Raw genomic sequence first — 41,984 nt, 5'->3', positions numbered from 1 at the left:
TTGCCCACGTGTTACTCACCCGTCCGCCGCTAAATCAGAAGAAGCAAGCTTCTTCATCATTCGCTCGACTTGCATGTATTAGGCACGCCGCCAGCGTTCGTCCTGAGCCAGGATCAAACTCTCCATAATAGAGAACTTAAAAAGCTCATTTGTTTTGCTGGCATCATCATTAAATGATGTCAAAATTGTTTTGCTATCAAGTTAACCGAAGTTAATCTTTTAAGCTATATTTCTTAACGTTTTGCATGTTCAGTTTTCAATGTTCATGGTTTTAAATAATGGAGCGGGTGAAGAGAATCGAACTCTCATCATCAGCTTGGAAGGCTGAGGTTTTACCACTAAACTACACCCGCATATATAAAATTTCAATATTATTGTTTGTTTGGCGCGCCCGGCAGGAGTCGAACCCACAACCTTCTGATCCGTAGTCAGACGCTCTATCCAATTGAGCTACGGGCGCTTAATGTGTGCTTTGGTGCGGCCGAGAGGACTTGAACCTCCACGGGGTTATCCCCCACTAGGCCCTCAACCTAGCGCGTCTGCCATTCCGCCACGACCGCGTAGTTTCAGTAGGACAAAACTTATTATACTCTTATCAACTAAGTCTGTCAACAATAAATTGATGAGCCATGTAGGATTCGAACCTACGACCCTCTGATTAAAAGTCAGATGCTCTACCAACTGAGCTAATGGCTCGTACAAATAAATGGCTGGGGTACCTGGATTCGAACCAGGGCATGACGGAATCAAAATCCGTTGCCTTACCGCTTGGCTATACCCCAACATGGCGGTCCCGACCGGGATCGAACCGGCGATCTCCTGCGTGACAGGCAGGCATGTTAACCGCTACACCACGGGACCTTTGAAAATATAAAATTGAAATGACCCCTACGGGATTCGAACCCGTGTTACCGCCGTGAAAGGGCGGTGTCTTAACCGCTTGACCAAGGGGCCATATAAATGGCTCCGAAGGTAGGACTCGAACCTACGACCGATCGGTTAACAGCCGATTGCTCTACCACTGAGCTACTTCGGAATAATTTTTGTCGTTTTGTTCTTCTCGACTTTTTCTATTATAAAGAGCCTTTTACAAAACGTCAACTACTTTTGTGAATTTTATTTAAGTTTATTTGTAGAAACTAAAATTAGATCACCCAAACACTTGCCACATCTGTATTTGTTAGTATTTAAACGAATTTTCCGATTATATAGCAAGGAGCATTTTGTACATTGATAGGTATAGATTTTGCTTCTTACGCGCTCATTTCGTTCTACAAGAGTTGAACAAAACCTTGGAGAATTAGTTCTTTTTAATAGCTCCCTAAAATCTGCATCTCGATGTTTGTACCCTTTTCCTTCTATATGTAAATGATAGTGACAAAGCTCATGCTTAATCACCCCAATCAATTCTTCCATTCCATGCTTTTCAAAAACTAGTGGATTAATTTCTATATGGTGTGTTCTTAACATATATCTCCCACCTGTAGTGCGAAGACGTTTATTAAAATAAGCATCATGTCGAAAGTCTTTCCTAAAAACTTCTTTTGATACACTACTAACTAATTCAGTCAGTTTTTCATCCGTCATTCACTGCTCACTCCTATTAAAAAGAGGTTGTCCAATGCTTACACAATGGACAACTCTTCATTTATTACACTTGTTGCTCTGGAGGAAGCATTGTAAGTGCAATTCTTCCTTTATTTGCGTCGAACTGGTCTACCCATACTGTTACTATATCTCCTAATGAAACAACATCTAATGGGTGTTTCACAAAGCCTTTTTTCAATTTTGAAATGTGGACTAGCCCATCCTGCTTAACCCCGACATCAACAAAGGCACCAAAATCAACTACATTCCTAACTGTTCCTTGGAGTTCCATTCCCGCTTTTAGGTCTTCCATTTTAAGTACATCTGTTTTCAAAATGGGTTGTGGGAAAGCTTCCCGTGGATCACGCGCTGGTTTAATCAATGTGTCTACAATATCTTTTAATGTGATGTCGCCAATTTCTAATTCTTTACTAACTTCTTCTATTGAAATGTTTTTTAAAGCTTCTTCAGTTTCTTTGGAGCCAATTTGTTCTTTTTTCAGACCGACTATTGCTAAAACTTGTTCGGCAGCCTTATAACTTTCAGGATGAATACCTGTTGCGTCGAACGGATTTTTGGCATCTGGTACTCGTAAAAATCCAATTGCTTGCTCGTATGTTTTAGCACCTAGACGTGGTATTTTCTTTAACTGTGCTCTAGAAGTGAATCTTCCTTGCTCATTTCGTAAATTCACAACGTTTTCTGCAACTGTTTTGGAAAGCCCTGAAACGTATTGCAACAGGGATGCAGATGCTGTATTTACGTTCACTCCTACTTGGTTAACCGCAGTTTCTACTATAAAAGAGAGTGATTCGGATAATTTCTTCTGTGATACGTCATGTTGGTATTGGCCTACCCCTACCGCTTTTGGATCTATTTTTACTAGTTCAGCAAGTGGATCTTGTAATCTTCTCGCGATTGATACTGCGCTTCGCTGCTCCACTTGAAGATCAGGGAATTCATGTCTCGCTGTTTCGGATGCAGAATATACACTTGCCCCTGCTTCATTGACAATAACGTATGCCACATCACCGTCTACTTCTTTCAGACAATCTACTATAAATTGCTCTGTTTCACGAGAGGCTGTACCATTTCCAATAGCGATTAACGAAATCGGGTACTTCTTAATATAAGAAAGAACTTTCTTTTTGGAACCTTCTACATCCATTCTTGGTGCATGTGGATAGATTGCGGAAACCTCTAGTAGTTTACCTGTGTCATCCACTACCGCTAGTTTACATCCAGTACGGTAGGCAGGATCGACGCCAAGTATTACTTTTCCTTTTAAAGGTGGTTGTAATAAAAGGTTTCGCAAGTTCTCAGAAAAAATGTGAATTGCTTGTGTTTCTGCCTTTTCTGTAAGTTCCGTTCGGATTTCACGCTCTACAGAAGGCTGTATTAAGCGCTTATATGAGTCCTCTATTGCTAATTTTACATGTTCTACAGCCTCACTTGATGAATGAGTTGGTATCCATTCGTTTTGCATGACTGTCGTTACTTTATTTATTGGAACTTGGATACTTACTTTTAGTACATCCTCTTTTTCACCGCGGTTAAGCGCTAGAGTGCGATGTGGCACTATTTTTTTTACCGGTTCTTCGTATTCATAGTACATTTCAAATACATTCTTCTCGTCTAATTCAGCCTTTTTCACAGAACTGATTATTAGTCCATCCGCACGTGAGATGTTGCGGATTTGTTCTCGGATTTTTGGGTCATCTGCAAATTGCTCTGCGAGAATGTCTCTCGCTCCTTGGAGGGCATCTTCTGTCGTAAGCACCTGTAGTTCTTCATTCAAAAAATCTTCCGCTATTACAGAAACAGACTCTTTTGGAAAAGTCATTAACAATCCGGCCAGTGGCTCTAAGCCTTTTTCTTTTGCAATTGTCGCTTTTGTTCTACGTTTTTGCTTGTATGGGCGATATAAATCCTCCAATCGTTGCAACACGGTTGCATTTTGAATAGCGTTGCTTAGTTCTTCTGTTAATTTCCCTTGTTCATCAATGAGGCGAATCACTTCTTCTTTTCGCTGTTCTAATTGTTGTATGTAGTTGTAGCGATCTTCCACTGCTTTTATTTGAACCTCATCTAAAGAACCAGTTTGTTCTTTTCTATAACGCGCGATAAAAGGAACTGTATTTCCTTCTTCTAATAATTTGATAACTTGTTCAGCTTGTGATGATTTTACGCCTGTTTCTTTAGAAACGAGCTGAAGCATTTTTTTTATTTCCAAAACAAACACACCCTTTCCGTATAAGTTATATTTTAACACAAAAAAGCTTACTCTAATCTTTTCTAGAGTAAGCTTCCAACTATAAATGTGGCGTCGTCACCATGTTCAATTGCTTCGAGGACCGAATTATAAAGACATGTGGCGTTACGTGCATTTTTAATCGTTTTTTTAGGGCTATTCATATTCACGCCATCAGAATGCATTATGAATAAATCATTTTTTTTACATGCATACGTTTGCGTCTTCACTTTTTGTTTCCTACCGGATAAATACCCCATAACAGGTAATGGGTATATCATTTTATCAGTTTCTTGTTGGTACATATAAAACTTAATGTTTCCTATACAACTATAAGAGATAGTTTGGAGATTGTAATCTATTTTTACGATGGCAACAGCTGCGCCTCTTTTTTGAATCATTCGTTCGTTACATAGCAGTAATAATTCGTCTAGTGTTTCATCTGGATATTTCTCCAATACTTCTGGAATAACATCCGCAGACTCTTTTGCAATTGGTCCGTTTCCTAAACCATCCGCAATAGCGCAAAGCATGAAGTTTTCATTTTTGGATACATAGTATGTATCCCCCGATTCTAAATTACCCGACTTGGCTTCTTGAAACACTAATAACTGTACGTGATCGTCTGAAAAATTTTTCAATTCATTACTCCACCTGACGCTAATATTGCCTCTTGCAATTTTTTAATTGCTTTTCGCTGAATTCTCGAAACATGCATTTGTGAAATCCCGAGTCGATCGCCTGTTTCTTTTTGGCTCAGCTGCTCCATATATGTAAATTGAATTACTTCCTTTTCACGTTCAGACAACACATCCAGCGCATTAGCTACAAGTAAACGCTGGTCGGTCTTTTCAAATTCACCGTCCGCTTTTCCGATTACATCAAATAGCGTAATCGTACTTCCGTCCGAATCGGATTCAAGTGAGTGATCCATAGATAATGCTTGATAGCTTTTTCCCATTTCCATTGCCTCTAATACATCCTCAACGTCTACATTTAAGTATTCTGCGATTTCTGGAACTAAAGGAGAGCGTTGGAATTCGATTGTAAGTGTTTCTACTGCAGCCCTTATTCTAGGTCCAAGTTCTTTTATTCTCCTTGGTACATGCACTGCCCACGTTTTATCTCGTAGAAAACGTTTTATCTCACCTATAATTGTTGGAATAGCGAACGCTTCAAAGTTTTTACCGAATGCCGGATCATATCTTCGAATTGCACCAAGCAGTCCTACCATCCCAACTTGTACAATGTCTTCATGATGAGATTTGCCATTTGAATATTTCCTGGAAATTGACTCAACCAATCTAGTGTAATTTAAGACTAAATTGGTCTGAGCCTCTTCACTCTCTGTTCTTTGATATTCGCTTATCCATTCAAGGATTTTTTCCTTAGATTGCTTATTAGGAAGAGATGTGTCTGACATTACCATCCACCTGCTCTATTCCGACATGCTTCGTCATAAATACAGTTATACCTTCCTGTTGATGAACCTTTACTTCGTCCATTAATGTTTCGATTAAGTATAATCCAAGTCCACCTTCTCTTAAAAAGGATACTTCCTCTAATTCACTATAAGGTCCAACTTGTGCTTTCGTTTCTTCGAAGTCAAAACTTTTTCCGTGGTCTGCTACCATGATTTCAATTTTAGCTTCGTACATTGCGCATCCAATTACAACTTCGCCTTCTTCGTCTTCGGAATAAGCATGTTGCACTGCGTTTGTAATCGCTTCACTCGCAGCGATTTTTAAATCTTCTATATCGTCATATGTAAATCCAACCCGATTTGCTAAACCTGAAATCGTTAAACGTGCTACACTTACATATTGTGGCTTTGCAGGTATTCGAATTTCAACATAATCAAACGGTTTCATCTATTTTCACCTCTCCACTACTTGCTTGAATATCCATTATTTCTCCTAGACCAGTAATATCAAACAATCGTTTTAAACGAGATGAAAGACCGATTAGCTCCATATGACCATTGGATACATTAATACTCTTATAAAAGCCAACAAAGACTCCGAGTCCTGTACTATCCATATAAGATACTTCTGATAAGTCTATTATTACTTGAAGATTTTCTTTCAAGTCAATTTCTGCTAGTTTTTCTCTTAGAATTGGTGCTGTAAATGCATCAATTTCACCAGTAATAATACCGTTAACTATTAGCAAATCTTTTTGTTGAAGCTTTACTGAAATATTCATGTGTTTTATCCCCCGTTTTATCTATATATGTTTTTAATACCACAATTCAACTAAAGTTAAACATCAGTTACTATAAAAAACTATACTTTCTTGAAAATCACAAGGGTGAAATCGTCTCGCTGTTCAAAGTCTTGTAATTCTTCCAACTTATGAAACACATACTCTACCATTTCTTGAGCAGATTGATCTTTAACATTTTCAATAATATTCATAACTGTTTGTTGTTCGATAAAGCCTTCTTTTGAACGACATTCTGTTACCCCATCTGTCATCATTACGATAAAATCACCTTTATTTAGTGTGATGGAATGTTGTTCATATTTTACATTTGGAATAACACCTAATAATAAACCTTTTGCTTGTAACTCAGAAAAACTTGATGACTCCGAACAGTAAAAAAGTGGTGGTTCATGTCCAGCCGAAGCGTAGGTAAATTCACTTTTGGGTGTATCATATTTGCCGTAAAACATAGAAATAAACATGGAGTCGCTTACACTTTTTTCCACAATTCGGTTGATTACATCTAACACTATTACCGGATCTGTTTCTGCTCCGTCTAAACTATCCATCCCATATTTAATCATGGACATGCACAAGGCAGCCGGAATACCTTTTCCGATAACATCTGCTACTGCAATACCAACATGTTCACTGTCATGCAAAAAGTGTGCATAATCTCCATTCATTTCTTTTACTGGCACTGAAATAATACCGATATCTAAATCTACTATTTTTGGTACTTTTGTTTTTAATAATGTTTGTTGCACGTTCGCAGCAAGTTCCATTTCCATCTTCAGATTTTGCTGTTTTTGAATCAACGTCTGATGCTCTTTTAGTGCCAGTCCATAGCGAACCATCACTTCAATGAGGAGGTCAAAAGAATGCTGTACATCGCCGTCTAAATCCGGCATTATCTCTTCTAGTGATGCCTTATGTATACTAATAACTTCCTCAGGAGAGATATTCTTCTGAATTAGTTGCCTACTAATATTTTGACCTTCGTATAAATTATGTTCCGTCTGTCTTAATATATACTTTTCTAAAACTTCTTTATATTGTTTTTTAAATTCTTGAGGCATTATTCACTCCATCCTTCCTACCTCATCCACTTGGTTGCTGTAATCACCGTTCCTTCACCTACTACTGTTTCAATCTTAAAGTTATCCATGAGCCGTTTTACTCCAGGTAGTCCAGCTCCTAATCCCCCAGATGTTGTATATCCATCTTCCATTACTTTACGAACATCTGCTATGCCTGGGCCCTTGTCAGATGCAATAACTAATAACCCTTTAAGATTGCCTTCTGTAATTTGTTTTATTTCTATGTTTCCTTTTCCAGCATATAAATAAATATTACGAGCAAGTTCACTAATCGCCGTTGTAATTCTAGCTTGGTCAACTGTACCGAAGCCAACATCCTTCGCTTCATTTCTTCCAAGCTGCCTAGCAGCAACTATGTCCCACTCCGTTATAATATCAACAGAAGACCTTAAGTTCATAATGGATTAGTCCTCCAATTCTCGTTCTAATTTTTCCAATCCATTTTCTAAATCTAAAGCTGTTACAACATTTTCTAGCCTAATACCTAATTCGATTAATGTAATGGCAACAGCTGGCTGTATACCTGTAATGACCACTTTTGCCCCCATTAAGCCTGACATACTAATGACATCTCCAAGAACTTTTGCGATGAACGAATCAATAAAGTCAATTGGAGTCAAATCAAGTACTACTCCCCTTGCTGCGGTTGTATKCAACTTTGCCAATAAATCTTCTTGAAATGCCAAGGCAGTTTGATCATCTAATTCCCATTGAATAGAAACAATTAAGCATTCTCTTAATTTTAAAATCGGAATTCTAGCCATCATTTTGTATCCACCTCTACAATCGCTCGATTTGTTAAAGCTAGAGCCTGTTCCATACCTCTTTGTAATGTACTTGTCGTGGTAAAATCAGTTAAATTAATACCGAGCGTTACAATTGTTTGAGCGATTTCTGGACGAATACCGACGAGCATACATTTAGCCCCTACTAAACGAACGGCATCCGCCGCTTGAATAATATGATGAGCGACCATTGTATCTACGACCGGTACGCCAGTAATATCAATCAATACTACCTCTGCACGATGCTTTACAACGCCTTGCAGTAAGTTTTCCATGATAAGCTTTGCACGTTCTGTATCAATCGTACCTACTAGCGGCATGACAGAAATTTTATCAAATACAGGAATAAGGGAAGCCGAAAGTTCTTGCAATGCAATTTTTTGTAAACTCACAGTTTTTTCCCATACTTTAGAATAAGCATCTACTACACTATGATTAAGTGGCGTAATCCATTTTGTTAAAATTTCCCTAAATGATTTATAATTGCTTTCGTTTAACGATCCTGCCTCTTCCATTTCTTCATAGATTACTTCCGTGAAATTGGTAAGTGCTCTCAGTACAAAAGTGATTGACCAGCCATAACGAACAATTTGGATAGAAAAATCCTTCAGCTTCTCATCGTAGGTTTCTTCACTTGCTGTTAAACTAGAAACCATCAGTTCACCAAATTCGCGAACTGCTGTATCAACAACTTGATCAGACATTATTTGAAAAAATCGATCATCTTGATCGTCTTCCATTTTCGCTTTCCATTTTTCTAAAATACTATCTATATTTACTTGAATGTAAGTCGCAATTTGTTTATCCATATCCTTTCGCACATCTCCTCTTTTAAATATCCATATCTATATTCTAACGAAAAACAGTCTACTTTACATCTTTTATGGCTAAAAATAAAAAACACAATGTGTATTTGTCGGCTACACATTGCGTTTTATCTATGTATTAAAATTTTACAATACCTAAGCTTATTCCTAATGCATGATCGACTTCACACATAACATCCTCATCCAAATGTGTAATTTTATCGGTGAGCCTAGATTTGTCTATCGTACGCAATTGTTCTAACAAAATAACCGAATCTCGTTCAAAATCATACTGTTTTGCATTGATTTCCACATGTGTTGGTAATTTTGCTTTTTGAATTTGAGCGGTAATTGCTGCAATGATAACAGTAGGACTGAATCGATTCCCTATATCATTTTGAATCACCAAAACGGGTCTGGTTCCACCTTGCTCAGACCCGATTACAGGTGATAAATCTGCAAAAAAAACGTCACCACGTTTTACGATCAAGTTTTCATCCTCCACTTACGAGTCGCTCTGTCGTATGTTGCGCTTCATATTCCGCATGTAAACATTCCGAACTTATGGATAAATTTATATGGGACATTTCAACATAACCTTTCATCATCGCTTCTCTTATAAGATTTGCCTGGCCTTTCTTAATGTATTCATTTGCTTGGACACGAACAATATTTTCACTTGTAGCGAATGATTGTTTGACAATTTTTACTCCTTCATTAACCATTTGCATTGGAAGCTCAATAATTGCTTCCTTTTTCTTTTTTCCACTTACCACAGCAAACACCTCCGACAAAACATTTCCCTATATGACAATATACTTAATCTTACCATTACTAGAGGCATAATAAAAGACATTATAAGAAATGGTTAGACAAATCATGCACGAAGTTCGAGTTTTGTCGAAGAGTTATTCACTATATAATCTAGGTAGTCTATTGGAAAAGGTGCAGCAGATTTCATATGGTATTGTCTGTAAAGCGTTTGCCCATTCTTCAATTCTAATCTCTTCATTCATTTGTTTCCCTAGCAACACTACTTTTTCACCGATATTCACTTGTTCATCTAAACGAATCATGCATTGATCCATGCAAATCCTTCCAACAATCGGCATTCTTTTTCCTTTTATCAAAACGAATTGGTTATGCAACTTTCGAAGGAGACCATCTGCATAACCAATCGGAAGCGTTGCAATCCATTCATCTGATGGAGCTGTATACGTTGCACCATAACCAATCGTAGTCTCTTTTTTCACTTTCTTCACATGCACTACTTCCGTATGTAGTGAAAGTGCCCGTTCCAATGGAAATGGAAGGTTTTCATCTATCCAAGGTGATGGGGCAATTCCATACATCGATATGCCAAAACGTACAGCATCCCAATGTTGACTAGGGATTCTAAGGGTCGCCGCACTATTGGCAGTGTGTATAGTTGCCGGTCGTTGTTCAAATAAATGAAGCATCCGCTCGAAAGCCGCTATTTGTTTATTTAACTGATGTTGGTCTTCCTCGTCTGCTGTCGAAAAATGCGTATACACACCCGTTACTTCTATCCAATTTCTTTCTCGTATAAAAGCGAGTGCCTTCTTTAATTCTTCCTCTTCTACAATGCCAATACGCCCCATACCACTGTCAATTTTTATATGCATTTTAAAAGGTTTTGTGTAGTGACTTGTAGCAAATAACCACTCGTATGAATATGCTGTTAAGGTAATGTTGCGTTCTGTTGCAAGGGGTAAAAAAGAGATCGGGGAAGCTCCGAGAACAAGTATATCCGCAGTGATTCCTGCTTCCCTTAACTGAATCGCTTCCTCCGGAGTTGCTACGGCTAATTGAGTAGCACCTGCTTGTAAGGCAGTATTTGCGACTTCAATTGCCCCATGTCCGTATGCATTTGCTTTTACAACAGCCATTATTTTTGTAGGTTCGGGCAATTTTTCTTTTAATCGCTTAATATTAGTCTCGATTGCTTTTAAACTTACCTGGATAAATGTTGGTCGATAGTATGGTTGAGTCATGAGACTTCCCTCTTTTTTCTTTTGTTTTACGATTGTTTCTCTAATTATCCTACTAGTGAGAAGAAGTCGTCAATCAATTACACCTCGGTGTAATTGCGTCCAAATTTTGAATTGCGCTAGCGCAATTAATTCCTTACAAAATTTGTGACATCCGCCGGAGGCTTAACTTAATCAGCAAATACATTTGCTGATTAAGTTAATTTACTTCAGACCAGCTATCGTCATTGATGCGGCTACTTCAATCATTTCTTCTTTCGTCAATGATGTAGAGGCGATGAAGAATGACATGCCATCTTGTTCCCAAGTAAGAGACTGATCTGTTACCGCCCCAACAGCTACCCCTAAATCTACCGGATCACCTGGTGCAAATACCGGAATTGTAGAAGATACACTTGGATCGCTAAGTTGCTGAACAATCGTAAATTCTTTTTCACCACTAAACGTTAAAATAACTCGTTTATCATCTTCCACTTTCATTTCTTTTTCATCGATTAAGTGAACACCTTCCCACTGAATAACAGGATAATGCGTTTCGAATTCTTGGTTTTCCATTTCTGCTGAAGTCTCTACAGTACCCTCATCCACTTTACCAGTTGGTGTCTGATCAATTTTGTACTCTCCCGCTGCATGCGCTTTACCAAGCGATACTTGTTTGAATTTAATATGGATCTGCTCTTCTTTATTTTCATTCAATATAGCAACATCTTTTGGTAATAGAGTCTTTTTGTCGATATAAATTTTTTGAGTTGGCAGCATGTTTTTGTGGTTATTCGATGTTTTCGTTTCGAATACATAGTTATTTCCTTCTTCTTTAAATGTAGAAGATTTATCATTTTTTATATCTTGCGCAAGCGAACCGATTAAGTAAGCTTGGCTATTTTCCGCTGGCCAGTTACTTTGGAATTTATACGTTTTGTTAAGCGCTGGTGTTACAACAAAAACCCCTTCAGTATTGCGTACAATCATTTGCGTATTTTCAGTATTCGAATCCGATACTTTTACGCGGTAAAAATCAGGCTTTGTATGCCAAACTTCCACATCATACACTCTCGGCTCTTGACCAGTTAAGATGCTCATCTCCGCAGTTAACTCATATCCTTTTGCATCCACCCACTTATTACTCAATTTTTTTAATACGTCCTCTTTTGACTCAGCTCCACATGCAGATAGTACCAGGATCATCATTGCTAATACAAATAACAGTTTGGCCACTCGGCTTTTCAATCAGTCCATCCTTTCTATTATCACTGCGTTCGTTCATTGTATGTAGTTGGACGACCGGTTATGATTGTAGAATTACTTGGGCGGCAGCATATTCTTTTGTATGGGTAATGGAGACAAAGCCATTTACTTGGTTTCCTTTAAAATAAAGACTTGGTTTCCCCTTATCTTCCTTTAAGATTTCAATATCATGAAAGCTACATTCTTTCCCTATTCCCGTTCCTAATGCTTTAGAAAATGCTTCTTTAGCTGCAAATCGCCCTGCTAAAAATTCTATTTGTCGCGAAGTAGATAATTGCTGCATTTGTGCAATTTCTTTGTTCGTTAGTATACGTTCTTCAAATTTACTTGTTTTTTCTTTAATTTTTTTTATTCTAGTTAATTCTGTTATATCTAAACCTATTCCAGTAATCATGAGCGTTTCTCCTTTCAAATGTAGCTTATACACGCTATACTATTAGTAGAAAAATTGAGGTGAATTAATGTTTACGAGAACTGAAAATTTTAAACAGTACATTCGATTATATCCGGTTGTTTCTACTTTGCTTGCTTTAAATATCGTTATTTATATTTTAACAAATATCCCTGTTTTAGGAGATGTAATATACTCAAAAGGGATCCATTTTAACTTACTTATAAGTGAAGGTGAATATTGGCGTTTAGTTACCCCGATGTTTTTACATGCGACTTTTTTTCATCTGTTATTCAATATGTTCTCTCTTTATCTATTTGGACCGGAGCTAGAGCAAATTGCGGGTAAAGCTCGTTTCTTAACTATATATTTGTTGGCTGGTTTAGTCGGTAATATTGCTACCTATTTAATACACGATTGGAATTATCAAAGTGTAGGAGCTAGTGGGGCAATTTACGGTATACTTGGTGCCTTTGGAGCTTTAGTTTATTACACGAGAAATTTCATGCCACAGCTAAAACAAGTTATTGTACCCATAATCGTGATAGGTGTTGTCATGACATTCCTTCAGCCACATATAAATGCCACTTCGCATATTGCAGGCCTCATCACCGGGTTTGTGATTGGTATTATTTACTTCCATCCAAAACGAATCGCTGCTTGGAGAAAACGTAAAAGTCACTTAAAGTCAGTGAAGTAAAAAGAACAGCCCTAATCTAGTGGCTGTTCTTTTTCTATGCTTGTTTTTCGATGTGGTTCATACCAATTTAAAAGTATTTCAGCATCTGATTTTTTTATATGTGGAATCGTTGTAGAATCTCCCGATACACCCGATTTAATGGTTGTAATGATTGACGAGACGTTTGCTCTTTTTTGAAAAAGGGTAGTGCGTTCCGTCATCGATTGAATCCTTCTTTTCTCCATCCACACTTTTGTTTTACTAAATAATCGATATTGTATTACTAGCTGACGTTCATCCATATAAAAGCCCGCTGTTTTCTGTTGCCAGATACCAAGCCCATAGCTTAATGGAAATAAGAGCAACGAGAACAACCCAAAAGGATAGAAAAAATAGCTAACTGCTGCGGCAACCGGAATCATCCATATATAATCTAAACGATAGAAAAACTTTCTGGACCTTTTCGGTATTTTCGTGAGGGCAGTATTAAATGGAAGCTCCGGAAATATTTCTTCTAATATTGGTATTATATTTGCTTTTTTAATTAGTGGAACTAAACGGATCTTTTCATCTTTTTCCGCTAAAGAACCTCCAGCACTATCTACTATTACCGTGGCATACCCCATAAGTTGGCGTAACGGATTCTCCACTACCCGTATCCCTTGAATTCGGGAAAGAGGAATTGTTACTTTTTTCTTTTCTAACAATCCTCTTGTAATAATAATCTCATCGTCCTCCACTATAATTGTAAATTGATAGTAGTTAATAAAAGTGAGCCCAACAGATACGACCCAAGCGACTAACAGAACAATAAAAACAGCTAATGCCACAATAAGGGCCCCAAAACGAATAAACACAACGATTTCATCATAAATCGCTTCATACGGAATAACATTTGAAAATTGAGAAGCAAACACGGCTAGCCCTGAGAAAAACACACCAACTCCCCCAGAAGTACTTGCAAGTATAAACAAGTCTTTTCCGGACATTTTAAAGATTGCTCGTTTCTCCTCTTTTACAAGTGGGTGTTCTACTAGCGCCCCCTCTAATTCTTCGGGTAACTTTTTCTTAGCTTGTAGCATTTCATATTTAATCTGTTCTGCCGCCACTTTTGTAATCGCTGTTAGTTCCGCGTCCGCTTCCTTAGTTGCGCCGCCACCAGCTGTTTCTACTTTTACCTTCACTAATCCAAATGGTCTGTGGAAAATCCCTTCCGTATAGTTCAAACTTTGAATACGCTCAAAAGGGATATATCGCTTTTTCTTCACCAACAACCCATATTCAATTCGAAGTTCCTCTTCTTCAAACCAGTATCTGAAACGTTTCCATTTAATAATGCCACTGACCAATAAAAAAATTAAAATAATTGCGTAAACACCATAGATAATATAAGAGGACCAATCTCCAGAATCCCCACTACCTCCAAATCCATTGACCGCGATTACTACAATAAATGGGATAAGCATATCCTTTAATACTTTAACAAAGTTAATTACCGCGGAAATGGGATGTAATTTGTATTTTTCTTTAGACATCATCTTCCGCCACCCTTGCAAGTACAGAGATTCTGCCACGTAGTTCATCCGCTTCTGCCGTAATAAGTGCGGGTATCGTATGATTCGTTGCTGCTGTTGAAATTGTAATAGATGCCAAATCATATTTTCGTAAAATTGGCCCTTGCTCTGTGTCAACATGTTGCACACGAACCATCGGCACTAATGTCCGTTTTACAACAAATAGACCATGCTGCAGTTCTATTTCTTGTTCTCTTACTTCATAGCGCCAGCGCACCCATCTAACTTTTGGAAATAAATAAATTAATAAATACGCAATGATTAATACAATTACTACATCTACTATGTACAGCCAAATGTACTTACCAGTAAAGAAGTTTATAACTCCCACTCCTGCACCGAATAGTAATGCAATGAGTGTTTGGAAAACACCATAGATTCTCCATACGCGTAATCCTTTTTTGGATATTTTATTTATTGGTTCTGCTCTCATTATCAACACCTCTTCCCTTGTATTGTATACGATTTGAGAGGGAAAATGTTTCAAATTAAGTAAGTAATGTTTCTAAGCTAGATGATTAACTAATTCCGCTTATTTCATGAATAATAAATACTCACAAAAAAGATAGTTCACAGTTTAGGGAAACTGCGACGCAGTGCGTTGACTAGTGACCGCTAGGATTTTCGCTGCAGGACGGACGCTTTCCGTGGGGTGAGTGATGAGCCTTCACCGCCGCTTGCGCGTACGTTGTGAAGTCTCATCTTACTCACTTGATCCCACTGGAGTCGCCGCCTGCAGCGAAAATCAATGGAAATTTCCGAATTATTAGAATTCTATATTAACAATAAATGGTTGAACGAGACAATCTCGCCTTTGAACACGACAATGCACACCTCGAACGCGACAATAAGATAGCTGAACACGACAAACTAGTCGAGTAAATGCCGGCCAGGCGTATTCGACGGGCTTTAAGACATATAATATGTCGGAATTATAGTTGTCCCACATCAAGTAAAGAGCCATTTTGAGAATTGGTTGCTTTCACGGGTAATTTGGTTGCTCTCGTGCTGATTTGGTTGCTTTCGTAGTAGATCTGGTTGCTCTCAGTGATCGGTTGGTTGCCCTAAGCCATTTATTGGATAAATCCAATGGAAAAACCGGTTGAAATTTTGTTTTTTAACGGGATGATATGGATAATTGGGAAATTTCTTTTGATTTTCGCTACAGCCGTCGACTCTTGCCGGATGAGTGGGCTAATGAGCCATCCCAACGTACGCCTAAGGGCGGCGGGGATGGCTCATCGCTCACCCGGCGGAAAGCGTACGACTGTAGCGAAAATCACAGCGGACACTTTATTCGCCTCACTACGTCGCAGTTTCCCTAAACAATCTATTTATCTTAACCATTTCTCACACAAAAACGATGGAAAAACTATAATAGGAAATCACCAAAAAGGGCAGGAAGTGGAGAACCACTTCCTGCCCAAAATATGAGAATCTATTGTTCCTCTTTAACACCATTAACTTGGAAATTATATCGAATAACATCTCTAAAGAATGTATAAAGCATATTTTGGAATAAGTGAAGCGCATCGAAAGAGTACAAACGATATGGATCTTCTTGACCGTATCCGCGAATCCCGATACCTTCCCTTAAATGATGTAGATTATTTAAATGGCTAATCCATAGTCGGTCTAGCGTCTCTGTATAGTATGACTGAACATTTTTCCACTCTTGGCTGTCACTATTTATCTTATTGACAATCTCAAAGGCATTTTCATAAACAGTCTCTAATGCTTCTTTTAATTTCCCTTTATTTTCCGGATCTAATGACGTAAATGTATCTTCTTCATAGGATGTGAGCATTGAGATGATTTTAATCTCATCCATTATCTCATTCACAATACTCGATTCATCAGCATTATTTTCATTCGAATCGATAAGCTCATCGATTAGACTATGGAAACGTTCATGCATGGCATCAATGATTAACATTTGCATATTTTCCACTTTTAACGCTTTTTCTCGATAATTATACATAACGCCTTGTTGGTCGTTATTAATATCATCTAATTTCAATAAATGAGAACGACTGGAGAAATGCATACCTTCTATTACATTTTGAACATTATACACAAATTTTTTTGGATTAGGTGAAATAACTAAGCCAGAATCATCCGTTTTCAACTTCTTTTTGTATTTAGCGAACTCTTCTTCATCGTAATAGTGGAATAGCTCATCCTCTAATGAAATGATAAATTGCGAACTACCAGGATCCCCTTGACGTCCACCTCGACCACGAAGCTGCATATCAATTCGGGCACTACTATGAAGTTCTGTCCCAATTATATGAAGACCGCCAAGTTCAGCTACACCTTCACCTAAATTGATATCTGTTCCACGTCCAGCCATATTTGTTGCGAGCATGATTTTATTCATTTGTCCTGCTTGCGAGATTAACTCTGCTTCATCTTCTACCGTTTTTGCATTGAGTATCGAATGTTCGATTTCAAGATCATATAAATAGGAAGAAAGTTTTTCAGACTGTTCGATTGAAGTCGTTCCGATTAAAACAGGGCGACCCGTTTCATGGTATTTTTTCGTCTCTTCTACAATCTTTTTGATCTTATCCTCGTATGTTAAATAGACAAGTGTTTCCATATCGATGCGCTGGTTTGGTTTATTGGTCGGTATTTCCGTTACGCGTAAGTTGTATGTTTCCCAAAACTCATCACGTGAAGGGACGGCACTACCCGTCATTCCAGATACATGTTTGTACAATCTGAAATAATGTTGGATCATAATCGATGCTTGTGTATTATTTTCTTCTTTAATGGAAACTTTTTCTTTGGCTTCGATTGCTTGGTGAAGCCCGTCGCTAAATGTACGGCCTTCCATAATACGCCCAGTATATGGATCCACAATCATAATTTTGTCGTCTTTCACAATATAGTCCACATCTTTACGCATCACTACTTTTGCTCTAAGTGTCTGCATGGCGATATGCATAAACTCACGATGCTCACGGTCATAGACATTATCAATGCCGAATGCTTCTTCTAGACGATCTGCACCATTGTCCAACAACACAATTTGTTTGGTCTCCGGGTAATAATTGTAATCTTCTTCGTCTTTGAAGGAGCTAATGACTAACTGCATAATTGGTAGTAAATTTAAACTCTCATTAGACTTTCCTGCAAGGATCAAAGGAGTTCTCGCTTCGTCGATCAATATGCTATCCACTTCATCGATTAAAGCGTAAAAAAGTGGTCGTTGCACAAGCTGATCTTCACTTTGCACCATATGGTCTCTTAAATAGTCAAAGCCAAATTCTGTCCCCGTACCATATGTAATATCACAATTATAGGCAACTTGTTTTTCGTCATTTTCTAAACCAGAAATATTTAATCCCACTGTTAAGCCCAAAAATTCAAATAATGGCTTCATCTCTTCAAAATCTCGGCTTGCCAAATATTCATTGGCCGTAATAATATGCGTTCCTTTACCATGTAGAGCCATTACATAGGCAGGTAGTGTTGCAACTAATGTTTTCCCCTCTCCCGTTTGCATTTGTGCAATTTGAGATTGAGTTAATACTGCACCACCCATTAACTGCGTATCATAGTGCCGCTTTCCTAATATACGTTTCGAAGCTTCACGTACGACTGCAAATGCTTCCATCATGATTTCTTCAGGAGTTGCTCCGTTATTTAATTGTTCACGAAAACTTGTTGTATATGTTTGAAGTTCTAAATCGGTTTTATTTGTAAATGAATCTTCCAAGGCATTAATCTTGGATACTATTTTTTTGAGTTGCTTTAACTCAATTACTTCACCAGAAATCATTTTTTTAATAGAATGTAACATGTTCATTCTCCCTACTTTTAAATTCCATTGCCTATTATATCATGAATTAAACTTGTAAGCATTTTCAAGCAGATTTGCTAATGTTTCAATTATATTACAACTATAAGTTTTAAATGTTACCAAATGATGTTAATGTTAAAATATAGTTGAAAGGGGTTTTTAGCTTTGAAGAAAATTTATATTCCAGTCATGGCTGCTTTGTTAGCTACACCTTTAAATAGTGTGGCAAGTGCAGAAGAATTATTAAAAACAGACACGGCACTAGAAGAAGTAAAAGTAGAGCCAACAGGAACTGGAGAAGAAGTAATTGAAGTCGAAGGTAGCGTAGAAGAATGGTTAGAAGGCGCTATTGAAGAAGAGCCAGAGGAAGAAGTTATTCAAGAAGGATATGAGAACTTAGGACCAATGATTTTCAAGTCGTCTGCTATTTCATCAAAAATTGCTGCAAATAATGATGGAGAATACTTCATTTATTACATTATGCATGGAGCACCAGCGGCATTAGTTGTAGTAGATTATAAAACAAAGGAAACTATACATACATTTACGCTAGAAGATTCTAAAAGTGCTTGGGGTCTTGATGTAGATGAAAATGGAAAGCTTTGGGTCGGTGGATCTGTATCTAGCGTTCTTTATAGCTATGATCCAAATACAGAAGTTTTTGAAAATCATGGAGCTATCTTTTCGAACAAAAGTGATACTTCTATCCAAGATTTAATCGTCTCTGGCAATAAAGTATATGCGGGTTCAGCATATGGAGGTTCCCTTGTAGCATTTGACACTGAAACGAAAGAAATAGAAGAGTTTGGTCAAATCCGTAAAAGAAAAGAATTTGTCAAGGCCATCGTTGCGGATGAAGAAAAAGATGAAATTTATGTATCGATTGGCTCTACCATGGATTTGTTAGTGAAGAAACCTGGTACGAAAAACTTCACATCTTTTTTACCACCAAAATATATGTCGGAAAAGTACGCACAGGATTTAGTGTTAACGGATGACTATGTCATTGCAAGATTGCACCCATCAAATATTGCAGTAGTGTTTGATCGGAAGACATTGAAAATTGTGGATGAGTTTGAGTTGAACTCCAAAACGGTATCTACATTATCACCAGATGGAAAGTCCCTATACTATACAAAAGCACAGCAATTAATCCGATATGATTTCCAAACAAAAATGCATACAGAATTAGGGGTGTATTTACCAAAGGGAACAGAAGGGATTAATCTAGATTTTATCGTGAAGGAAACAGAAAAAAACGAAGATGAGCAACTAGATTTAGAATTAATATTTGAAAAAATATTCAGTGAGAAATCTCTTAAAGAATTTCAGTCACAAGCAACTCCAACAAAGGAGGAGTTAGAAGTGGAAGCACCGATCATCGAAGAACCAAAAGAATGGCTTCTATCTGGAATGGTCGATAATCTAGGTCAATTGTTCGAATACAATCCACAAACAGGAGAAATTCAGTATCATCAATTTGACTTACCAGAACAACCGGTAGAATTATATACCCTGGCTTCTAGCGAAGATGGTAAGAAAATATTTGCTAATGGATATATGTCCGGTGGTCTTGGCGTATATGACGTTGCGACTGGAAAGAAAGAATTATATCGTAATATTAGTCAAATAGAGTCTATGTTTGATATAAACAATAAATTGTATATCGGTGCCTATCCACTTGCTAGAGTACTAGTTTATGATCGTTCTAAACCGTGGGATACTGAAAACCCGAAAGAAGTAATTCGTATGAACGAATATGGACAAGAAAGAACAACTGCAGTTACACCTTTTAATCAAGGAAAAGAAATCATATTTGGAACATTGCCAGATGCGAGTGTTGGTGGCGGTGCGCTTGTTTTCTATGATACGGTAAATGAGAAAATGGAAATACATGAAAATTATATTTATAACCAAAGCATCGTGTCATTAACTAGTAGAGGAACACAAATTTTTGGTGGAACTTCTATTCATGCGAATCAGCAAGTGAACCCAAGGGGAGCAAGATTATTCTCTTTTAATAGAAGCAACCCGGAAAACAAAAAATACATTCAACTACCATTTGATTCAAGTATGATTACAAGTTTATTAGTAGATAGCAATAATAAAGTATGGGGTATGGCGGATGGGAAACTATTCGTTTATACAGACGAATTTACAGAAGTGAGAACGGTCGAATTATTACCACTGATTTCTGGAAGATTCCGAAATGCACAAATTATAGATAGTAACGATGGCTATATTTACGGAAGTGTCGAAGGAAAACTATTTAAAGTGCGAAAAGATAATTTAGAAGTAGAATGGTTGAAAGATAAAGGAGTTTATGGACTCGTAAAAGATGTCGATGGGAACCTTTATTATTACGATGGAAGTAATTTATGGAAATATACAATTGAAAAAAATAGAAAGTAACAACAAAACGAGCAAAAATATTGTTCAAGGAAATGAAGGAGAATGTAACTAAATGAAACAAAAATTGCTATACCTTTTTATCGTGTTTGCAATCGTCACTGGCGCTCTATTTCAACCAAATCAGGCAGAAGCTGCTACAACTAAAGTTTATTGGGACGGCATATTAATGGTTCCTGGTCAAGTTGGGAAAATTAAAGTCATCAAACCAATTAACTTATGGAAGCGTACGGATGCGGGTTTAGTGTTCGAACGAGTATTAAAAAAAGGTGAGCAATATCGTGTCTACCGATATGATAATTTATACGGAGGTCAATATGGTCTTGGTGGCGGCATGTACATTACGAAAATGGCAGGCTATGTCGAGTATAAGACGCCTTCTAAAGCAAAATTAAAAGAATTAGCAAATGCAGAAGGAACGACAGCACCAAGCGGGAATAACTCATCGCAGTTATTTCCAACTGAAGGTACACCAACTTTAACAGGCGGTAAAGTGTTGAGTCAGAAAGTTACACAACTTGCTCCTGGTATTCGTAAAAAATACTTCGATATAGATGGTGCAATCGGTGCTCAAAATGTGTTTGTGATCGAGTATGACGGCAAAACTTCTAATATCGGACTAAAAACAGAGCTTGCAAAAGATCAACTAGTTGGATTGGAAACAACATCCTCTCAAGCAAATAGTGTAGAACAAAATGATTCATATCACGTAGTTGCTGGTGTGAACGCCGATTACTTTGATAAACAAGGACAACCGATCGATTTAATGATGATGGACGGATCAATTGTTTCAACATCCCAAACGCCGCTTAATGAATTAGCTGTGCTAGGTGTGAAAGCAGATGGGAAAGCTATTATCGGTGCACCTCAAGTAGCGATGAATGTTTCGGTAAATGGACAAGGGGCTTACGCGATTAATTCAGTCAATCGTAAACGTTCAGCGAATCATCTTGTCCTTTATACAAGAGACTTCAATGCAACAACAGGAACAAATGAACTTGGTACAGAAGTGCGTGTGAAAATAGATTCAGGAAAACTTAACGGCTCTGAAACACTGGTCGGTACAGTTTTAGAAAATGTTACAGGTGTTGGAAACGCAAAGTTAAACAAGGGAGAATTTATTTTATCTGGACATAACTTTGCAAGTGAGTTTTTACAAACAGTTCAAGTAGGAGACCAAATTGCAATTTCGACAGCATTTACTCCGGCTGAGTGGAATGATGTACGTGAATCTGTCAGCGGTCGTTATCATTTAGTGAAAAATGGTGTGTTACAAACGATTAATGTTGCGGGGGTAGCACCACGAACTGCTGTAGGTATTAAAAAAGATGGCAGTATCTTCACGACTGTAATCGATGGAAGATCAACTGATAGTAAAGGATTAACTTTGCAAAATACGGCAAAACTAATGAAAGATTTAGGCTCCGTGTACGCGATGACATTCGATGGTGGAGGATCTTCTACTGTAGTTACGAGAGAATTAGGGGATACGAAAGTAACTGTGCAAAACAAGCCTTCTGATGGGCGCGAGCGTTCAGTTTCCAATTCTTTATTATTTATTAGTCAATATAAAACAGGTGCACTTGCAACAATCTTCCCCGTTTCAAACGTATTAGAAGTATTCGAGGGGGAAACTTATACAGATTTGTCTGTACCAGTTAAAGGGATCGATCAGAATATGAATCCAGTAGCTGTATCAGGAAACGGGAAAGTGACTTCTTCTATCATAACGAATACAAATGGCAAGCAAGTAGTCAATGCGAAACCAGGTACCTATGCAGGTGTTGTAACTTATGATGGAAAGACAGCTAATATCCAACTAAAAGTAACAAATGGAGCACCTACTATTTTAGAATCGTTTAATAAAGGTATCTTGAACTATGAAGCTACTAGTGACCGTGCAAAATCGGTTTCGGTACAGTCCGTAACGAATGACCGAGATGGCTCAAAAGCTATTAAACTAGTGTATGACTTCACAGGTACAACAGGTACTTCAGGTGCATATGTAAGTGCTAAAACGAAGTTAACGATTAGTACACCAGCTAAAAAAATCGGTATGTGGGTAAAAGGTGATGGAAAAGGAAACTGGCTCAGAACACAACTGATTGATGCATCAGGTAAATCAGTTCAACTAGATTTAGATAAAAATGTGAACTGGACAGATTGGAGATTCGTTACTGCTGAAGTTCCAACAGGTTTAGCTTATCCACTTAAAATGGATTTACCAATACGCTATATGCAAACAGAAGATACAAACAAATCAAATGGTGAAATTATTATAGATGACATCCAAGCGATTTATAAAGATTAATTTCATTCGCTAGTGCGTCGAAAAGCCTACTGGTAAGGTTAAAAAGTATTAGAAGTTGCCAACCTTTTTGATGTATGATAACGTAATCAGTATGGATTTTTGCAAACTGTGGAGGGAAGTACATGTATTCGGAAGATAAAGATAAAGAAAATGCTTCACTTGATTCATCATTGGAAGAAAATGCGCAAAAAGTAATAGGCTATTATAAACGTCAAGCATGGGCTGTTAAGGTATTTGACAAGATTGATCAAGCTAATATTGTCGAGGATGGTAAAGATGTAGTACTAGCTTCTTCCATTATTCAATCAAGTAATGATTTATTTTTCCCAGCTTTCATTCGAATTAATACGAAAGAGAACGGCAAAGTAGTAGGTGCATACCTGATTCTTGAAGAAGAAGATAGTTTTCAGCTGTTGCCATTAGAACGCGCTTTAGAAGAATTACAACTGGATGAACTAGTTCCATTTAAGTACCGTACGCTTGAAAAAATCGAAGGCGACGAGTACCAAGTAAACTGGCCAGAATTCTCTTAAAAAAGCGGAAGTGTTCTTAAAGTGTAACTTGTATACTTGTTTCTATCATGCTTTAGACAGAAAGACTGTCTTATGATTACCAGATAAATTTTAAGAGGAACGGGAAAGTGGCAAGCCACTTTCCCGTTCTTTTTTTGGTAATCTGATGGCTCTCGTTTGTCCGTCGCTCGCTTGAAATGTCCAAGTTAAGTTACTAGTAATTTTGATTAATGAGGGAAATAATGCTTTCCTACAAAAAAGCGGCGCTCGAAGATACAATTTCGAGCGCTCTTCACTGCTTTACTAGGCAATCCTTACTTATTTTTGCAAAATTAATGCTAGCTATATAGAAGAGGTACAATTCTTTCCAATCGAAAAAGCGGAAATGTAATAGAGAAGGCCTGAGCAGCCAAAATTGTATCTTTGGCTGCTTATTATATGAGTAGGAAAGTGGCTATTCTTTCGTTCACAAAAGCTTTGGCACTTCGATTACCTGTGCTTACGGAGTGCGACGGATGAACGACTACCACAAGATTACCGAAAAAAATGCGAAAGGGATGTGACAAAGTCGCATCCCTTTCGCATAAGGAAGTCACGGTAATGGTGTAGTAGTCGTTTTATTCCAAAGCAATCCGAAAGCATCAGTAAACTAATTGTCTAATGTCTAATGTCTAAAGTAATTTATACTTTGATTGCTAAGAATCAAAAGACCGACTTTAGCCTATAATAAGGCGAAAAGTCAGTCTTTTCTTTCTTTATAATATACTTGGTTACAAATCTATTTTTATAGTATAATGAGTAATCGAAGAAACTTTCATGTTGCTAATTCGTCTACTGATAAAGAGAAACTTAATAGCCAAGGAAAATATAAAAAAACAAGGATGATATTTTTGGACATAAAATTACTTCTTGCTTTTATCATATCTATGGTAACGGCAATTGCTGTTACGCCACTTGTAATAAAGTTTGCACATAAGATCGGAGCTGTAGATAAACCGAATAAACGAAAAGTGCATCAAAAAGTGATGCCTCGACTTGGTGGTCTTGCAATTTTTATTGCAGTAGCAGTCGGTTATTTTGTAGCAGGATTATATGAAGCGAAAATTACCGGAATAATGGTTGGTGCATTGATCATCATTGTTTTGGGAATTATAGATGATAAATATGAAATATCCGCGAAAATTAAGCTTTTAGGTCAAATTCTAGCTGCTTGTGCAGTAATGGGGAGTGGCTTAACAGTAGAAGTATTAAATATTCCTTTTATCGGAGTATTTGATCTTGGGATATTGTCATACGTTGTTACGTTATTTTGGATCTTAGCCATTACTAATGCGATTAACTTAATCGACGGGTTGGATGGTTTATCTGCTGGTATTTCGTCTATCGTATTTGCTAGTATTGCATTTTTAGCATTCTCTGCAGATAAAATGCTAATACTTACTTTGTCGTTAGTATTACTTGGTAGTACACTTGGATTTCTATTTCATAATTTTTACCCTGCGAAAATTTTCATGGGGGACACAGGATCCATGTTTTTAGGTTATTCGATTGCCATTTTATCATTACTTGGTTTGTATAAAAGTGTTACCTTATTTAGCTTTGTCGTACCAATTATGATTTTAGGTGTTCCGATATTTGATACGTCGTTTGCGATTATTCGCAGGCTTGTCAATAGAAAACCGATATCCGTTGCCGATAAGTCCCATTTGCATCATCGATTGTTAGCACTAGGATTATCGCACCGAGATACTGTATTAGTTATATACGGATTTGGTTTAATATTTAGTATTGCAGCCATTACATTTGAAACACTTACATTAAGATGGGCTATTTTTATCTTAGTGTTCATATTAATAGCATTTGAAATTGTTGCAGAAAAAATCGGTCTTGTTAATGACGAGTATCGACCAATATTATCCGTATTCCGAAAAGTTGTTGGGTATAAGCGCAATTAGCGCTTTACATATTAAAATTCATTGATAGGTTGGTGTAAACGAAATGAAAGTACCAATGTTAGATTTATCTGAGCAATACGCATCTCTAAAAAGCGAAGTATTAGAAGCCTTAGATGGCGTTATGAGTAGTTCACAATTTATCCTAGGGGATAATGTGAAAAAATTGGAAGCTGATCTTGCCAAGTATAGTCATGTTGCCCACGGTGTTGGCTGTGGAAACGGGAGTGACGCAATTCATATAGCTCTACAAGCAGCGGGTATCGGTGCTGGAGATGAAGTAATTACAACACCCTTTACATTTTTTGCTACAGGTGGAGCAATAGTAAGAGCTGGGGCAAAACCTGTATATGCAGACATAGATCCGATTTCATTCAATTTAGATCCCGAAGAAATTGAAAAACATATTACGGAAAGAACAAAAGCAATCATCCCTGTTCACCTGTATGGACAGATGGCGGATATGGTTCGCATTCGTGAAATCGCAGATAAACATAATCTAATTGTTGTAGAAGATGCTGCACAAGCAATCGGCGCAAAACAAGGGGAATATACGGTTGGTGAACTAGGAGACGCTGCGACATATAGTTTCTTCCCAACAAAAAACCTTGGTGCATACGGTGACGGTGGTATGGTCGTAACAAACAATGACGATATTGCAGAAAAAAGTCGCGTCATTCGTGTACACGGAAGTAAGCCAAAGTACTACCATAGCGTACTTGGATATAACAGCCGTTTAGATGAATTACAAGCTGCTGTATTAAATGTAAAATTCCCTCACTTAGATACATGGAGTGAACAACGTAAAACACATGCAGATTACTATACGGCTTTATTAAGTGAAAAAGTAGCAGACTATGTAAAAACACCTGTTATTGTAGAAGGTTTCCATCACGTATTCCATCAATATACAATCTTAATAGAACGTCGTGATGAGTTACAAGCATTCTTAAAAGAAAACGGTGTCTCTACAATGATTTACTACCCACTACCATTGCATCTACAACCTGTTTTTGAAAGCTTAGGGTATAAAGAAGGCGATTTCCCTAAAGCGGAAAAAGCTGCAAAAGAAGCACTTTCTTTACCAATGTTCCCAGAGCTTAAAGAGGAACAACAACAGTATGTTGTAGAGAAAATTGCTGAATTCTTTGCCGCAAAATAATGTGATGAACAATTAGTAGAGGGAGACGTATTTTTTTACGTTTCCCTCTTACTGCCTGTTAGAAGAGAATTTGATTAGGAGAAGTGAGATGGCGGAAAATAAAACGTATAAATTATATGATTCATTAGAATTTTTTTGGAAAAAGAAAATTTGGTTTATTATTATCCCTGTAATTGTTGCATTACTTGGATATGTAGGCTCCATGTTCATCCCTAAGGACGGGGAGTTTGTCGGGAAAAGTACAATTTTTACCGGTTCTGTAAAACTAGAAGCATTAACGAATCCTGATCATATTATGGCGCAATACGGTGAACATTTTACCGGCAAAGCGGAAGTGTTCGTTCCAACAAGAAGTTATATTAAAACAGAAGTTTATGGAGATACTGAAGAACAAGTAACAAAAGAGCTTACATTATTCGATGATCAGTTGTTAGCTGGTTTAATGGAGCAAAATGATAAAGTAATTGATGGGACACAAAGATATGCTTTATCGCAATCAGCGAGAATCCAAACATTACAAGATGCTATTGAACAATATAAACAAGCTTTAGACGATACGGATAACTTAACTGAGATAAATAACTATACTACATTACTTAGCCAAGCAGAGATGGACTTAACAAATGCAATGGCAACGGAACAACGTGTGCGCAATGATATTATCGCATATGAAAAACCTGCACTTGCCAATGCATATGTAGTGAAAACAAAATCATATGGACTTGAAGGGGCAGTTGCCGGATTTGTCCTAGGAATTTTATTTACAATCTTTATTTTATCTTTATGGAAATACATTTTAGAAGCAAGAGGGAGTAAAAGAGCATGATTCAATTTGCAATTGTAGGTATGGGTTTCATCGCAGATAAGCATATAGCTGCCATTCGTAATACAGAAGGCGCTGAACTTTTTGCCATTTGTGACACAAACCCTGAACGACTAGTAATAGATGATGAAAATGTGTTAAAATATACAGATTTAGAAAAAATGCTAACAGACAATCCACAAATTGATGTAGTGAATATTTGTGTACCTTCTGGACTACACGCTAACTTAACGAAAATCGTTGCCAAGTATAAAAAACATATTATTACGGAAAAACCGATGGCACTAAATTCCGCTGATGCCAAAGAAATGATGGAAGTGGCTGAAGAGCAAGGAATTAAACTAGCAATCGTTCATCCAAACCGCTATCGTCCAGCTATTATGGAAGTGCGTGAACTAATGGATGCAGGGAAGTTTGGTAAGCTAAGCCATGCAAATGCAACTGTTCGATGGAATAGAGGACAGGAATACTACGACCAAGCACCATGGAGAGGCACGAAAAAGTTTGATGGTGGAGTATTGATGAACCAAGCAATACATAATTTAGACTTGCTTCTATGGTTTATGGGTCCAGTCAAATCCGTACAAGGAATGGTAGCAACAAGATTCCGCAATATTGAAACGGAAGATGTTGCAACTGCACTAATCGAATTTGAAAGTGGAGCACTTGGAGTTGTAGAAGCTGCAACTACTGTTTATCCACAAAATTTAGAAGAATCCTTGTCTATTTTCGGTGAAACAGCTAGTGTGAAAGTTAGCGGAAAAAATGCATTGTTCATTGAAACTTGGGATGTAGAAGGCTATGCGGAAGAAGAAGTACAAGCTTTAAAAGCAAAAATACAAAATGAGCCTTGGGGTAAAAAAGGACATGACTGTATTATTGAAGATATGGTAGTAGCTATCAACGAAAACCGCGAACCAGCTGTAAGCGGGCTGGATGGTTACAACCCAGTTCGTTTAATCGAAGCAATTATCGAATCATCCGAAACAGGAAAACGTATTATATTCTCGTAATTATAAAGGAGAGACAATGATGTCTACACACTATGAAGAATTATTAGCAAAAATTGAAAACCACACAGCCGTAATCGGTGTTGTTGGATTAGGTTATGTTGGTTTACCACTAGCCGTTGAAAAAGCAAAAGCAGGTTATAACGTAATCGGATTTGACGTACAAGAATCGAAAGTAGAACAAGTAAATCAAGGAATTAACTATATCGGTGATGTAGTAGATGATGATTTAAAAGAAATGGTTGACTCTGGACATTTAAGAGCTTCTTCTGACTACGGTTCTATCAGTTCAGTAGATGCAGTTGCTATTTGTGTTCCAACACCACTTGATATTTACCAACAACCGGATACTTCTTATGTAGAAAGCTCAGTGAATGAAATTGCAAACTATGCAAAACCAGGAACATTAGTCGTGCTAGAATCGACTACTTACCCTGGTACAACAGAAGAAATTATCCGTAAAGCATTAGAAGATAAAGGATTTACAGTTGGAGAAGATATTTTCATCGCCTACTCTCCAGAACGTATCGATCCAGGTAATAAAAGCTTCAACACAAAAAATACACCAAAAGTAGTTGGTGGTATTACAGAAAAATGTACAAATGTAGCAGCAGCACTATACAGCAGTGTGTTAGATGGCGATGTGCATAAAGTTTCAAGCCCGGCAATTGCTGAAATGGAAAAAATCTTCGAAAACACTTTCCGTCATATTAATATCGCACTTGCAAACGAAATGGCTGTACTTTGTGAGAAAATGGGCATCGACGTTTGGGAAGTGATTGATGCAGCAAAAACAAAACCATACGGATTTATGGCATTCTATCCAGGTCCAGGTCTTGGCGGTCACTGTATTCCAATCGATCCATTCTACTTAACATGGAAAGCTAGAGAATATAATTACCATACAAAACTAATCGAACTTGCAGGAGAAATTAATAACTCTATGCCTGATTATGTGATTAATCGTGCAATGCAAATTTTAAATGATGACGGGAAAGCACTTCGTCATGCGAAAGTTCTTTTATTAGGTGTTGCATACAAAAAAGACATCGATGATATGCGTGAATCTCCATCATTAAAACTAATTGAACTATTAATGCAACAAGGTGCAGATTTCAAAGCAGTCGATCCGCATGTAGAAACATATAGAGTAAAAGGGGAAACACTAAAAACTTCCCAGTTAACGGACAACATGCTGGAAGAAGCAGACATCGTTATTTTAGCAACTGACCATACTGCATTTGACTATGCCAATATCGCACAAAAATCAAAAGTAATTTTTGATACGCGTAACGCATTCAAAGGTATCGATACTCCAAATCGTTACATTAAATTGTAAGGAGGCGACAAACATGAACTTTATCCATGAAACTGCTGAACTAGGTGAAAATACTACAGTTGGTCATTTTTCTGTAATCGAAGAAGGAGCAAAAATTGGTGCCAATGTGCGCATTGGTAATCGAGTAACGATTCATGCTGATTCTATTATTGGAGATGGCACGACAATTGACGACGGTGCGGTAGTTGGGAAACAACCAAAACCAGCAAAAACTAGTACGATGCAAATTACAAAAGAAATTCCGCCACTTCAACTTGGAAAAGAATGTACAATTGGCGCAAATACAATTGTCTACCGTGGAGCAGTTGTCGGGGAAAGTACATTAATCGCTGACCTAGCTACTGTACGAGAAGATGTAGAAATTGGATCTTTCGTTATTATCGGACGTAATGTTACAGTAGAAAACTTTGTAACTATTGGTGACCGTACGAAAATTCAATCCAACTCTTATATTACAGCGCACTCTACACTAGAAGATCATGTCTTCATCGCACCATGTGTGACAACGACGAATGATAACTTTATGGGTAGAACAGAAGCGCGTTTTGATAAGATCAAAGGTGCAACTGTAAAACGAGGAGCTCGTGTTGGTGGAGCATCTATCATTTTGCCAGGTATTACAATTGCCGAAGAAACATTTGTAGCAGCTGGTGCCTTAGTAACAAAAGATACAGAAGAAAAAACACTGATTAAAGGGTTCCCTGCAAAAATCATGAAAAATGTACCTGAGGAGGAACTACTCTAAGTGTTTTCTCAGCTAAAACGTTTAGGAGCGGATTCGCTCCTTTACGCATTTATGAATGTAGGAACGAAGCTGATTGCTTTCATCCTTTTTCCTTTGTACGCTCATTATTTAGTCGATACATCGCTAGTTGGTTTGCTTCAAATGGTAGATACTACTGTGTCTATGCTTACCTTCTTAGTTATATTTGGGACTGATTCGGCTCTAGCCTTTTATTATTTTGAGTATAAAGATAAAGAAACCCGTGAAAAGTATGTTCGATCTGTGATGACTTTCCGATTATCTATGGTTGTCCTACTTATAGTTGTATTTTTAATCGGTGGGGATTGGTTATCTGCTTTAATTTTAGAATCAGCAGGCTATTCTCAGTTGTTTTTTATTGCTTTAGGTACACTATGCCTGGATACAATTATCACACTAGTACTAACCATTCTAAGATATGAGTTCCATACAAAAAGAGTGGTCTTTACAACGATAGGTAAAATGCTATTAATAGCAGTTGTTTCTATCCTATTTTTGATGTTTGTTTGGACTTCTTTAGAAGGAATACTTGTAGCTCGTTTAATCAGTGTAGCTTTAATTGTCTTAGTGTTAATAAAACCTGTCAGAGTATATTTGAAACCTTTGTTTGATAAGGTCATTCTAAAGAAAATATTAGTGTACGCAGCACCTTTAGTGCCAGCATCTTTGGCCTTTTGGGTAATTGCCAATGCCAATAACTTCTTTATACGAGCATATGGCACATTAGATGATGTAGGTATTTACGGGACAGCTATTAAGTTTGCAACTTTTATTACATTATTGACTAGTGGAATACAGCTAGCCTGGAGACCTTTTTCAATGTCTTTAAAGGATAAAAAAGATAGCCCCCAATTATTCGCAACATTATATGCTGCTTTTTTATTAATTGGTAGTTTCGGAGTTTTAGCTTTGGCAACTTTCATGCCATGGATTATTTTAGTCATGCCAGATAATTTTAGAATTGCATTCCAATATGTAGCGCCTATTTCCATTGCTACATTTTTAGCATTTTATTATATGATTGTTTCCACAGGGATATTTTACTCTAAACAGACCAAACATATTTCTATAGCATTTGGAATTGCAGCAGTTGTTTCCATAGCATTGAATTTTATATTCGTACCACATCTTATTATTTGGGGAACGGTCATTTCCTATGTAGCAGCCTATTGTCTAGCCTTATTTATCGTATTCCGTAAAAGCCAAAAGCTCTACTATGTACCTTTCTCCGGCTTTAAAATGGGATGGACAATCTTATGGTTAATCGCTGCAACACTTGGAATTGTATATATTCAGTTACATGATTTAAATAGTTGGCTAATTTTAGGTATATGGATTGTATTCATCATCCTTATTTTATTAGTTCGAATGGATAAGTATTTTATAAAGAGAAAATAATGGGGGATAAAGACATGGCGAACAAATGTACACTTAACCTTAGGCATAAAGATTTTTATCCTATACAAGGCACTGGGTATGAAGGTTTTTTTAGAGGTTATTTCTACTATGAAAATCAATATGTCACCCATGAAAATTTTGTAGATTTATTTAAAGAGGTATCGCTTACAGAAGTGGCTACTTGGAATGGAGAATTTGCATTAATTCTTCAAACTGCAGAAGAGATTACTTTGGTAACGGATAAAAAAAGAACCATTCCTTTATTTTTTTCCAAAAATGAAACTAACAGTTGGATAGTTCAAGATTTTATAGAACCAAATACTTCTATGTCTATTCGAGAAGACGCGGAGGAAGAACTTTTATTAGCTGGTTTTGTGGCTGGTGAAAAAACTTTATTCAAAGACTGGTATCAACTTGAGGTTGCCTCTATTGTTCATTTAAAAGAAACTGCTTCCAAGCAATTCTATTATTCGTACGTTACAGAAAAGGATCATGATTCTATTGATAATTTTGCCGAAGAGTTGGCTCATATTCTTCATAATATATTCGACGAGTTAGCGGTTAGACTAGCCGGACGCAAAATTATCCTACCATTAAGTGGAGGATATGATTCTCGCATAATGGCTTTACTATTAAAGGATAAAGGCCTTTCCGATTCTATTATTACTTTTACATATGGTAGACCAGGTAATGGAGAAGCGACAGTCAGTAAAGAAATTGCAGACCGTTTAGGCTTGAAATGGAAGTATTTTGCTTACGATAAAGCAATGTGGGAAGACTTATATAAGTCTAAGCTTTGGAAAGACTATGTTTTATATGCTTGCAATGGAACGTCTGTTGCGCATTTGCAAGATTTCCCAAGTACCAAATTATTAGTAGAGGAAGAAGAATTAGAAAATGCTGTATTCCTGCCAGGTCATTCTCTCGACTTTTTAGGAGGCAGTCATTTGCCTTATGAAGCTATTCTTGATAAGGAATTTACTTCAAGTGAAGTAGTTGACTTCATTATTCCCAAGCATTTTCGATTATGGCAATTAGAAAATGGACTAAGCCATACAACTAGCTCCATTGGTAAATCGGTAGCAAAGGACGTTTCGTCATATACAGCCTTGACGAATGAACGAGTTACTTCGATTATAGATGAATGGAACTGGAAAGAAAGACAAGCTAAATTCATCATAAATTCGGTTCGAGTGTATGAATATTTCGATCAAGATTGGTCTATGCCCTTATGGGATGACCGACTAATCTACTTTTTCAGTAAAATACCGGCTGACTTGAAGTATAAAAAGTACTTGTATGATTATACTTTGCACAAAATGTATCCGGACTTTTATCCATTGCCACAAAAACCGGGTGCAGAAAATTCATTGAAAAATAAATACGGTGTATTGTACCCGCTTTTACGTAAAATATATCGTAAGCGAAAATTATACAAACAATATTTCGATGAACCGATGGAATGGTATGGTATTTATCCTACCTATAAACAATATAAACAATCCCTTTCTTTTAAAAGGAATGGTACTAAGTATAAACATCCATATAATATTAACTCATTTATTGCCAAAGATATGATTCAAATGATGAAGGAGCTGACAAAATGAAAGTCTTAACAATATTAGGAGCAAGGCCTCAATTTATAAAAGCTGCAGCAGTTTCTCGCGTAATCCGTGAAGAGATAACAGAGCTAATCGTGCATACAGGGCAACATTATGATGCCAATATGTCGGATATCTTTTTCGAAGAGTTGAATATTCCAAAACCAGATTATCATTTAGGAATCGGTTCAGGAAATCACGGGAAACAAACAGGTGAGATGCTTGCGAAAATTGAAGACATTATTTTAACGGAAACACCGGATTTTGTCCTAGTTTATGGTGATACTAACTCTACACTTGCAGGTGCCCTTGCTGCGGCAAAACTACATGTTCCGATTGTTCATATCGAAGCAGGACTTAGAAGCTTTAACAAAAAAATGCCGGAAGAAGTAAACCGCATTTTAACGGACCATGTATCGACATTACTTCTTTGTCCAACAGATACGGCTATCCAAAACTTAACAAACGAAAACATTTCAGAAGGTGTTCATAATGTTGGAGACGTCATGTATGATGCCGTTCTATATAATAAAACATTAGCAGAAACGACTTCAACTATATTAGAACGTGAAAATTTACAAGCTAAAGACTATTTATTAATTACGATTCACCGCGCGGAAAACACAGATGACCTAGATCGTATGAAATCAATCTTAGATGCATTTAGTCAAATTCCGGAAACAAAAGTATGGCCAATACATCCACGTACAAAGAAAAAATTAGAGGATTATGGCTTTAAGCTGGAACAAATTCCTAATTTACAAGTAATCGAACCAGTCGGCTATTTAGATATGCTTTCACTAGAAACGAGTGCAAAGAAAATAGTAACAGATTCGGGTGGCGTTCAAAAAGAAGCGTATTTTGCAGAAGTTCCTTGTGTTACGGTTCGTGACCAAACGGAATGGGTCGAAACATTGATCGAAGATGCCAATATTTTAACAGGTACTGATACAAACAAAATAGTAGAAGCAGTACAAAAACAAGTTTCTCCATCTTATAAACCTGTATTCGGTGATGGCAAAACAGCAGAGAAAGTATTAGCTTTATTAAAGGATCATTTAAGAAAATAAAGTAGGTGTGAGCATTGTTAATTTTTAGCATATGGCTCTTTACTGTGGTGGCTTCCACATACCTTTTTGCAAAGGTTTCTGGAAGCCTTTCTCTTGTAAGGCCAAATATGATTTCCATTATATATTATTATTCTTTCCTTATCTCCAGTTATATTGGCGGATTATTAATAGCTTTAGGAATAGATGATTACTATATGATCAAAAGAATGGACCATGAGGAATATCGAATCATTGGATTTGTTTTATTGACGATATTAATGATTTTGTTCCCACTAACGCAATTAGTTGTAGGAAGAATTTTAGGTTTTAATGCATCATTAGAATTTGATCGTTACCTACATGAACCCGTTCGTACAAGTGTAGATAAGAACAGACGTATATTTAGACTTGCATTTGGAACACTTGCTGCTATTTCCATTTTAGCAGTTGCTTTTACATTATTGAAAACATCGACAATCCCACTTTTGGAATTGCTTAAAGGAAATACCGAAGAACTCGCTAAGATGCGAATTGATGCATCCAGAGGATTTAGTGGGCCAAGTGTGTATATTCGTAATATATTTGGAATTGCTTTAACTCCCGTATTATCGATTATCGCCTTTGTTTATACAGCGCACTCAAAGGCTTTGTATTGGAAAGTTATGTTTTTTATGCTATTTGTTTCTTCCATCCTTATTTCTACTTATGATTTAGCTAAATCCCCAATTTTCTTTTACATCATTATGCTGTTACTTGCAGCTGTATATACTGGGCGTTTAAAGTTGAACTGGAGAAGAATAAGTGGCTATATAGTCGCCGGCAGTGTGTTATTAGTTATTATGTATGTCGCTATTCAAGGGGTGACAGAAGTAGGGAGCTTTTTAGCCTATAATTCTGGGCCAATCGGTCGAATTATTTTAGCGCAAATTTCCCCATTCTTTTTGCACTTGGATACTTTTTCGCATTCCATTTCATTATTAGAAGCGAAAGGTTTGCCTTCTTTTATCGCTAAAATCTTTGATGTAGAACAAGTTCGTTCTGCACGAATGGTAATGGAAAACGTCTTCCCAGAAAATATTGACAAAGGAACTGGCGGGGTACTTAATACGATTTTCTTAGGAGAAGCGTTTGCCTCTTTTGGCTATTTAGGTGTCATTGTAGCAATTATTTATATTGCTATTGTCATTCAATTACTTTATATTGTATTTTTACGTTTACCAAAAACGCCAGTGGTCCTTGCATTATTCATTTATTTCACGATTAATATTCCAAGAACGCTTGTAGGAGGGGTTTCCGACTTCTTCTTTAATCCGATTTGGATTATGCTAACCGTTGTTTTAGGTGGATTGTTCGTATTGGAAGGATATTTTCACATCATTTGGCGCTTTGTCATTAATTTAAGGAAGAAAAGAGTGAAGGCATGAAAAATATCATTATTTATTACCCTTTTACGGTTGCAAAGAACCCGAAAAGTGGTTCAGCGATTCGACCAGTAGAGATGATCAAAGCATTCGATGTATATGCGAAAAAAAATGACCTTGAGCTCATCGTCATTTCTGGAACGAGTACGGAACGTCGCATCCAGTGGAATAAGTTAGTAGAAGAGAGAAAATACGAGCAGACATTATTCTGCTACTCAGAAAACCAAACAATTCCATTATGGTTAACAGACCCTGGACATATTCCGAAAGACTGGAAGATCGATAAAGATGTTTTTCAAACGTTAAAGAAACATCATGTGCCGATTGGCGTCTTTTATCGTGACGTCTATTGGAAATTCGATGACTTGTATTCGTTAAAAGGGTTAAAGAAATTCATCATGCAAACTATTTATAAAAAGGAAGAAAAGTTTTACGGTAAATATATGCACACCGTCTTTTTACCAAGTGACGCAATGGGCAAATATGTGAATATCAATACGGCGAAAATGGCCTTGCCTCCTGGTGGAAGATTCACGGAAATAAAGACCAATGATAATGCAATCGGGAAGCCGTTTAAAGGAATATATGTAGGCGGTATTAATAATGATGATTATGGGTTACCTACTTTAGTAGAATCGTTTGCCTTGTTAAATAAAGACAGCATAAAAGGTGAGCTAGTCATCGTTTGCCGAGAAGATGAATATAGAGAGCTTAGCGCTTCAGATCAAGAAAAACTTGCAAAACCCTATATCAATCTTCAACATGTAAGCGGTGCGGAACTTCAACAAGTATATACAGAAGTAGATTTTGCCTTTATACCGCGAAAAAGATCGATTTATAACGATTTTGCTGTTCCTATCAAATTAGTAGAATACTTAACTGCAGGACTTCCGATTATTGCAACTAATTGTTCTGCACAAGAAGATTTTATACAGTCAGGTCCTTACGGAGTCATCACAGAAGACGATGCAGAAAGCTTAGTCCAAGGGATGCTGGACATTCAACCACAATTTGAAACGTATAAACAAAATATCGGGCAATCATTTTTACAGCAGCATGCATGGAACGAACGTGCCGAACAAGCAGCACGTGCGCTTATAGGAGGTCAACAATGAAAATTGCGTTATTAGCCCCAAGTAGATCGATACATACGCAAAAATGGGCATTATTTTATCAATCACAAGGCATCGAAGTGAAAGTATATACATTCAAAGACCATTATTCAGAGGACAATGCGAAACTCGTACCAACGGAGATTTTGCCGAAATTACTTCCAAGCAAAGCTTCTTATTTAGCAGCAGCACCTGCTTTAAAAAAAATGCTGAAAGAATGGAATCCAGATGTTTTACATGCACATTATGTATCCAGCTACGGGTTATTAGGTGCAATGGTTCATTATAAAAAGTATTTTGTTTCGGTATGGGGAAAAGATATTTTTGTCGTTCCTAAAAAAAGCAAGCTCAATCAAAAACTGATTGAATACACATTAGATAAAGCAACAGCCATTTTTTCAACAAGCCATGTCATGGCAAAAGAAACAAATCTCTATACAAACAAAAAAGTAGAAGTAACCCCATTTGGAGTAGATATCGAGCAGTTTTACCCTGCGCCAGAAGGGCAAGAAGCGGATGATAAAATTATTATCGGAACAGTAAAAGCACTGGAAGATAAATACGGAATCGCCGATTTAGTGAAAGGATTTGCCTTATTCCATAAAGAGTTTCCAAACTCCGAACTCCTAATTACAGGCGATGGCCCTCAAAGAGCCGAGTATGAACAGCTTGCAAAAGATTTAGGAATAGCAGATGTAACTACATTTACAGGAAAAGTTCCAAATACAGAAGTACCGGCTATTATTCGTAAAATGTCAATTTTTGCTGTACCATCTACAGAAGATAGTGAAAGCTTCGGCGTTGCAGCTGTAGAAGGAATGGCTTGTGGTGTGCCAGTTGTCGTATCGAACGTCGGTGGCTTACCAGAAGTAGTCGTCCAAGATGTTACTGGCATCGTAGTCGATAAAAACAGTCCAGATCAGCTAGCAACTGCATTTAAAAAACTAGCGAGAAATAGTGATCTACGAGCGGTAATGGGACAAGCCGGCGTCGCTCACGTAAAAGAGCATTATAGCTGGGTAGATAATGCGCATTATATGCTTTCATTGTATGAAAAATATTAATCAGAAGGTGATGGAATATGATAAAAAAAGCGGTCATTCCTGCAGCAGGATTTGGAACTCGTTTCTTACCTGCAACGAAAGCTTTACCAAAAGAAATGCTACCGATCGTAGATAAACCAAATTTACAATACATTATTGAAGAAGCGATTGCTTCGGGCATTGAAGATATTATTATTGTCACTGGACGCAACAAAAAATCGATGGAAGACCATTTTGATAAATCAATCGAATTAGAGCTTCTATTGAAAAAAACAGGCAAACTAGAATTACTAGAGACAGTAGAAAATATTTCAAATTTAGTGGACATTCATTATATGCGTCAAAAAGAACCACTAGGTCTCGGACATGCTATTTTATGCACGAAAAAATTCATCGGTAACGAACCATTTGCTGTACTACTTCCAGATGACATTATCGATGCAGAAGTACCAGCTTTAAAGCAAATGATTGAAAAGTACGAACAAGTCGAGAGCAGTATTTTAGGAGTCAATGAAGTTCCAGACGAAGACGTTCATAAATACGGAATCGTAGAATATAGTGAGTCAGATAATAATTTGTTTACAGTGAAACGATTAGTGGAAAAGCCTGCTGTTGAACATGCACCATCTAACCAAGCAATTGTTGGCCGTTACATTTTATCACCAGCTATTTTCGATGAACTAGAAAAAGTACAACCAGATGCAAAAGGTGAAATACAGTTAACAGATGCTATTGATTCATTATTAGCAAAAGAATCTATTTACTCTTACATATTCGAAGGAAAACGATATGACGTTGGGGATAAATTTGGATTTCTACAAGCAACTTTTGACTTCGCACTAAAACGGGATGATTTAAGAGAACCGTTACTTGCGTACTTGAAGAATAAATTGAAAGATTAAGTCGGTGATTGCTATGCGTATCGTATATTTATGTCAACATTTCCCACCTGAAACAGGTGCTCCACAAATCCGTGTATATGAAGTGAGTAAAGAACTGCTTGCCCAAGGGCATGATATTCAAGTAGTGACAGCTTTTCCTCACCACCCACATGGGATTATTCCGGATGAGTATAAAGGGAAAAAATATGAATTTGAGAAATGGGATGGAATTCCTGTCCATCGTACATGGATTTACCCTTCTAAAAAGGGAACATTTTATAAACGATTAGTCTCTTATTTTTCTTTCACATTCAGTTCGTTTTACGGGCTAATGAAAGCTGGAAAAGTAGATGTCATCATTGTAAACTCGCCACCAATCTTTTTAGGGTTAACTGGTCTACTTAGTGCCAAACTAAAAGGAGCGAAGTTTGTATTTAATGTGGCGGACGTTTGGCCGGAATCTGCTGTGAAATTAGGACTTGTTAAAAATAAGATTTTTATTAAGCTTGCGGAAATATTAGAGTCCTTTTTATACAAACATTCTTGGAAAATTGCTACTGCTACAGACGGTATTAAATCGTATGTTATTAATCACTCGCAACCAGAGGAAAAAGTGTTTGTTTTACCAAATGGCGTAAACACAAACTTTTTTCAACCGGCAGAAAAAAATGAGGAGTATGTAGAGAAGTTTGGTTTACAAGACAAATTTGTATTTGCCTACGGTGGTAATCTAGGCTATGCACAGGGACTAGAGTTTATATTATATGCGGCTAAAAAAATGCAAGAAATGGTTCCACATGCATATTTTTTAATCGCCGGAGCAGGGCCTGAAGAAGAAAAACTTCATCAGTTAGCGAAAGAATTAGGACTGCAAAATATGGCATTCTTAGGACATCTACCTTTAACGGAAATGCCAAAGTTGTTTTCGGTAACAGATGTAAGTATCGTACCATTACGTGATATCGCTTTATTTGAAGGGGCACGCCCATCGAAAATTTTCCCAGCAGCATCTTCTGGTGTTCCAGTTCTTTACTGTGGAAAAGGGGAAAGTGCAGAAATCGTAACGAAGAACAATATTGGACTAGTCGCCAAGCCAGAAAATGTCGATTCTATTGCAGAAACCATGTTCCAATTTGTCGAGATGGATGATGAAAACAGGAAAAAAATGAAAGAAAGTGGAAGGCATCTTGCTTTAAATGAGTATAGCTGGGCTTCCATCGTAACAGATCTTTTGCAAAACCTTACGAAGAAGTAATAGTCTTTTCCATATACATGAGGCATAAATTTATGTATAATTGGTGAGATTATATTTTAACAGTAAAGTAGGGAAGTATTATGACTACTTCACGTCAAAAAAAGCGAAAAACTAAGACGAGAAGAAAAATTTTATATACAGTTCTGATCATTTCAATGGTGCTTTTGTCTGGTGTCATCGTATTTGCCACAAACCTATCATATCAGACAAAAAATGCAATGAATAAAATATATGAACCATTGGATAAAGATAAAAATCCAACAGAAGAAGCGGTAAACAAAATTGAAAATGCCAAGGCAGAAGACTCTGCTTTCACCATATTACTAGCAGGAATAGAAAACGAAGAAAAGGCCAAATATGGTCGATCCGATGTATTAATCTTAGCGACGGTAAATCCGAAAACAAAAAAAATCTCCATGGTCAGTATTCCACGAGATTCCAGGGTTTATGTCCCAGACTTAGGATACGAGACTAAAATTAATCACTCGTACGCTTTCGGCGGGATAAACTACACGATCAATACATTAGAAGACATATTAGAAGTCCCAATCGATTATTATGTTTCCACTGACTTCCAAGGATTTGAAGACATCGTAGATACAGTAGGCGGAGTAGATGTAGAAGTTCCATTTACGTTCAGTGCACAGCTAACAGGTAGTTTAAAATGGAAGAAGTATACAGAGGGTCCCATGTTCTTAAACGGAAATGAAGCACTTGCATACGTGCGAATGCGGAAAAAAGATCCTCAAGGGGATGCCGGACGTAATATCCGACAAAAACAAGTCATCCAAGAGATTATTAACAAAGCAACGAGCATAAGTAATATTGGTAACATCGACGATATGATCAAAGATGTTGGAAATAACGTCAAAACGAATATTCCTTCTTCGGAGTATTTTGGGTTGATCAAGACATATCAAAACTTAAAAGCATCACCAATCGAGCAATTGCAACTGGAAGGTTACGATACGATGATACGAGGAACATCCTATTATATTATAGATGAAGATTCTCTCGAGGATGTAAAGCGACAACTGCAGCTCAATTTAGATGATTTTGGCCGAAACGCACAAAGCGAAATTCCCAAAACTACTACTGTCCATGATTTAACGATAGGAAATTAAAATGAACAGCCTGGAAACGGGCTGTTTTTTTGTTGTTAAAATAATAAGATTTTGAACTTTATGTATAGGTTCTTTTGGAATGCTTGGTACGGAACGATTTCTACACACTTACCGAGGTTTCTTGATGCAAAGGGATGCGACTTTGTCGCATCCCTTTGCATTTTTTCGCTAATCTTGTGGAAGACGTTCGTGCGTCGCTATCCAAAAGCACAAATATTCAAAGTGCTATAGCTTTTGGTAAAGAAAGAATAGTCCACTTTCTTATTCAGAAAAAAGCAGCCAAAGATGCAATTTTGGCTGCTCTTTCATTCCCAAAAATATTTGCTTTTTTCTTTTGAACTTTTTGGTACGTGACGGACACATATCCACAACATGA

At 37.2% G+C, this 41,984-nt stretch carries 37 protein-coding genes, 8 tRNA genes and 1 rRNA gene; 19 read left to right on the top strand and 27 right to left on the bottom strand.

Going from position 1 to position 41,984, the window contains the following annotated elements:
- The 24 genes from AC1DFT_RS16655 to acpS all read right to left on the bottom strand — a co-directional run.
- A 16S ribosomal RNA gene (locus tag AC1DFT_RS16655) occupies window positions 1–129 on the bottom strand; the annotation flags it as partial.
- A gap of 150 nt (window positions 130–279) precedes the next feature.
- A tRNA-Gly gene (locus AC1DFT_RS16650) sits at window positions 280–353 on the bottom strand.
- A 30-nt stretch (window positions 354–383) separates the two neighbouring features.
- A tRNA-Arg gene (locus AC1DFT_RS16645) sits at window positions 384–460 on the bottom strand.
- Window positions 461–473: 13 nt separating this feature from the next.
- A tRNA-Leu gene (locus tag AC1DFT_RS16640) sits at window positions 474–560 on the bottom strand.
- A gap of 63 nt (window positions 561–623) precedes the next feature.
- Window positions 624–696: transfer RNA gene (locus tag AC1DFT_RS16635), tRNA-Lys, on the bottom strand.
- A gap of 11 nt (window positions 697–707) precedes the next feature.
- Window positions 708–782: transfer RNA gene (locus tag AC1DFT_RS16630), tRNA-Gln, on the bottom strand.
- Window positions 783–785: 3 nt separating this feature from the next.
- Window positions 786–861, bottom strand: a tRNA-Asp gene (locus AC1DFT_RS16625).
- A 21-nt stretch (window positions 862–882) separates the two neighbouring features.
- Window positions 883–954 (bottom strand) — tRNA-Glu (locus tag AC1DFT_RS16620).
- A 7-nt stretch (window positions 955–961) separates the two neighbouring features.
- Window positions 962–1,036, bottom strand: a tRNA-Asn gene (locus AC1DFT_RS16615).
- An 80-nt stretch (window positions 1,037–1,116) separates the two neighbouring features.
- Window positions 1,117–1,587 (bottom strand): SprT family protein, encoded by a 471-nt coding sequence (locus AC1DFT_RS16610; RefSeq protein WP_478160071.1) that lies wholly within the window; start codon window positions 1,585–1,587, stop codon window positions 1,117–1,119.
- 64 nt (window positions 1,588–1,651) lie between these two features.
- Window positions 1,652–3,820 carry a Tex family protein gene (locus AC1DFT_RS16605; RefSeq protein ID WP_478160069.1) on the bottom strand — a complete coding sequence of 723 codons (2,169 nt, stop codon included), beginning with the start codon at window positions 3,818–3,820 and terminating at the stop codon, window positions 1,652–1,654.
- A 62-nt stretch (window positions 3,821–3,882) separates the two neighbouring features.
- Complete coding sequence (locus AC1DFT_RS16600; RefSeq protein ID WP_478160067.1) at window positions 3,883–4,479, bottom strand: SpoIIE family protein phosphatase; 597 nt, start codon at window positions 4,477–4,479, stop codon at window positions 3,883–3,885.
- Window positions 4,476–5,261, bottom strand: a complete 786-nt coding sequence (gene sigB, locus AC1DFT_RS16595; protein ID WP_478160065.1) for an RNA polymerase sigma factor SigB — start codon at window positions 5,259–5,261, stop codon at window positions 4,476–4,478. The genes AC1DFT_RS16600 and sigB overlap by 4 nt, the downstream gene beginning before the upstream one ends.
- Window positions 5,239–5,709 (bottom strand): anti-sigma B factor RsbW, encoded by a 471-nt coding sequence (rsbW, locus tag AC1DFT_RS16590; protein ID WP_478160063.1) that lies wholly within the window; start codon window positions 5,707–5,709, stop codon window positions 5,239–5,241. The genes sigB and rsbW overlap by 23 nt, the downstream gene beginning before the upstream one ends.
- Window positions 5,696–6,043, bottom strand: a complete 348-nt coding sequence (locus AC1DFT_RS16585) for an anti-sigma factor antagonist (RefSeq protein ID WP_478160061.1) — start codon at window positions 6,041–6,043, stop codon at window positions 5,696–5,698. Before AC1DFT_RS16585 ends, rsbW begins: the two co-directional genes overlap by 14 nt.
- 80 nt (window positions 6,044–6,123) lie before the next feature.
- The gene (locus AC1DFT_RS16580; RefSeq protein ID WP_478160059.1) at window positions 6,124–7,122 is read right to left on the bottom strand and encodes a SpoIIE family protein phosphatase; all 999 of its coding nucleotides are present in this window, start codon (window positions 7,120–7,122) and stop codon (window positions 6,124–6,126) included.
- A 17-nt stretch (window positions 7,123–7,139) separates the two neighbouring features.
- Window positions 7,140–7,541, bottom strand: coding sequence for an anti-sigma regulatory factor (locus AC1DFT_RS16575; RefSeq protein ID WP_478160057.1), 402 nt, complete (start codon window positions 7,539–7,541; stop codon window positions 7,140–7,142).
- Between the two features lie 6 nt (window positions 7,542–7,547).
- Window positions 7,548–7,910: an STAS domain-containing protein gene (locus AC1DFT_RS16570; protein ID WP_478160055.1), complete on the bottom strand. Its 363-nt coding sequence runs from the start codon at window positions 7,908–7,910 to the stop codon at window positions 7,548–7,550.
- The gene (locus AC1DFT_RS16565) at window positions 7,907–8,737 is read right to left on the bottom strand and encodes an STAS domain-containing protein (RefSeq protein ID WP_478160053.1); all 831 of its coding nucleotides are present in this window, start codon (window positions 8,735–8,737) and stop codon (window positions 7,907–7,909) included. The genes AC1DFT_RS16570 and AC1DFT_RS16565 overlap by 4 nt, the downstream gene beginning before the upstream one ends.
- Window positions 8,738–8,873: 136 nt before the next feature.
- A complete protein-coding gene (locus tag AC1DFT_RS16560) occupies window positions 8,874–9,224 on the bottom strand; it encodes a type II toxin-antitoxin system PemK/MazF family toxin (protein WP_093271851.1) in 351 nt (116 codons plus the stop codon).
- 4 nt (window positions 9,225–9,228) lie between these two features.
- Entirely contained in the window at window positions 9,229–9,510 is a 282-nt protein-coding gene (locus tag AC1DFT_RS16555) for a transcriptional regulator (RefSeq protein WP_478160051.1), read from the bottom strand.
- 132 nt (window positions 9,511–9,642) lie between these two features.
- Window positions 9,643–10,749 carry an alanine racemase gene (gene alr, locus AC1DFT_RS16550; protein WP_478160049.1) on the bottom strand — a complete coding sequence of 369 codons (1,107 nt, stop codon included), beginning with the start codon at window positions 10,747–10,749 and terminating at the stop codon, window positions 9,643–9,645.
- 201 nt (window positions 10,750–10,950) lie between these two features.
- Window positions 10,951–11,973, bottom strand: coding sequence for a LolA family protein (locus tag AC1DFT_RS16545; RefSeq protein WP_478160047.1), 1,023 nt, complete (start codon window positions 11,971–11,973; stop codon window positions 10,951–10,953).
- 58 nt (window positions 11,974–12,031) lie between these two features.
- On the bottom strand, window positions 12,032–12,385 hold the full coding sequence (gene acpS / locus AC1DFT_RS16540; protein WP_478160045.1) for a holo-ACP synthase: 354 nt from the start codon (window positions 12,383–12,385) through the stop codon (window positions 12,032–12,034).
- Between the two features lie 67 nt (window positions 12,386–12,452).
- Between acpS and AC1DFT_RS16535 the strand changes: the two genes are divergently transcribed.
- Window positions 12,453–13,082, top strand: a complete 630-nt coding sequence (locus AC1DFT_RS16535; protein WP_478160043.1) for a rhomboid family intramembrane serine protease — start codon at window positions 12,453–12,455, stop codon at window positions 13,080–13,082.
- Between the two features lie 11 nt (window positions 13,083–13,093).
- Here AC1DFT_RS16535 and AC1DFT_RS16530 read toward each other — a convergent pair whose 3' ends face one another.
- From AC1DFT_RS16530 to secA, 3 genes are all read right to left on the bottom strand, one after another.
- On the bottom strand, window positions 13,094–14,596 hold the full coding sequence (locus tag AC1DFT_RS16530) for a PH domain-containing protein (RefSeq protein WP_478160041.1): 1,503 nt from the start codon (window positions 14,594–14,596) through the stop codon (window positions 13,094–13,096).
- On the bottom strand, window positions 14,589–15,068 hold the full coding sequence (locus tag AC1DFT_RS16525) for a PH domain-containing protein (RefSeq protein ID WP_478160039.1): 480 nt from the start codon (window positions 15,066–15,068) through the stop codon (window positions 14,589–14,591). The genes AC1DFT_RS16530 and AC1DFT_RS16525 overlap by 8 nt, the downstream gene beginning before the upstream one ends.
- Before the next feature lie 1,005 nt (window positions 15,069–16,073).
- Window positions 16,074–18,443 carry a preprotein translocase subunit SecA gene (gene secA, locus AC1DFT_RS16520; protein ID WP_478160037.1) on the bottom strand — a complete coding sequence of 790 codons (2,370 nt, stop codon included), beginning with the start codon at window positions 18,441–18,443 and terminating at the stop codon, window positions 16,074–16,076.
- A gap of 165 nt (window positions 18,444–18,608) precedes the next feature.
- On the opposite strand from secA, the gene AC1DFT_RS16515 reads away from it, so the two are divergent.
- From AC1DFT_RS16515 to AC1DFT_RS16430, 18 genes are all read left to right on the top strand, one after another.
- Entirely contained in the window at window positions 18,609–20,855 is a 2,247-nt protein-coding gene (locus tag AC1DFT_RS16515) for a ligand-binding sensor domain-containing protein (RefSeq protein ID WP_478160035.1), read from the top strand.
- A gap of 52 nt (window positions 20,856–20,907) precedes the next feature.
- Window positions 20,908–23,163: a phosphodiester glycosidase family protein gene (locus AC1DFT_RS16510; RefSeq protein WP_478160033.1), complete on the top strand. Its 2,256-nt coding sequence runs from the start codon at window positions 20,908–20,910 to the stop codon at window positions 23,161–23,163.
- A gap of 122 nt (window positions 23,164–23,285) precedes the next feature.
- On the top strand, window positions 23,286–23,696 hold the full coding sequence (locus tag AC1DFT_RS16505) for a hypothetical protein (protein ID WP_478160031.1): 411 nt from the start codon (window positions 23,286–23,288) through the stop codon (window positions 23,694–23,696).
- Window positions 23,697–24,565: 869 nt separating this feature from the next.
- On the top strand, window positions 24,566–25,630 hold the full coding sequence (locus AC1DFT_RS16500) for a glycosyltransferase family 4 protein (protein WP_478160029.1): 1,065 nt from the start codon (window positions 24,566–24,568) through the stop codon (window positions 25,628–25,630).
- Between the two features lie 43 nt (window positions 25,631–25,673).
- Window positions 25,674–26,789 carry a DegT/DnrJ/EryC1/StrS family aminotransferase gene (locus AC1DFT_RS16495; RefSeq protein ID WP_478160027.1) on the top strand — a complete coding sequence of 372 codons (1,116 nt, stop codon included), beginning with the start codon at window positions 25,674–25,676 and terminating at the stop codon, window positions 26,787–26,789.
- A gap of 88 nt (window positions 26,790–26,877) precedes the next feature.
- Entirely contained in the window at window positions 26,878–27,615 is a 738-nt protein-coding gene (locus tag AC1DFT_RS16490) for a hypothetical protein (protein ID WP_478160025.1), read from the top strand.
- On the top strand, window positions 27,612–28,625 hold the full coding sequence (locus AC1DFT_RS16485; protein WP_478160023.1) for a Gfo/Idh/MocA family protein: 1,014 nt from the start codon (window positions 27,612–27,614) through the stop codon (window positions 28,623–28,625). Before AC1DFT_RS16490 ends, AC1DFT_RS16485 begins: the two co-directional genes overlap by 4 nt.
- Before the next feature lie 19 nt (window positions 28,626–28,644).
- Complete coding sequence (locus AC1DFT_RS16480) at window positions 28,645–29,961, top strand: nucleotide sugar dehydrogenase (protein WP_478160021.1); 1,317 nt, start codon at window positions 28,645–28,647, stop codon at window positions 29,959–29,961.
- 13 nt (window positions 29,962–29,974) lie between these two features.
- Window positions 29,975–30,706 carry an acyltransferase gene (locus AC1DFT_RS16475; protein ID WP_478160019.1) on the top strand — a complete coding sequence of 244 codons (732 nt, stop codon included), beginning with the start codon at window positions 29,975–29,977 and terminating at the stop codon, window positions 30,704–30,706.
- Window positions 30,707–32,122, top strand: coding sequence for a lipopolysaccharide biosynthesis protein (locus AC1DFT_RS16470; RefSeq protein ID WP_478160017.1), 1,416 nt, complete (start codon window positions 30,707–30,709; stop codon window positions 32,120–32,122).
- Window positions 32,123–32,136: 14 nt separating this feature from the next.
- On the top strand, window positions 32,137–33,729 hold the full coding sequence (locus AC1DFT_RS16465; RefSeq protein ID WP_478160015.1) for a 7-cyano-7-deazaguanine synthase: 1,593 nt from the start codon (window positions 32,137–32,139) through the stop codon (window positions 33,727–33,729).
- Window positions 33,726–34,793, top strand: a complete 1,068-nt coding sequence (gene wecB, locus AC1DFT_RS16460) for a non-hydrolyzing UDP-N-acetylglucosamine 2-epimerase (RefSeq protein ID WP_478160013.1) — start codon at window positions 33,726–33,728, stop codon at window positions 34,791–34,793. Before AC1DFT_RS16465 ends, wecB begins: the two co-directional genes overlap by 4 nt.
- Window positions 34,794–34,900: 107 nt before the next feature.
- Window positions 34,901–36,196, top strand: a complete 1,296-nt coding sequence (locus tag AC1DFT_RS16455) for an O-antigen polymerase (RefSeq protein ID WP_478160011.1) — start codon at window positions 34,901–34,903, stop codon at window positions 36,194–36,196.
- Entirely contained in the window at window positions 36,193–37,308 is a 1,116-nt protein-coding gene (locus AC1DFT_RS16450; protein ID WP_478160009.1) for a glycosyltransferase, read from the top strand. The genes AC1DFT_RS16455 and AC1DFT_RS16450 overlap by 4 nt, the downstream gene beginning before the upstream one ends.
- Window positions 37,305–38,369 carry a glycosyltransferase gene (locus AC1DFT_RS16445; RefSeq protein WP_478160007.1) on the top strand — a complete coding sequence of 355 codons (1,065 nt, stop codon included), beginning with the start codon at window positions 37,305–37,307 and terminating at the stop codon, window positions 38,367–38,369. Before AC1DFT_RS16450 ends, AC1DFT_RS16445 begins: the two co-directional genes overlap by 4 nt.
- Window positions 38,370–38,386: 17 nt before the next feature.
- Window positions 38,387–39,250, top strand: a complete 864-nt coding sequence (gene galU / locus AC1DFT_RS16440) for a UTP--glucose-1-phosphate uridylyltransferase GalU (protein WP_478160005.1) — start codon at window positions 38,387–38,389, stop codon at window positions 39,248–39,250.
- Window positions 39,251–39,263: 13 nt separating this feature from the next.
- Window positions 39,264–40,484 (top strand): glycosyltransferase family 4 protein, encoded by a 1,221-nt coding sequence (locus tag AC1DFT_RS16435; RefSeq protein ID WP_478160003.1) that lies wholly within the window; start codon window positions 39,264–39,266, stop codon window positions 40,482–40,484.
- An 80-nt stretch (window positions 40,485–40,564) separates the two neighbouring features.
- Entirely contained in the window at window positions 40,565–41,608 is a 1,044-nt protein-coding gene (locus AC1DFT_RS16430) for an LCP family glycopolymer transferase (protein ID WP_478160001.1), read from the top strand.
- Window positions 41,609–41,984: the final 376 nt, after the last annotated feature.

Source organism: Psychrobacillus sp. 05T411 (assembly GCF_056396485.1).
This window is presented reverse-complemented; position numbering and strand designations above follow the sequence as displayed.

Coding starts and splice junctions, on each gene's coding strand:
- AC1DFT_RS16535 (WP_478160043.1), top strand. CDS start 12,453: ATGTTTACGAGAACTGAAAATTTTAAACAGTACATTCGATTATATCCG.
- rsbW (WP_478160063.1), bottom strand. CDS start 5,709: ATGAAACCGTTTGATTATGTTGAAATTCGAATACCTGCAAAGCCACAA.
- AC1DFT_RS16575 (WP_478160057.1), bottom strand. CDS start 7,541: ATGAACTTAAGGTCTTCTGTTGATATTATAACGGAGTGGGACATAGTT.
- AC1DFT_RS16465 (WP_478160015.1), top strand. CDS start 32,137: ATGGCGAACAAATGTACACTTAACCTTAGGCATAAAGATTTTTATCCT.
- wecB (WP_478160013.1), top strand. CDS start 33,726: ATGAAAGTCTTAACAATATTAGGAGCAAGGCCTCAATTTATAAAAGCT.
- AC1DFT_RS16565 (WP_478160053.1), bottom strand. CDS start 8,737: ATGGATAAACAAATTGCGACTTACATTCAAGTAAATATAGATAGTATT.
- AC1DFT_RS16580 (WP_478160059.1), bottom strand. CDS start 7,122: ATGCCTCAAGAATTTAAAAAACAATATAAAGAAGTTTTAGAAAAGTAT.
- acpS (WP_478160045.1), bottom strand. CDS start 12,385: ATGATTACTGGAATAGGTTTAGATATAACAGAATTAACTAGAATAAAA.
- AC1DFT_RS16525 (WP_478160039.1), bottom strand. CDS start 15,068: ATGAGAGCAGAACCAATAAATAAAATATCCAAAAAAGGATTACGCGTA.
- AC1DFT_RS16485 (WP_478160023.1), top strand. CDS start 27,612: ATGATTCAATTTGCAATTGTAGGTATGGGTTTCATCGCAGATAAGCAT.
- secA (WP_478160037.1), bottom strand. CDS start 18,443: ATGTTACATTCTATTAAAAAAATGATTTCTGGTGAAGTAATTGAGTTA.
- AC1DFT_RS16430 (WP_478160001.1), top strand. CDS start 40,565: ATGACTACTTCACGTCAAAAAAAGCGAAAAACTAAGACGAGAAGAAAA.
- AC1DFT_RS16445 (WP_478160007.1), top strand. CDS start 37,305: ATGAAAATTGCGTTATTAGCCCCAAGTAGATCGATACATACGCAAAAA.
- AC1DFT_RS16505 (WP_478160031.1), top strand. CDS start 23,286: ATGTATTCGGAAGATAAAGATAAAGAAAATGCTTCACTTGATTCATCA.
- AC1DFT_RS16610 (WP_478160071.1), bottom strand. CDS start 1,587: ATGACGGATGAAAAACTGACTGAATTAGTTAGTAGTGTATCAAAAGAA.
- AC1DFT_RS16435 (WP_478160003.1), top strand. CDS start 39,264: ATGCGTATCGTATATTTATGTCAACATTTCCCACCTGAAACAGGTGCT.
- galU (WP_478160005.1), top strand. CDS start 38,387: ATGATAAAAAAAGCGGTCATTCCTGCAGCAGGATTTGGAACTCGTTTC.
- AC1DFT_RS16490 (WP_478160025.1), top strand. CDS start 26,878: ATGGCGGAAAATAAAACGTATAAATTATATGATTCATTAGAATTTTTT.
- AC1DFT_RS16480 (WP_478160021.1), top strand. CDS start 28,645: ATGTCTACACACTATGAAGAATTATTAGCAAAAATTGAAAACCACACA.
- AC1DFT_RS16450 (WP_478160009.1), top strand. CDS start 36,193: ATGAAAAATATCATTATTTATTACCCTTTTACGGTTGCAAAGAACCCG.
- AC1DFT_RS16475 (WP_478160019.1), top strand. CDS start 29,975: ATGAACTTTATCCATGAAACTGCTGAACTAGGTGAAAATACTACAGTT.
- AC1DFT_RS16510 (WP_478160033.1), top strand. CDS start 20,908: ATGAAACAAAAATTGCTATACCTTTTTATCGTGTTTGCAATCGTCACT.
- AC1DFT_RS16530 (WP_478160041.1), bottom strand. CDS start 14,596: ATGTCTAAAGAAAAATACAAATTACATCCCATTTCCGCGGTAATTAAC.
- alr (WP_478160049.1), bottom strand. CDS start 10,749: ATGACTCAACCATACTATCGACCAACATTTATCCAGGTAAGTTTAAAA.
- AC1DFT_RS16495 (WP_478160027.1), top strand. CDS start 25,674: ATGAAAGTACCAATGTTAGATTTATCTGAGCAATACGCATCTCTAAAA.
- AC1DFT_RS16455 (WP_478160011.1), top strand. CDS start 34,901: ATGATTTCCATTATATATTATTATTCTTTCCTTATCTCCAGTTATATT.
- AC1DFT_RS16585 (WP_478160061.1), bottom strand. CDS start 6,043: ATGAATATTTCAGTAAAGCTTCAACAAAAAGATTTGCTAATAGTTAAC.
- sigB (WP_478160065.1), bottom strand. CDS start 5,261: ATGTCAGACACATCTCTTCCTAATAAGCAATCTAAGGAAAAAATCCTT.